This is a genomic window from Nocardia carnea NBRC 14403 (assembly GCF_000308515.1).
Classification (GTDB): Bacteria; Actinomycetota; Actinomycetes; order Mycobacteriales; family Mycobacteriaceae; genus Nocardia; species Nocardia carnea.
On sequence record NZ_BAFV01000027.1, the window covers coordinates 56520 to 114190 of the forward strand.

The window sequence follows — 57671 nt, forward strand, 5'->3', positions numbered from 1 at the left end:
AGGTTTCGCTGGTGGCCATCTTGGACGCCGATAAGGAAGGGTTCCTGCGCAGCACCAAGAGCCTCATCCAGACGATCGGCCGTGCCGCCCGAAACGTTTCGGGCGAGGTGCACATGTACGCGGACAAGATCACCGATTCGATGCGCGACGCCATCGACGAAACCGAACGCCGTCGTGCCAAACAGCTCGCCTACAACGCGGAAATGGGGATCGATCCGCAACCGCTGCGCAAGAAGATCGCCGATATCCTCGATCAGGTCTATTCCGAGGCCGACGACGAGGTCGCGGTCGGCGGATCCGGTCGTAATGCCAGCCGCGGCCGGCGGGCGCAGGGGGAGCCGGGCCGGGCGGTGAGCGCGGGCATCGTGGAAGGTCGCGATATCAAGTCGATGCCGCGGGCCGAATTGGCCGATCTGGTGGCCGAGCTCACCGATCAGATGATGAATGCGGCCCGCGAACTGCAGTTCGAGCTCGCGGGCCGGCTCCGCGACGAAATCGCCGACCTGAAGAAGGAGCTGCGCGGTATGGACGCGGCCGGATTGCAGTGACCGCGTCGCGTTACCGCGGACGGTCAGCCCTGGGTGGCCATCCATTCCTCGACCCGGCGTTCGGCCTCTTCACGGGAGACGTCCTCCACCCGGGTCATCACCACCCAGCGGTGACCGAACGGGTCCAGCAGGGCCCCGTAGCGGTCGCCGGTGACGAAGGTGGCCGGATCCTCGGCGACCTTCGCGCCGTGCGCACGCGCGCGGGCGATCACAGCGTCGACATCCGGACAGTAGTGCACCAGCGAGGTGTGCACCCATTCACCGGTCGGGGCCAGCACGTTCTGGTCCGGTACCGGCATGCCCAGCTGGATCGTGGAATCGCCGATCTTCAGTTCGGCATGGGCGGGCTGCCCGTCGGGCATATCGTTGCGGGAGAGCACCTCGGCACCGAAAACGGCGCGGTAGAAGTCGAGGGCGGCCTTGCCGTCCGGCACCGCGATGAACACGGTGATCGAGTGATAGCCCTCGGGAATCGGATTCACTGTTTCGCTCATGAGTTCGATTCTGCTCGGGTGCGCGGCCTGGATCTTGTAAGAAAGCGACAGCTCGCCGAAGCCGATGGCGGGTGGGCCCGGAGCCGGTGCACCGATGGGTTTCGGTGCACCGGGGCGCGCCGAAACCGAGTGGGCCGTCGGCAGCAGACCGGTACGGCCTTCGCGGACTTCCGATACCGCCTTATCGCGCCTGCCGCGCCGTCGGATGTGCTGGGCCTATCGATATCGCACCCGGCGACGTGGTTGCGCTCCCGGACCGGCGGATCGTCACCGGGGGCGACGGGGATACACAGCGGGAGGGCCGGGTGGATGGAGATGTCGGCCCGATTCGATCGGGGCCGCGTGGGGGAGCCGCGGCAACCCACCGGCGGACTTGCCGCCGGCCGTGGGGAAGACCGGCGCACGAGGGTTCGGAATCGGGCGCTGCGGGATCGGGGAGTCCAGGGATGAGTGATTCCGGGGCCGTAGTACCGCCGGGGGCCGGCGATCGGAAGGCGATACTGCATCCGCATGAGCAGGAGCGCTATCGCACGCTCGAGCGGTTGCCGGCCGGCCCGGCGGTCGCGGAGTACGTCGAGTGGTATTGGGCCGTGCGCTGGGATATGCGCGGGCGGGCGCCCTACGTCGCCGAGGTGCTTCCGTTTCCGTGTGTGCATCTCACCTTCGAACGCGACGGCGATCGTTTCGGGGGATTCGTCAACGGTGTGTGCACCCGGAAATACGTCCGGGAGCTCGCCGGTCGCGGGGAGACCTTCGGGGTGCGGTTCCGGCCCGGCGGGTTCGGGGCGTTCACCGGCCTCGATGTGGGCGGGCTGCGAGACCGGGCCGTGCCCGCCGCCGAGGTACTGCCCGATATCGGAGATCTCGCCGACCGGGTGCTGGCCACACCCGCCGATGCCGGCCGGCGCCGGTTGGTGGAGGACTATCTGCGCGCCCGGACCCGGCGCGACGATCCGAACTATCGGCTCGTGCTGCGGATCGCGGCCGTGATGGCGCAGGATCCGGAACTCACCCGGGTCGATCAGGTCACCGAGCGGTTCGGTGTTTCACCGCGGACCCTGCAGCGGCTGTTCCGGCGGTATATCGGTGCCGGGCCGAAATGGGTGTTGCGCCGGTACCGGCTCCAGGACGGTGCCGATCTGCTGGCCCGCGGCCGTACCGACGATCTCGCCGCGCTCGCCGCCGACCTCGGATATTTCGATCAGGCGCATTTCACCCGTGAGTTCACCGCGGAGGTCGGAATGGCGCCGCTGGAATATGCCAAGAATTCGTTACGCTCGCGCGATGAGGTGACTTCCAAGGTGCTGCCTGCCTCATAATCGAATTTCGGATTCGACATGTAAGCGGTACCCGTCGGTGAGAGCGAGGAGCTGCACATGGATGTCGTGGTATTGATCGGCCGGGTGATGTTCGTCATCCTGTTTCTGAGCTCGGCAATGGGGCATTTCACCCAGACGAAGGCGATGGCCGGCTATGCGCAGTCCAAGGGCGTGCCCATGCCGGAGATGGCGGTCCGGGCCTCCGGTGCGCTCATGTTGCTCGGGAGTATCAGCATTCTGCTGGGCATCTGGGCCGACCTGGGTGCGTTGCTGCTGCTGGTGATGATCGTCCCCACCATGATCATGATGCACAGTTTCTGGAAGGAAACCGATCCGGAGGCAACCCAGTCCGAAACCATCCAGTTCAACAAGGACCTTGCCCTCGCGGGCGCCCTGGTGATGATGTTCGGTTTCTTCGCGAAAAACGAGGAATTGGGGCTGACCATTACCGGTCCGCTGTTCTAGCAGTGGCCCCTATTCGGTGATCCGGTGCCGGTTGCGGTCACCTGGGCTGTGAGGAAAATCCCACGGCGCCAATGGTGTTCGCACTTCTTGTGATGTCTCACATGTTCGACCGCATGGTGACGGGAACATCCAGGTAGATGCGGTCGCTGCCGCTCCGGGAAGCGGAAATGTGAAACACTGACACCGCCGCGACGCAATGTGATGTAGAACGAATCAGGTTACTCGGGCCTCGGTTACGGCTATGGTCTACGCAGTCGCTGCGCCGTTGCCGACTTTCCGGCAGCGTTCGGCGCAGCCGCGTTTATACCCCGCACAGTTGGAGGAGAGAATGACCGCCTACCGGACCATTGTCGTCGGTACCGACGGCTCGGACTCGTCGTATGTCGCCGTGGACAAGGCCGCCGCATTGGCGGGAGCCGCGGGTTCGACACTGATCCTGGCCTGCGCCTACTACCCGACCGACGACCGTGACGTCGCCGCCGCGAGCGATATGCTCAAGGACGAGGCGTACCAGGTTCGCGGTTCGGCGCCCACCAACGAGATTCTGCGTACCGCGCGGGATCGGGCCGTGGCAGCGGGCGCCAAGGAGATCGTGGAGAAGGCGATGGTCGGTGAACCGGTCGAATCCCTGCTGGACCTGGTCAAGGAAACGCAGGCGGACCTGCTCGTGGTCGGTAACCGGGGCCTGAACACGCTGGCCGGACGGTTGCTGGGTTCGGTGCCCTCCGATGTAGCGCGTAAATCGAAATCCGATGTCCTGATCGTGCACACGGTGCGCTGAGCCGCATATCGGTCGCTTCGCCCCGCCCGGAACATGTTCCGGGCGGGGCGTTCGCGTACCGGGGCGCGGCGGGCCGGTGGACACGGTCGGCACACCCGGGATCAACTGGGGCTGCCCACGTGACACCGCATCGGATGCCCCTGATCGGGCCGCCGATGGTCGGTGTGGCCGGACTGCTGCTCCGGCTCCGGGAGCCGGGGCGATGGCGGGGCTCTGAACTGGTATCGGGTGCCGGGTATGCGCGGGCCCGGATCAGGGTGCGAGGCGGTGCAGTTCGGGCGGGAGATCGGTGCTGTGCACCACGGTGAGCTGCTGGGTTGCGCGGGTGAGGGCGACGTACAGATCGTTGCGGCCGCGTGGTGAATCGGCGATCACTGCGCTCGGTTCCACCAGGTACACCGCATCGAATTCCAGGCCCTTGGCCTCGGTCACCGTGAGTACCCGTACCGATTCGCCGGCCAGATGCGCGAGTTCGCCGATGTTCTCGGCCGGAGCCAGTACCGCCGCGGTACCCGGGCCCTGCTGCTCGGCGAGCAAAGCGGCCAGGGTGTCGGCGATCTCCGCCGCGGCCACCCGATGCGCCCGCGGTATCCGGCCCGTTTCCCGTACCGAGCGCGGCACCTGGGCGGCGGGGTCGATGGCGGACAGTACATCCGCGGCGACCGCCATGATCTCGGCCGGGGTGCGGTAGTTCACCGTCAGCTCGGTGCGTTTCCAGCGTTTGGCCACATACGGTTCCAGCATCTGCGCCCACGAATGCGCGCCCGCCGGATCACCGGTCTGCGCGATATCCCCGACCACGGTGACCCACCGGTTCGGGATCCGGCGCATCACCATGCGCCAGGCCATCTCCGATAGTTCCTGCGCCTCGTCCACGATCACATGCCCGTAGGTCCAGCTGCGGTCGCCGGCGGCGCGTTCGGCGGTGGTCTGCCGGTTGCGCACCTGCTGACGTTCGGCGAGCTGGCTCGCATCGATCAGGTCGTAGGCCATCAGGATTTCCGGGTCCAGTTCGTCCTCGAGATCCTGCGGGGCCGAACCGGTCAGGATGTCCAGGGCGTCCTGCGCCTCGGCCAGCTGGGCACGCCAGCGCCGCCGCGCGCGTTCGCGTTCCTCCGCATCGTCGGTGCCCAGGAGTTCGGCCAGCTCGTCGAGCAGGGGCGCGTCGGCGGCGCTGAACTCGCCGGTGCCGGTGCGCACGAGTTCGGCGCGGTCCTCCGGTTCGAGGATTTTGCCGGCGGCCCGGTCGAGCCGCTCGGGGTCGGCGAGCAGATCGCTGAGGACCTGCTGCGGGGTCAGCAGCGGCCACAGTTGGGCCAGCACCCGGGTGACCGTGGCGTCGGCGCGCAGTTCGTCGCTGATCTCGCTGAGGTCGGCGGCGCTGAGCAGGCTGCGGCCACCACCCAGTGGGTCGGCGCCCATGGTCTGCGCCAGCTGATCGGTGAGTGCTTCGATCACCATCGATACGAAGATCGGGCGGGCCAGATTGTGCGGGCGGCGCGAAGAGCGGGCCCGGCCCCGGGCCCGGGTCACGATCTTGCGGTCCAGCGTGACCGGATAGCCGTCGAAGGTCAGGGTGATGGGTTCGCGCGGCACCTCCTGCCGGTCGCGGACGGCGTTCTTCAGGATGTCGAGAACCTGCAGCGACCCTTTGAGTTCACCGGCCCGCAGCGAATCCTCCAGGGTTGCTTTCACGCCCGGATACAGGTCGCCGATGGTGGACAGCAGTACCCCTGTCTCACCGAGCGACGGCAGGACCTGGCCGATGTAGTCGAGGAAGGTGGCATTGGGTCCGATGATCAGCACACCGCTCTTCGCCAGCTGCTGGCGATAGGTGTAGAGCAGGTAGGCGGCGCGGTGCAGCGCGACCGCGGTCTTACCGGTGCCCGGCCCGCCCTGTACCACCAGAACGCTCTTGTGTTCGGCGCGAATGATCGCGTCCTGTTCGGTCTGGATGGTTTCCACGATGTCGGACATATGCCCGGTGCGTGCCGCGTTCAGGGCCGCGAGCAGCGCGCTCTCGCTGCCGACCCCGCCGTCGGAGGCGGTGGCGCCGGCCCGGCGGGCGGCGTCGAGATCGAGGTATTCGTCGTTGACCGCGGTCACCCGGCGGTTGCGGGAGCGGATATGGCGCCGGCGGGCCACGCCGTCGGGCGCGGCGGTGGTGGCCAGGTAGAACGGCCGGGCCAGCGGAGCACGCCAATCCAGGAGCAGGGTTTCGTAATCGTTGTCCTCGTCGAGGATGCCGAGGCGGCCGATATAGCGCTGTTCCGGACCTTCCTCGCCGTCGGTGATATCGATCCGGCCGAAGCACAGGCCGTGCTCGGCGGCGTCGTATTTGGCCAGGTCCTCGGTGTAGAGCTGGCTGAACGATTCGCGTTCGGTACGTGCCTGCGGGGTGCCGCCGGTTTCCAGCAGTACCGTGCGTAACCGCTGGTCGGCGTAGGCGCGCATGCCGTCCAGCCGGTCGTACAGCACCGACAGGTGCGCCTGCTCCTGATCGATATCTCGGGTCGCCGCGTCCGGCGGTGACTCGGCGGAGTCCAGGGCGCCTGCGCGTTCCTGGGTGCGGTTGTCGGGCAAGTTCTGGCTCCTTCTCACCCACGCGGGACAAGTTCGGCGGACACGAAATCACGGTGTGCACGCGTTGCGCTGGGGTGTGCACAGAGTTGTCGAGTCTACTGCGGACTCCGGGGACATGACGTTCCCCCAGGTCGGTGACCTATTTCTCAGGAGACGTTGCTGTTGTCACCGCGGAGTCCGCGTCCGCCCGTGGCGTCGCGGTGGCCCGGCGGTTTGGCCTCGTACATGGCGATATCGGCGTCGTGCAGGACCGCTTCCGGGGTGCGGTTATCGCCCGGTTCGAGCGTGGTGACCCCAATGGAGGCATTGACCGCGATCCGGTGCCCGCGCGCCACGATCGGCTCCGCCATGGCCGCGCGCAGCCGCTGCACCAGCGGTTCGAGTTCTTCGTCGCCCGGGCGCCCGGCCAGCAAGACGAGGAATTCGTCGCCGCCGAGCCGGCCCACGAGATCCTCGGCACGCAGCGCGCGCAGCAACCGGTGGGCCACGATCCGCAGCACCGTATCGCCGATGGCGTGACCCATGGTGTCGTTGATCGATTTGAAGCGGTCCAGATCGATGAACATCACGGTGGACACCCGGCGGTGCGCCCCGCTCGCGGCCAGCGCCCCCGATAGTTGCGACAGGATCAGCGAACGGTTGGCCAGGCCGGTGAGCGGGTCGTGGGTGGCCTGGTATTCGAGCTGACGGCGTCCCGCCAGATATTCGGTGATATCGGTGAACGAGCACACTGCCGCCGCACCGGGTTCGTCCGGGGTCAGCAGGCGGCTCGAAACGCTGAGCCAGCGGCGGCGGCCGTCCGGCCGGCCGATCGCGAAGACGAAGGCCGTGACCGTCTCGCCGGTCGCGAGAGTCCGCGCGACCGGATGCCGGGTGGGGGGTAAGGGGGCACCGTTGGCGTCCAGCCATTCCACCGGTAGCTGGGCGATCTTGGAGCCGACCACCGGCATGTTCTCGTCGATGCCGAGGATGCGGCGGGCCGCCGGATTCGCGGAGCCGATGATGCCGTCCTGGTAGATGACCGCCACGCCCTCCTCGAGCTGCGCGACCACCGTGGTGAAGTGCTGTTCGGCGCGGCGCTGGGCGCGTTCGGCGCGGCGCTGGGCGGACAGGTCGTGGAGGACCACCTGGTAGGCCAGGCGGTCGTGCCAGGCGGTGAGCACGGAAACCGTTTCCGCCGGGACCTCACGGCCGTCCAGCGTCAGCAGGGTCATCTCGGTGGGGTCGGTGGCGACACCGGCCGCGGTCAGGCCGGCGAGCCGCTCGAACATCGTCTCCCGGGAATCGGGGTGAATGAAACGGGCGACACGCTGCCCGAGGACTCCGGCGAGATTCTTCGCGCCCAGGAGCCGCAGGCACGCCGGGTTGGCGTAGACCACGATGCCGCGTTCGTGGACGAAGATTCCGTCCGGGGAGTGTTCGACCAGGGATCGATACCGATGCGCGAGTTGCTCGGCGGCGGAGGCCCTGCGATCTCCCATACCAACCCCCATCGTCGGTTGACCCGGACATTCAAACACGGCACAACTGCGGCATCCACACACAGCGAACTCGGCTTGCGGACAGGATGCCCCCGGCGATCACGTCACAACGTGTCCCCCGCGGTGCCCCGGGTGACCGGGGCCGGGAGGGAAATGCTGTGCAAGACACCGGACTTCACCATCGATCTTATGTCGATCACCGGGATCGGTGCGGGCGGCGGTTGCGGCCGGGGTCGCGAGACCCGCCGGGAGTGCCGGTGCCGCGGCGTGGCGGCGGGCACCGGCCGCTCCGGGTGATCGGTGACACGCCCCGGTGACAGGCCCGGTTGACCTACCCTGGGATGGGAGCCCGTCCGGCCCGCCTGCGGTCCTGCCGGTGCGTGCGGACAATGTGCCGGTTTACACCGTGCAGCCGGCGGAATCGCACCGTATCCACCCGGCCGTTCGGCGAAACTTGTCGGTGGCCCGGCCTAGCATCAGCGCGGGCCGATCCGCGGCCCGAGCAAAAAGCGACGACCGGGTAGTACAGGCCGTCCTCCACACCGCCACCCCACCGGGCCGGCGGTGGCTCCAGCGGAACGACATCACGGCGCGCCCGGCGGCGCGACGACGAACAGATACGAGAAGGGACCCACCTGGTGGCGGAACGCCTGACTGTCCGCGGCGCGCGGGAGCACAACCTCAAAGGGGTCGATATCGACCTGCCCCGCGACAGTCTGATCGTCTTCACGGGCCTGTCGGGGTCGGGGAAGTCCAGCCTGGCCTTCGATACGATTTTCGCCGAGGGGCAACGCCGGTACGTGGAATCGCTGTCCGCCTATGCCCGGCAGTTCCTGGGCCAGATGGACAAACCCGATGTGGACTTCATCGAAGGCCTCTCGCCCGCGGTCTCGATCGACCAGAAATCCACCAACCGCAACCCCCGCTCCACCGTCGGCACCATCACCGAGGTGCACGACTACCTGCGCCTGCTCTATGCCCGCGCCGGTGTCCCGCACTGCCCGGTGTGCTCCGAACTCATCGCCAAACAGACCCCGCAGCAGATCGTCGACCAGGTGCTGGCCATGGAGCCCGGGGTCCGCTTCCAGGTACTCGCACCGGTGGTGCGTACCCGCAAAGGTGAGTTCGTCGACCTGTTCGACCAGCTGAACTCGCAGGGTTATGCCCGGGTCCGGGTGGACGGCGTGGTGTATCCGCTCACCGATCCGCCGAAGCTGAAGAAGCAGGAGAAACACGATGTCGAGGTGGTGGTCGACCGCCTCGCCGTCAAACCGGCCGCCAAACAGCGCCTCACCGATTCCATCGAGACCGCGCTGCGCCTGGCCGACGGGATCGTCGTCCTCGATTTCGTGGACCGCGACGAACACGCCCACGATCGCGAACGCCGCTTCTCCGAGAAACTGGCCTGCCCGAACGGCCACGCCCTCGATATCGAGGATCTGGAACCGCGGTCGTTCTCGTTCAACTCGCCCTACGGCGCCTGCCCCGACTGCACCGGCCTCGGTATCCGCAAAGAGGTCGACCCGGAACTCGTCGTCCCCGACCCGGAGCTGAGCCTGGCCGAGGGCGCGATCGCGCCGTGGTCGCGCGGGCAGAGCGCGGAGTATTTCGTGCGCCTGCTCTCCGGGCTGGCCGCCGCGCAGGGGTTCGATCTGGACACCCCGTGGCGCGAACTACCGCCGCGGGCGCGTAAAGCGGTGCTCGAGGGCAGCTCGGACCAGGTCCATATCGTCTACACCAACCGGTACGGCCGGAAACGCTCCTACTACGCCGATTTCGAGGGCGTGATGCCGTTCCTGCAGCGGCGGCTGGACAACACCGAATCCGAGCAGATGAAGGAGCACTACGAGGGCTATATGCGGGATGTCCCGTGCCCGGTGTGCAACGGTGCGCGGCTGCGGCCGGAGATCCTGGCCGTCACGCTGTCCGCGGACGCGGAGCGGAAATCCATCGCCGAGGTCAGTGAACTCTCGATTCGCGATTGCGCGCAGTTCCTGAACGCGCTGACCCTGGGGGAGCGGCAGGCGGCCATCGCCGGTCAGGTTCTCAAGGAAGTGCAGGCGCGGCTGGGGTTCCTGCTCGACGTGGGCCTGGACTATCTGACCCTGTCCCGTGCCGCGGCCACCCTCTCCGGTGGGGAGGCGCAGCGGATCCGGCTCGCCACCCAGATCGGGTCCGGGCTGGTCGGGGTGCTGTACGTACTGGACGAACCCTCGATCGGGTTGCATCAGCGCGACAACCGCCGGCTGATCGAAACGCTGACCCGGTTGAAGAACCTGGGCAACACGCTGATCGTGGTCGAGCACGACGAGGACACCATCCGCGCCTCGGATTGGGTCGTCGATATCGGCCCGTTCGCCGGTGAACACGGCGGCCAGGTAGTGCACAGCGGGCCCTATTCGGAACTGCTCGCCGATCCGGCCTCGCTCACCGGCGCGTACCTCTCCGGCCGGGAACGTATCGAGATCCCGATGATGCGGCGGCCGGTGAACAAGAAGCGGCGGGTCACCGTGGTCGGCGCCACCGAGAACAACCTGCGCGGTATCGATGTGGCGTTCCCGCTGGGCGTGCTCACCGCGGTCACCGGGGTCTCCGGATCCGGTAAATCCACACTGGTCAACGACATCCTGGCGACCGTGATGGCCAACAAGCTGAACGGCGCGCGCCAGGTGCCGGGCCGGCACACCCGGGTCAACGGGCTGGATCAACTGGACAAACTCGTGCGGGTGGATCAGTCACCGATCGGCCGCACCCCGCGATCCAATCCGGCCACCTACACCGGGGTGTTCGACAAGATCCGCAGCCTGTTCGCCGCCACCACCGAGGCCAAGGTGCGCGGGTATCAGCCGGGCCGGTTCTCGTTCAATGTGAAGGGCGGCCGTTGCGAGGCATGCTCCGGTGACGGCACCCTCAAGATCGAGATGAACTTCCTGCCGGATGTGTACGTGCCGTGCGAGGTCTGCCAGGGCGCCCGCTACAACCGGGAAACCCTCGAGGTGCACTACAAAGGCAAAACCATCGCCGAGGTCCTGGATATGCCGATCGAGGAGGCCGCCGAGTTCTTCGAACCGGTGACCTCGATCCACCGCTATCTGGCCACCCTCGTCGACGTCGGCCTGGGTTATGTGCGGCTGGGCCAGAGCGCGACCACCCTGTCCGGTGGTGAGGCGCAACGCGTGAAACTGGCGGCGGAACTGCAGAAACGCTCCAACGGCCGCACGGTCTACATCCTGGACGAACCCACCACCGGCCTGCACTTCGAGGACATCCGCAAACTGCTCGCGGTGATCAACGGCCTGGTCGACAAGGGCAATACCGTGATCGTCATCGAACACAACCTGGATGTCGTGAAGACCGCGGACTGGGTGATCGATATGGGTCCCGAGGGCGGGTCCGGCGGCGGAACAGTGGTCGGGGAGGGAACGCCCGAAGATATCGCGGCCACACCCGGCAGCTACACGGGTGAGTTCCTGAAGGAGATCCTGGCGCAGCCCGCTGCCACAGGCCCGGCTCCGGATACCGGTGCGGTGAAACCGGATACCGCACCCGCTCGTAAATCCGCGGCCGAGAAGGCACCGGCGGCGAAGAAGAAGGCGGCGGAATCGCCCGATAAGGCTGTGAAATCGCCGGACGCGCAGAAGGCGAAACGCCTGGCCCGTAAGGCGGCAGCACTGCGCTGAGTACGGAGCGCGTCGATGTGGCGGGCCCGGCGGTTTCGGCCCGGGCCCGCTGCCCGGCAGCAGTCGGGGTGACGCGTCAGTGGACGGGGCCGGTGTACTTCTCGCCGGGTCCCGTCCCCGGAGCGTCGGGTACGGCGGAACTCTCCCGGAAGGCCTTCTGCAGCGATTGCAGACCCTCCCGCAGCGGCCCGGCGTGTGGTCCGAGGTACTCCACCGACGCGGTGATCAGGCCCGCCAGCGCAGTGATGAGGCGCCGCGCCTCGTCCATATCCCGGCGCGGACTGTTCTCGGGATCGTCGTCGCCGAGCCCGAGTTTCTCCGCGGCCGAACTCATCAGCATCACCGCTGCCCGGCTGATCACCTCCACGGCGGGGATTTCGGCCAGTTCACGCACATCGCCCTCGGGCTGTTCGGTCATGGTGTTCAGCCTAAGCGCGCCTCGGCGGCAGCCGTGCCGGGGCCGTGAGCGGATGTGCGCCGCGACTCGTTTCTACCGGCCCGCCGCCCCGGCCGCGCGCAGGATCCGCAACTGGCCGATCTCGGACGCGTTCTTCAGCAGTTCCACGTTCACCCATGCCGCCAGATGGGCGACGGTGAGTCCCGCGTCGGCAGGCCACGGATAGGACGTGGCCCGTTCGAGCTCTGTGTCATCGCAGCCGTCGAGCACTCGGAGCCACTGGTCGCGCAGGTCGTGGATCCAGGTGAGGGCGGCCGCCGTATCGCCCGGCCAGTAGACCTCGGTGCGGTCGGGTATCGGCCGTTGCTCGGCGTGCGCGATCGCCGAACTCCACCACCAGCCGATATGCCAGGTCAGCCAGGCGACGGTGGTCGCGGGGACAGGATCGGGCTCCGTTTCCGCGAAATCGGGGCGCCATCTCCCGTCGGTGCCGCGGTGCACCGTCCAGATCACCTCCGCGGGCGCCCAATGGGTATCGTCGTCGGTCAAGGCGTCGAAATGCAGTTGGGACAGCGACCAGATCAGGTCGAACTGCCAGCGGAGTAGGTCACGTCGGCTGCTCACGGGCGCCGAGCCTGGCAGACGGGCGAACGAGCGGCAACCGAATTCCGTGACCGGGCGCCGACCGGGCGATTCGTTCATCCGGCGCGAAACTGTTAAACTCGTGCACGACGACCGCCCCGGTCCTGTCCGGGGCAGACAAGTGGAGCCCGACTCCCACCGTTGCCGGCGAGTGATCGCCTGGTCAAACGGTCCGGTCACCCACCTTCGAGGTGGGACCACGGTCCCGGATGAACCGGGAGTGTGGCGCAGGTATCGCACCTGCGTGGATCGGTCGACATCGGGCCCCGTCGGCGGTGAAATACCGCGACGGGGTTTTCGTGTTGAACAAGGGGTTCATTTCGAGCGGTCGTCGGACGACACCGCTAGACCTAGGAGGCCCCATCAGCACTGAGACCCGCATCAACGATCGCATTCGTGTTCCCGAGGTCCGGCTCATCGGACCCGGCGGAGAACAGGTTGGGATCGTGCGTGTTGAAGATGCACTCCGCGTCGCCCTGGAGGCAGACCTGGACCTCGTAGAGGTCGCACCGGACGCACGTCCGCCGGTCTGCAAGATCATGGACTACGGCAAGTTCAAGTACGAGACCGCGCAGAAAGCGCGCGAGTCCCGGAAGAACCAGGTCCAGACTGTGATCAAGGAACAGAAGCTGCGGCCCAAGATCGACAACCACGACTACGAGACCAAGAAGTCCAACGTCGTGCGCTTCCTGGAAGCCGGGGCGAAGGTCAAGGTCACCATCATGTTCCGGGGACGCGAACAGTCCCGGCCCGAACTCGGTTTCCGGCTGCTGCAGCGGCTGGCCTCCGATGTGGCGGAATTGGGTTTCGTCGAGACCTCGGCCAAGCAGGACGGCCGCAACATGACGATGGTCCTCGCCCCGCACAAGGGCGCGAAGACGCGGGCCAAGGCCGCGCAGGATTCGGCCCGGCCGCAGCCCGGCGGCGCGGCGCCGAATGCCGGCCGGCCGGTCGCGCAATAACAACGGCGTAGCCGTGAACACTGCGGCGCACCGCCGCACCCGCGGCGTACGCCGCAGCGATATTGCGTCGAGCCCGCAATAACGCTGATCAGCACACCTGGTCCGCCCCTGCGCGGGCACGACACAGATTGAGGTTGCCATGCCGAAGATGAAGAGCCACAGCGGCGCTTCGAAGCGTTTCAAGGTGACCGGTAAGGGCAAGCTGCGCCGTCAGCAGGCCAACCGCCGGCACCTGTTCGAGTACAAGTCCTCCCGCCGGACCCGTCGCCTGGAAGGTACGGAGGCCGTCGCTCCCGCCGACGTCCGCCGGGTGAAGAAGCTGCTGGGTATCTGATCTCCCGCTCCGGGGCAGATACCGTCCGGTACCGCCTACGCGACCGGACGCCGATGAACCGACCCACTCGGGTGCGCCCAACCAGCACCCCCAAGATCGATTAGGACTGACCAGTGGCACGCGTCAAAAGGGCCGTCAACGCTCAGAAGAAGCGCCGTTCGATCCTCGAGGCCTCCAAGGGCTACCGCGGGCAGCGCTCGCGCCTGTACCGCAAGGCCAAGGAACAGCAGCTGCATTCGCTCACCTACGCGTACCGGGACCGCCGGGCGCGTAAGGGTGATTTCCGTAAGCTGTGGATCGCGCGTATCAACGCCGCGGCCCGCGCCAACGACATCACCTACAACCGCTTCGTGCAGGGCCTGAAGGCTGCCGGTGTGGAGGTCGACCGCAAGAACCTCGCCGAGCTGGCCGTCTCCGACGCCGAAGCGTTCGCCGGCCTGGTCGCCGTCGCCAAGGCTGCGCTGCCGGCCGATGTCAACGCCCCGGCTGCCTGAGCGCAGCTTCTGGTTCCGGTCTTACTGTCCGGCACGCTCAGCACGAAGGCCTCTTCCCCAGGGAAGGGGCCTTCGTGCTGTCCGCCCCCTTGCCCCGAGTACAGGGCACAGCGGGCGAAGCGGTCGACTTGCCTCGGGAATCCATTCGCTTCCCGCCCGTGGCAACTGGCAGCCTTGCGGAATGCGTGAACAGTGGGTGTCGATACCGAGCGGGGTGCGGGTCTGTTACACGGATTTCGGCGGGTCCGGGATCCCGGTGCTGGCTCTGCACGGAACATTCGGCCGGGGAAGAATTTTCGCCGGACTGGCGCGTGAGCTGGCCGGCGTGGCACGTATCATCGCACCGGATCAGCGGGGGCACGGCCGCACCGATCGGCGAGAAAGCTACACCTGCGCGGATTTCGTCGCGGATGCTGCCGCGGTGCTGGAGCAGCTCGAGCCGGCACCGGTGGTGGTTCTCGGCCATTCCCGCGGTGGAATCACCGCGTATCAGCTCGCCGCGTGGCATCCGGAACTCGTTGCGGGGCTGATCATCGAGGATGTCGGTCCGGTCATGCGGCAGCCCGAGATAGCCGATCCTGTGCTGCCGGTGCGGGGCTGGCCTGCGGCGGCGCCGACCGAGGCAGATCTGGGGGCGGCGCTGCAGGCGCGGGGAATCCCGGATGCGAGCTATTTCCTGCAGAGCGCTGTCACGACACCGGACGGGCGGTGCCGGTTCCTCTTCGATTGGGAGGACATGATGGCGGTGCAGCTCAGCGGCGTCGGGGACTGGTGGGCGGATTGGCTCGGCTCGGCGTGTCCGGCGCTGGTCGTGCGCGGGGAACAGAGCAGTATGCTGCCGGCGCCGCTGGCTGCGCGGATGGCCACGCAACGGCCGCATACTCGTCTCGTCGAAATCGCGGGCGCCGGCCACTGGGTCCACGACGATGCTCCGCGCGCCATGGCGGCGGCCGTCCGCGACTTCCTGGCCGACCCGGCGACCGGTCTCGGCGCGGGGCGGGCTCTACGATCTCCTGGTGGGTGACCGACAAGAACCGATAGATCTACGGAACTCGCGGGTGGTCGCGGCGGCGAAGCTGCACCGCGGTGCGGCGCGCAGACGGGCGGGGAGATTCCTCGCCGAAGGCGCCAACTCGGTAGAGGCCGCACTCGATACCGGGCGGGTCCGGGAACTGTTCTATTCGGCCGGCGGCGCCGCCCGTGAGCATGCGCTGATCGCCGGCGCCGCGGCGACCGGTGTGCGGACGACGCTCGTCACCGATCGAGCCGCACAGACACTGGGGGAGACGGTCACCCCGCCCGGCCTGGTAGCCGTCTGCGATCTGGTGGATGTACCGCTGGACCGGATCCTGCCGGCGGAACCCGGGGTGGATACGCCCCGGATGCTGGCGGTGCCGGTCGGTATCGCGGATCCGGGTAATGCGGGGACGCTCATCCGGATGGTCGACGCGGTGGGCGCGGACGCGGTGGTGCTGGCCGGTGACAGTGTCGACCCGCACAACGGAAAATGTGTCCGATCGTGCGCGGGCAGCCTGTTCCATGTGCCGATCGTGCGTGAGCGTGAGACGTACTCGGTGCTGGATCGGATCGAAGCGGCCGGGGTCGCCACCGTGGCCACCGCGGCCGACGGCGAGCTCGACCTCGAGGACGCCGGGGAACTGTTCACCGGTCCGGTGGCCTGGCTGTTCGGCAACGAAGCGCACGGTCTCGATCCGGAGGTGGCGCGCCGGGCGCGGCACCGGGTCCGGATCCCGATCCACGGGCGGGCCGAAAGTCTCAATATCGCCGCGGCCGCCGCGATCTGCCTATACGCGAATTCCCGGGTACGGCACGGGTCGGCGACCTAGCTACCGGCGCGGCCGGATGCCGGCGGTCCCGGCGCGCCCGGCCCGGCGTGCCGACGGCGGCCGCGACCTGCCCGGAATCCGGACCCGCGGCGGATTCGGCGTTCGATCGATTCGACGGCACCGTGCGGCCGGCGGGGCGGTGGTTCAGGAATCGGCGGGACCGGTCGCGACCGCGCCCCGCAGCAATTCGACAACCCGGTCCACGCCGTTCACGACGAACAATTCCGTTGTGCCGTCACGTAGTCCGATCCGCAGCCGGGTGCGCAGACCGCCGTTGAACTTCTCCCCGGTGGGTGCCTGCGTTCCGATTTCCACCATATCCGCGAGCGCGCTGTTCCAGGAGCGGCCGCCGGTGAGGGCGTCGATATGGTTGGGCTCGAACAGGAGTCGTTCACCTGTCAGGTACAACCTCCCGCCGACCGCTCGGTTCGCCGACTGTGTGCGATTGGCCGAGCGCTGCCAGGTAATCGTCTCCGAGGCAGCCAATTTCGGTGACTTCACCCAAATCCCCATAGCCCGGAGCGTACTGGCCACCGCTGTCCGCTGCCCCGGTTCGTAGGGAATTCGACGGGGCTACAGCACATCCCCGGGGTCCGGATATGCGCGGCGACCTCTCTGTGGGGCCGATTCACATGCCGAACTCGTAAAGGTCGGTCAACATCTCGTCGGCCCAGTCGGCGGGGATCGCTTCCGGTCCGGTCACCCGGAGTGCGGCCATCACGGTGAGCAGCATGCCGGTCGCGAGGAAGCGCCGGGAATCGGCGATCGGGGCGCCGGTGAGCTCGCGGATCAGGCGGTAGATGCGGCCGTAGCGGTCGCGGATGATCGGGCCGATATCGGGGTCGCCCGCGGCAGCGAAGGCGTGCAGGAGAACCAGTAGCAGGCTGCGGTCCGTGAGGAACCGGTCGTAGGCCTCCGAGAGCGCGTCGAGGGGTGCGCCCGGGCCGGCGGTCGTGGCGGCTTCGGTGAAAACTTCCTCGATACGGTCGCAGACCTGGCCGACCGCGGCGAGGAACAGGCGTTGTTTGGAGCCGAAGAGGCGGATGACGTAGGGCTGGGAGACCCCCGCGCGCCGAGCGATCTCGTCCGTGCGGGTGGCCGCGTAGCCGCTTTCGGCGAAGGCGGCGACCGCCGCCTCCAAGACCTGGGCGCCGCGTTCTTCGGCGGTCATCCTGATCCTGCTCGATTCCGGCATGGTCCTCCTCTGGTTCGGTCGGGCTGTTGACAGGTTATCAGTCGATGCATACCGTTGCCGGTAGTTAGTTATCAGTCGATTACAACAAGGATTCGACATGACAGAAGCACTGACTTCACCCGCCGTCATCACTCGGAAACCCACACCGGCCGGCCCCGGAACCGTCGAGCCGCGGCCGCCGCTGACGCTCGTTCTCGCCGCGGTCGGCATCCCCATGTTCATGGTCACGCTCGACAACCTCGTGGTCACCAACGCGCTTCCGGTGATCCGCACCGACCTGGGTGCCTCGCTCAGCGATCTGCAATGGTTCGTCAACGCCTACACCCTGTCGTTCGCCGCGCTGCTGCTCACCGCGTCCGCACTCGGCGACCGGCTCGGCCGCCGCCGCGTCTTCCTGGCCGGGATCGCGCTGTTCACGCTCGCCTCCGCCGCCTGCGCATTGGCGACCGACCCGGCCGTGCTCATCGCCGCCCGGGTGGTGCAAGGCGCGGGCGGCGCGGCGGTGATGCCGCTTTCGCTCACTCTGCTCTCCGATGCCGTGCCGGAACGCCTGCGCAGCGCCGCGATCGGTATATGGGGCGGGATCTCCGGCCTCGGGGTCGCCCTCGGGCCCTTGGTCGGCGGGGCGGTGGTCGACGGTTTGAGCTGGCAGTGGATCTTCTGGATCAATGTGCCGATCGGGATCCTGGTACTGCCGCTGGTCGCCCGGGTGTTGCGCGATTCGCGCGGCGGTGCGGGGCGGCTGGATCCGCTCGGCTTGATCCTGGCCTCGGGCGGGGTGGTCGCGATCGTCTGGGGAATCGTGCACGGCGCCGACGACGGATGGACCTCGGGCGGTGTCCTGACGGCGCTCCTCGGTGGTGCGCTGCTGCTGGCGGCACTGATCGGCTGGGAACACCGTGCGGCCGCCCCCATGCTGGCGCCGCGCTTGTTCGGTGTGCGCGCCTTCAGCGTCGCGAACGTAGTGGCCTTCGCGTTCTCGGTCGGCGTCTTCGGATCGATCTTCCTGCTCGCCCAGTATTTCCAGGTGGTGCAGGGATACAGTCCGCTGGAATCCGGTATCCGTACCATGCCGTGGACCATGGCACCGATGCTGGTGGCGCCGCTCGCGGGCCTGGTGATCGATCGGGTCGGGGCCCGGATCCTGCTGGTCACGGGCCAGGCCCTGCTGGCGGCGGCACTGGCCTGGATGGCGGCGGTGACCACGGTCGACCTCGCCTACAGCTCCTTCGTCGCCCCGCTGCTCTTGGCCGGTATCGGAATGGGCCTGACCTTCGCCCCGCTGGCGACCGTCGTGATGGCCGCTGTACCGGAGGTCGATCGTTCCGTGGCCTCGGGGACCAACAACACGGTGCGCGAAGTCGGCGTCGCCATGGGGATCGCGGTCCTGGCGTCGGTGTTCGCCTCCTACGGCGCCTACACCGACCCGCAGGGTTACGTGGACGGACTGGTGCCCGCGGTATGGGTGGGCGCGGCGATCGTGGCCGCTGGAGCGTTGGCCGCGGCCCTGCTACCCGGGCGGGTGCGGACAGAATGAGGCGCGGCGGGGATTCCGGCGTGGTATTCCGCGCCGGCGGCCCTGCGCGTGACGGCCACCGTGGCGGCCGGGGCATCGGTGCAGGACAGCCGATCAGCCTTTGTGGACGGTGACCAGGGATCCGTCCGCAGGAGCGGGGGCGGGCAGGGGTGTGCTCTGCGCACGGCGCCGGGCGGCGGTCGCATACAGCACGACGAGCAGCACACTGAACCAGACGTAGCCGTTGCCGATCACCTGTTCCCACACCGACCAATCCAGCTCCCGGCCGTCGTTGCCGGGGAGGTCGCTGTGTTCCGCGAGGACGAACACCACGGCGGTGGCCACCACCGCGGCATACCAGCCCGCAGCCCGCGGCCACGGCAGTGTCGTCGCGAAACCGGCCATCGCCAGCAGGGCCGGCGCCACCCACACCCAGTGGTGCGACCAGGAGATCGGCGAGACGAGCAGCGCGACCACCGCGTTCACGGCGAGCGCGATCATCGGCGGTGTCCCGGCCCGCCGGATGGCGACCACGGCCAGGGCGACCATGGCGGCGGCGGCCAGTAGCCACAGCGCCGTGGCCGGTGTGCCGGTGATCCCGAAACGGGCCAGCACGGCCTGAATGGACTGGTTGGTCTGGTACTCCGAACCGCTCAATCCGCCGACATTGCCGAACCCGCCGAACCAGTACCGCACCGATTCGTCGGGCATGACCGCGAAACCGATGATGGTGGCGGCCGCACCGGTCGCCGCGGCCGTCGCTGCGGCCTTGTAGTCCTTGCGGATGAGGAAGAACAACACGAAGGCGGCCGGTGTGAGTTTGATCGCGGCGGCCAGGCCCAGCAGCATGCCTCGTGGCCAGCGCGGGTTACGGGTCAGGCAATCGGCCGCCACCAGGCCCATCAGGATCAGATTGACCTGGCCGAAGTCCAGCGTGGACCAGATGGGCTCCAGCAGCAGCGCCAGCGGCGTCGCCGTCGCGCATACCAGCAGGGCGAGCTTGCGCTGGTCCTGGGCGGGCCACAGCTGCCGGGCCACCAGGTAGAGCGTGATTCCCAGCGCACCCACCGAGACCGCGAGATAGGCGATCACCGCGGCCGCCCACGGCAGCAGGGCATAGATGCCGAGGGCCAGCGCGGCAAACGGCGGATAGATGAACGGCAGGCTGATATCGGCGGCCGTCTCCGGCAACTGCCCGTAGAGATCACCGCCGGAACGCCACTCCTCGACCCCCAGCCGATACACCTCGAGATCGATGTATTCGCCGCTGATCCCGCGGAACGGGTCCACCGATCGTGACATGAGTGCCCATGTCACGATCATCGCCAGTAGCGGTAGCAGCCAGATCGCCTGCTGGCGGGCACGTCCGGCGAGCGTCTCGGTGTGGGTCGGGGCGTTCGTCATCGTGAGGGACTTTACCGGTTCGAGGTGTCGTCGCACTCCGGCAGTGATCGCCGGGGGATATCGGCGTGAACCGGCCACCGGCCATCGAATACGATTCCACCAGCAGCAATACGGGCGCCGGAGCCTACCGGGGTCCGCTCACAGAAGCCTAGGGGAGAGACGAGTAGACCGTGGCCGACGACACCGACGCAGGCACAGCGACCGGCGGGCAGCAATCCGCGCTCACCGAGGAAGCCCTGGCCGCAGCGGCCGCGGCCGCCGAAAAAGCCTTCGCGGCCGCCGCCGACCTGGATGCCCTCGCTACCGCGAAAACCGAGCATATGGGTGGTAAATCGCCGATCTCGCTGGCGCAGCGGTCGCTGGGCGGTCTGCCGAAGTCCGAGAAGGCCGACGCCGGTAAGCGGGTCAATGTCGCGCGCGGCCGGGTCTCGCGGGCTTTCGACGAACGCCGGCAGGCCCTGGAGGCCGAACGCGATGCGGCGGTGCTGGTGGCCGAGGCGATCGATGTCACCCTGCCGGCGAACCGGGGGCCGGTCGGCGCCCGGCATCCGATCACGGTCATCTCCGAACAGGTCGCCGATGTGTTCGTCGGGATGGGCTGGGAGATTGCCGAGGGCCCCGAGGTGGAAACCGAGCATTTCAACTTCGATGCGCTGAACTTCCTCCCGGACCATCCCGCGCGCACCATGCAGGACACCTTCCATATCGCGCCTGCCGGGTCGCGACAGGTGCTGCGCACCCATACCTCGCCGGTACAGGTGCGTTCGATGCTCGAACGCGACCTGCCGATCTACGTGGTGTGCCCGGGCCGGACCTTCCGCACCGACGAACTGGATGCCACCCATACGCCGGTGTTCTCCCAGATCGAAGGTCTGGCCATCGACAAAGGCCTGACCATGGCGCATCTGCGCGGCACCCTGGACGCATTCGCGCGGGCGCTGTTCGGTCCCGACACCACCACCCGGATCCGGCCCAACTACTTCCCGTTCACCGAGCCCTCCGCCGAGGTGGACGTCTGGTTCCCGGACAAGAAGGGCGGCGCGGGATGGGTCGAATGGGGCGGCTGCGGCATGGTCAACCCCAAGGTGCTGATCGCCAGCGGTATCGACCCCGACGAATACAGCGGTTTCGCGTTCGGGATGGGGCTGGAGCGCACGCTGCAGTTCCGCAACGGCATCCCCGATATGCGCGACATCGTCGAGGGTGATGTGCGGTTCACCCTGCCCTTCGGTATCCGGTCCTGATTTCCCGAGCGAGAGAGCGAACGTCACAGTGCGAGTAGCGCAGTCCTGGCTGACCGAAACGATCCGCCGCACCGTCCCCGACTGGGAGGTCACGCCGGAGGAACTCGACGCCGGATTCGTCCGGGTCGGGCTCGAGGTCGAAGAGGTCGACCGGCTCGAACGGGTGGGCGGTGAGATCGAGCATCCGCTGGTGGTCGGCCGGGTGGCCGAGATCACCGAACTCACCGAGTTCAAAAAGCCCATCCGTTTCTGCAAGGTCGATATCGGAGCGCCCGAGCTCCAGGAGATCGTCTGCGGAGCGACCAACTTCGCGGTCGGCGATCTGGTGGTCGTGGTGTTGCCGGGCGGTGTGCTACCCGGTGGGTTCGCCATCTCCTCGCGTAAGACCTACGGGCACACCTCCAACGGCATGATCTGCTCTGTCGCCGAACTCGGTATCGGTAAGGACCACTCCGGGATCCTCGTCCTGGAACCCGGTACCGCCGAGCCCGGTACCGACGCCAACGAACTGCTCGGCCTCGGCGATACCGTCATCGAACTGAACATCACCCCCGATCGCGGCTACTGCTTCTCGGTGCGCGGCCTGGCCCGGGAACTGGCGTGCGGATTCGATCTGGAATACGCCGACCCGGCCGTGCGCACGCTGCCGGAGGGGCCGGAGGCGTGGCCGGTGCGGGTGGAATCGGAATCGCGTTGCACCCGCTTCGGCGTCCGCCGGGTGACCGGGATCGACCCGCAGGCGGTGAGTCCGTGGTGGTTGCAGCGGCGGCTGCTGCTGTCCGGTGTGCGGCCGATCTCGCCCGCGGTCGACGTGACCAATTACGTAATGCTCGAACTGGGGCAGCCGCTGCACGCGTTCGATGCCGCGAAACTCAGCGGTGGCCTGGTGGTCCGGCGGGCCCGGACCGGCGAAACCCTGCGCACCCTCGATGACGCCGAACGTGAACTCGACGCCGAGGATGTGGTGATCGCCGACAGCACCGGAGTGGTATCGCTGGCCGGTGTGATGGGCGGGGCGTCCACCGAGGTGAACGCCGAAACCACCGATGTGGTGCTGGAGGCCGCCACCTGGGATCCGCTGCTCATCTACCGCACCGCGCGCCGGCACAAACTGGTGTCGGAGGCGAGTAAACGCTACGAGCGGGTGGTGGATCCGGAACTCAATCTGGCCGCGCTGGACCGCGCCGCGAGCCTGCTCGCCGAAATCGCCGGGGGCACGGTCGAATCCACGCTCACCGATATCCGCACCCAGCTCGACCCGGTGGCTCCGATCCGGATCGATATCGATCTGCCCGACCGGGTGGCCGGTGTCCACTACCCCCCGGGGACCTCCGCGCGCCGGCTCACCCAGATCGGCTGCCATGTGGAGGTCGCCGTGGACGAGAGCAGCGGTCACGGCCAGCTGGTGGTGACCCCGCCGTCCTGGCGGCCCGATCTGGAGCAGCCCGCCGATCTGGTGGAGGAGGTCTTGCGGCTGGAAGGTCTCGAACAGATCCCGCTGGTGCTGCCGCAGGCGCCGGCCGGCCGTGGCCTGACCGCGGTGCAGCGCCGCCGCCGCGCGGTGAGTCGTGCGCTGGCCTTCGCCGGCTGCGTCGAGGTGCAGCCGCCGGTATTCCTGCCCGCGGGTGTTTTCGACACCTGGGGTCTGGAGGCCGACGATCCGCGCCGCACGACCACCCGGGTACTGAACCCGCTCGATGTCGAACGCGCCGAACTGGCCACGACCCTGTTGCCGGGGCTGCTCGAGATCGCCGCCCGCAATATCTCGCGTGGCGCCCGCGATCTCTCGCTCTACGGGATCGCCCAGGTGGTATTGCCGGGGCCGGGGACCAAACCGGTGGATCCGCTGCCGGTCGACCGTCGTCCGTCCGATACGGAGATCACCGAACTGCTGGATTCACTGCCCGCGCAGCCGCAGCATGTCGCGCTGGTCCTGACCGGCCGCCGGGAACCCCGCGGCCCGTGGGGGCCGGGCCGGGCTGCCGAGGCCGCCGACGCTTTCGCCCTTGCCGATGTGATCGCCGAGGCGGCCGGTGTGCGGATCGAGCGGCGTCCCGGGAAGTACCTGCCGTGGCATCCCGGTCGCTGTGCCGAACTCGTGGTCGGCGAGACGGTCGTCGGGTATGCGGGTGAACTGCATCCCGGTGTGCTGGAACGGTCGGGCCTGCCGCCGCGTACCTGCGCCGTGGAACTCGACCTGGATGCGCTGCCACTGACCGAATCCCGGCCGGCGCCCGCCATTTCCCCGTTCCCGGCTGTGCTGCAGGACGTGTCGGTGAGTGTGCCGGCGGAGGTTCCGGCGGCGGCGGTCGAGACGGCGTTGCGGTCCGGCGGCGGAGAGCTGCTCGAAGATATCGCGCTGTTCGATGTCTACGAGGGCGCGCAGGCCGGTGAAGGCCGTAAATCATTCACCTATGCGCTGCGGTTCCGCGCCGCCGACCGCACTCTCACCGAGGACGAGGCCAGTGCCGCCCGTGACGCCGCGGTGGCCGCCGCCACGGACGCGGTGGGTGCCGCGATCCGTTCTTGAGCATCGGGCTTGCGGTCCGTCCGAAAGGGCGGGCCGGAAGTCGTAGGCTGGTCGTATGAGTGAACCGAACGCAGGCGATCCGGGCGCGCTCGCCGCGCGGTTGGCGGCCCTGCCCGACGAACAGTTGCTGGCCGTGCTGGTCGTCGCCACGGCGGGCCGGGAGGAACTGGCTTCCCTGTACGAGGTCGCGACCCGGTTGCTGTCGGAAACCGGCCGCGCTGCACCGGCCGGGATCGCCGGGAGCCCGCCGGCGGGGATTCCCACCGGTGGCGAGGTGGGGGTGGTAACCCAGCCCGGCGGTATCGGCACCTTGGCCGGAAGTGGCGGTGCCGCGGCCGATTACACCGGCGGTGGTATGCCGACCTTCGATTCTGTCCGCGATAAGTTCCAGCGGCGGATCGGAACGGCGTTCGGCCACCGGGAGCTCGATCGGCAGTCCGCGGCCGGGCGCGGTGTCGAAGAACAGTGGGAAGCCCGGGAGCAGGCGGCGCGGGAACGCCTCGAACAGATCAGGACCTCCCTGCACGAGGGCGACCGCCGGTAGTGTGCGCGGCTTGTGATTCTGCCCACCTGGGCGGCGGCGAGCTATCGCCGGTCCGGTAAGCCCAGCGGTTTTCGCAGGTCAGCGCAGGGGAAGCGGTATGCCTCCGGGGAGGTCGGGGCCGTGCCCCGCAGGCGCCGGGATCCGTCTCAGACAAGCGCACCCGCGGTGCCGGACCCGGTATAGGGTCGTCTGGCTACAGCGCCCCCGCGGCCGGTTCCGGCCCGTGGCGGGCCGGTACCACCGTCGAAAAGGGATGATCCGATGACCGAAACCGCCGACCCGACCGCTCGCGCGCTCGCCGACCGGCTCCTCGACGCGCAGGTGCGGTGGCTGCTCGCCGAGGTGAGCGGCGACCGGTTCGCCGAGGTCGTCGCCCGCGATGTGGCGGCCGTCCTGGATGTGGCGGCCACCGTGCCCGCCGGTGAGGTGGTCGGGGTCGAGCAGCTCGAAACCACGGTCGCCACGGTCGTGGACAAGGTCGGCGGTAGTGCCGTGCTCGCCGATACCGTGGGGGTGTTCGCCGACGCGATCTACGACAGTATCGCCACCAACGAAGACCACACCCTGGGTGAACTCGTCGAACGCGAACCGGTCGAAGCGCTGCTGCAGAAGATCGTCGATATGCACCAGACCCAGGAGCGGGTTCTGGAACGCCTCACCGACAGCCCACTCGTGGCCACCGTCGCCTCCAAATTCGTGGACAAACTGGTCGGCGATTTCGTGGAGGCCAACCGGCAGCGCGCCGAGAAGATCCCCGGGATGGGCACCTTGATGTCGCTCGGCCAATCCGCCGCCGACCGTGCCCGTAAGGCCGCCGAGAGCAACACCATCCTGGGTGATATCGCCGGTAAAGGCGCCCTGTACGCACTCAAACGCACCAACAACGCGATCCGCGAAATGCTGCGCGATGCGCCCGTACACGACGCCACCATGGAGTTCTGGGATCTGCACGCCGACGAACCGATCAGCGGCCTGCGCGAATACCTCACCAAACAGGACCTGAACGAGCTGGTCGGGTTGTGCTACCGGATCGCCGTGACCACCCGCGAGAAGGAATATTTCGGCCTGCTCGTCGACGAATGCGTGCAGGTGTTCCACGAGAAGTACCGGGACCACACCTTGGCCGCCGTACTCGAAGAGCTGGGATTGACGGGCCAGGACATCATCACCGAGATCCTGCGCTACGGCCCGGCCGTTGTGGAGGCCGCGAAACGCGACGGGGTGCTGGAACAGCTTCTGCGGGAACGTTTGGAGCCGTTCTATTACTCGGACGAGGTCTTGGCTATCCTGGCGGCCTAGCCTTTGTCGTCGAACCGGTCGAGACCGGAATCGCGCAGGATCGCGGCCATGGTGTCGGGATCGACCGGGCGTTCCGGTTCGCCGAGTTGTTCCACCGGGTTGTCCCGGGCGATCGGGAACAGTTCGTCGTAACCGGGATCGCCGGGGTGGAGCTCCTCGACACCGTGGTAGTGGACGCCGTCTGCGGTCCGGCCGCGAAGCGGCATGAGTATCGTCTCGCCGTCTTCAGCGAGCGCGGGCGGGGTGGTGTCATCGGAATACGCGGTCAAAATACGCCTTCAATCGATCGGCCATCACCTGATCACCGAGGGTGAATTTCTTCAGCATAGAGGTGCCTCCGAAGGTCCAGGCCGTAAAAGCCTCGGCGAACGCCTCCCTGGGGTGGTCGTAGTAACTGTTCCAATCGCGTTTCGGGCCCAGATCACGCTTCATCGCGTCGTGGATCTCGCGCCACTGTGGTGCATCGCTCAACCAGCGCCCACCCGTCCCGTACGCGGCGTCGGTGGCATGCCCGAACTCGTGCCAGACCACGTTCTCGCTACCGCCGCGGCCACCGGAGTTGATGACGATCCGGCGTGGCCCCGGCAGGTAGACGCCCCGGACCGTATTCCAGCTGGTACCCGGTTTGCGCCCGTAGGGTGTCGAGCCCTGGAGGCTGCTCGTTCCGGGGAGGTCCAGCATCTGCCGGTTACCGATCACTATCCCCCCGCCGGGGATCGCGTTCATATGTTCACTCACCCGCTGATAGATCCGGAAAGGGATGCGGGAGAGTTCTTCGACCATCTTGCGGGTCTGCGGCGTTGCATCGGTGATATCGACAAAAGGCCCGCCCTCTGCGGGGAGGAACGACGCGGTGAATTCGTAGGCGTTGCCCAGGTTCACCTGATCGCCCGGATTCAGGGAAACTTTAACGCCGTGCGGAATGATTTCACCGTTGACCCGGGTGCCGTTCGACGACCCGTCGTCCCGGATCCAGACACGTCCCGAAGGATGCGCGCCCAGACTGGCGTGCTGTCTGGACAGGAGTTCGCGACGGGGCAGATCGGTGGGCAGTTCGGAATTGTTGCGGCCGAGGATCAGCGGATCGCCCCCTCGGGGCAGATCGAACGAAAGATCCCCGTGGGTGCTGTTGAGCTTCACCGGTAGCGTTTTCGGCAGGACGGGATTGCCGCTGTCGGTGAATCGCGCGCTGCCCGGCCAATCGCCGAACCGGACGGTGTCACCAGGCCGCAGTGTCACCGCTGGGGCATCGGGATCGATCCGGGTGCCGTTGACCCAGGTCCCGCGTTCGGAATGCTCGTCGCGGAGTTTGAGGGCGCCGTACTCGTCACGGAAGAGTGTGGCATGACGCGGAGAAACGGAATCGTTTCCGGCGAGTTGGCGGGCCATCGGAGAGCCAGGGTCCCGGCCGATCGGTATTTCCTCGCCGCGGCGCAGCGTCAACGGCGGCGCCTGCTCGTCGTCGGACAGGCGCACCGACAGTGGCGGCTCGTCGCCGATCTGCATCCGGGCCGGATGCCCGCCGATCTTCACCGTGTCGGACGGCTGGAGATAACGCTTCTCCCCGGGGTCGAGCGCCCTGCCGTTGACCTCCACCGGTGGTGGGAGATCCGGTTGTGGATCCCGGACCCACACGCGGCCGTCTGCATCCCTACCCAGGTAGACATCGCGCATGCCCGTCCTGAAGACCTGCGCATGACCCGAAGGGACATTGCGGTCCGAGTCGTAGTAGCGCATGGAGAACGGAACCTCTTGCCCGGGGTGCAGCCGGATCGGTGGTATTCGGAGCTCCGCAGGGAAATGAAATGCCGCCGGTGGATGGTCGGTGTCCGGTCCGCCCAGGCGCGCGGTACTCACGAATTCGGGTCCGAGCCCGATCCGGTCCCCCTCGTTGATTGTGACGCGTTGTCCGGCATCTATCCGGTCACCGTTGACCCACACTCCATTGGAGCCGGGATGATCGCGAATCCACAGGCGGCCGTCGTGATCCAGTCCGAGCGTGGCGTGTTTGTTCCCGATGCCCTCGGCCTGGCGCAGTTGTGCTGCGAGTGGCGACTCGGGGGTGGTGCCCAGCACGATCGGCCTGCCGGGTTCGAGGTGGATCGGCGTCGCATCGGGACCTCCGAGGCGCAGCTGCACCGGAGCCGCGACCCGGACCGCGTCTGCGGGAAGGAATTGCGCGTCCCCGCCGGCCAATCCGAAACGCACAGTATCGCCGGGACGGAGTATTCGCTGTTCACCGTCTGCGAGCCGGACCTCGTTCACCCAAGTTCCGTTGGTGGACCCGTCGTCCTGCAGCCAGACCCGGCCGTGCTCGTCCATCCCGATCCGGGCATGGTCACGGGACATGGTGAGTCTGTTGACACTGTTGGCATTCAAGAGATCGCGGCCGAAGCCGACACTGCTGTCCCGGTGTACGCGCAGTGGTGGTGCGTCGTTTCCGAACAACCGGACCTCCGCGACCTGCCGCCTGAAATCGAGGCCCAGTTCGAACCCGCGGCTGAGCATGAGTTGCTGGCCGTCGTAGACGCGGACCCATTCACCGCCGACCATCTGCTTACCGTCGATGAAGGTGCCGTTCATCGAATTGTCGTCGCGTAGGAAGACATGGCCCGCTTCGTCGACCCGGATCGTGGCGTGCTGACGCGATACGTAGTCGTTCGCGACACCGTGCAGCAAGGCGCCCTTGTTACTGCCCAGGACGTATTCGTTGCCCGGGGTGAGTCGCAACGGGATCTCCGCGCCTCCTGGCGGGGTGAACACGACGTCCACATGTCCGCTCTCGGGGTGCCGGAAGAATCCGGTCTGCCCGGCGGCCGGCGGAGCCGGTGCGGGGTCGTGTCGCGGATCGTCGGGAGGGTCGATACGAGGAAGTGGCCGGGTCGGTGGCCCGTCGGCTTCCTCGCGCGAGAGCGGTCCGGCGTCGGGCGGTAGATCTTTCGGTGCGGCACCGGCATCCACGGTCTTCGGTTGACCGGCCGATTCCTGTTGCCCAGGAAGCGCCGGCGGCCGTTCGGTCTCGCCATTGTGGGCCGTGACTCGGCGTTGTGGTGAGCCCGGCGGGCCGTCTTGCGTCGGCCGTGCGGCCGAGCCGGTGTCGCCGGTACGTCCCTCCACGCCCGGACGGGTTGCGGTCGCCGGCGGCCGCGCGGGCTGCGCTTCACCGGCGATATGGGACTGCGGTACAACGATATCGGGGCCGCGGCTCGGCCCGGGGGGAGCGTGGTGAGCCATCTGGTCCAGCCGGGTCAGTGCCGAATCGTGCCAGTCACTTCGGCCCAAGGCGGAGAACGCCGGGCTCAGTTCCTCGACACGCTGCCGGATCTCGCCGAGTTCGGCACGGGTGACGGTGTGCTCTTTCCACTGGTGGGTGCCATCCGCCGAGCCGTATTCGAGGAACTGTTTCGCGAACGCGCCGATATGCACCTCCGGTGTGAAGGCGAGACTGTTGCCGATAGCCCAGACCTCTGCGTCCGGTGTGATCATCCAGTTCTCGGCGCCACGGTCGGGCACGCCGACCAGCGCATCCAGAACACCGAGACGTGTCCCGGAAGGAGTGCCGTGGAAGCGTGTCTCCGCTGACCAATCCTTCGGATAGGCTTCCTGCGCGTTCTTCCCCGGAACCACCTCCATGTAGACATGGCGGCCGTCGAGGTGCACCGCCGGCACCCGCGCGCCGACTGCGTCGCCCATCAAGGAGGTCAGGAATTCGGCCTGTGCGTGCCGCGGGTCGGACACAACCTTGTGCACCACCTGGCTGCCGTCCGGAAAGGTCAGCAACTCGACGGTTCTGGCCGAGTTCCCTTGTGTGCTGTGCCGGGCCATCGGTTCGGTCCGGGGCGGTTCGCCGGCGAGTAATCCCTCCACGCGCCTGCCGAATTCCAGTTGCCGGCGCGCAATCGGAGGCAGGTCCAGGCCGCCCCGGGCGCCGGCGACCCCGGCTCGATGGACTCGTAGCGCATTCCCGGCCGCCCCCACGAATCCGCCGCCGAATCCGACGACGGCCGACTCACGCACCATGTCGAACATATCGCCGAGACTGTGGATGTCCTTGTGGTGGATGATGAGTGACGGTATGGCTCCGGCGACACCACCGGCCACCCCGCCGACACCACCGATGAGCACGGTCCCGCCGAGATGCGCGCCGAAACGGCCGATATCGGACGTTGCCCGGCGTCCGAACATTCCGAGTACCCGCGGAGCGATCCGGCGCCCGGCCTCCGCGCCGACCACACCGCCGACCACACCACCCGCGACCATTTCCCCGAACGAACCGAGATCGAATCCGTCGCGCGCTCCGCTCTGGATATCCCACAACTGCGCGCCGACGCTGATCGCCGCACCGGTCAGGCCACCGATCGCCGCGGCGTGGACCGCCGTGTGTAGCGCGGCCCGCCGCGCGGCCCCGGCCGCGGCCTGGGTGGCGACATGTGTGGTCAGCCGGCCGACCGCCAGACGCATGGCCTGTTCGGCGGCCAGGCGGTCGGCCATGGCTTTGAACCCGCCACCGTAGAAGAAGAGCATCGCGTCGTAGGCAAGTTGTACGCCCAGGACTATCCCCGTGACCACGAGCAGATGCTGGGTCTGCTCGGTGACATCGGCGACCTCATGGCACTGCCCACCCATATCCGCGCATACCGTGGCCTGACTGCGCATGGCTGCCACGACCGTGCGATTGCGCTGGGCCAGATCCGTCCGGGTGGCGCCGGAGACCGACTCCTCGGCTTCCTTCGCCCGGGACTCGTAGCCGTCGGCCGCCGTGTTCAGGCCGTTTCCGGTGCGGATGTAGCAGTCGCCGCGGGCGCGCATGCACTCGACATCGGTTTCGGGCCAGTGGCCGATGACGAGATCGCGGACGGCAGCCGGCACCTCGGCCAGGAGAGCGCTGGCTTCCATCCCGGCACGCCTCCCGGAACTTTCTGTCCTGCCGGTCGAGTCCCTCGCGTCGAACCGGTCCGGTTCCCGATATTCCCACAGTCGGAGGTCGTTTTCCTGCTCTCCCTCATCGATCGGCCTCCCATCACGGGGAATATGGCACCGTGGGAGCCGGATTCGTGCGCCGGCCAGGAGTGAGCCACGAGATGAGCGAGCAATTTCGAGCGGATACCGACCGTTTGCGCTCGACCGCGCCCGCGTTCGAACAGCTGGGGGCCGAAGTAGAGGCGCTCGTACAGCAGCTGCGGGATATCGTGACATCCGATATCGCTCCGTGGGGCGCCGACGATACCGGCCGCGCGTTCGCCGAGAGCTTTGAACCGGAAGAGAAACAGACGCTTTCGGAACTCGACGGCCTCACCGAGGTTATCCGGCAGACCGGCCCGGATCTGCGACAGGTCGCCGCGAACTTCGAGCAACAAGACCAGCTCGGCCGCCGGGTGGTGGAAAACGCTGAGCCGGTCCTCGCCGAGCGAGCGGCGGTTCCGGTCGGCGCCGATCCCGTGGTGCCCGGGCACGATTCCGGTCTGCTGCCGCCGGCCGACTCCGGTGGTGCGCCGGTGTATCCGGCACGAAACGGCCCGGTCCCTGTGGGCCCGGCCGGGGAGGTCTCGGACCCCGCTGCCGCGACCACCGCAACGCCGGGCGTCACACCCTCCGGAGCAGGAGCGGCACCGCAGGACGGACAGCAACGTCCGTCGCAGCAATCGCGGCAACCGGAAGCGGATTCAGCAGCGGATTCACCGGAGCACGGTCGATCGGCCACTGATCATCCGCTCACCTCCGCCGGGCTACCGGCGGCACTCCCGGCGCCTGGTTCGCCGGGCGGGCCGGTATCCGCTTCCTCCAACCCGGCTCCCTCGCCTGCAGCCCGGGATATGCCCGGACACGCGGACAGGGCCGCCGCATCCGCGGGTTCCCCGGCCACTCCGTGGTCGCGTCCGGCAGCGGGGGCGGGAGCCCCCCGCGTCACCGCGCCCGGAACGGGGTCCGCCGAGGCCCCGCCGCCTCGGATGCCGGCACAACCTCCGCGGCGGCCCAACGACAAGCCCGAAGAACCGGAACGGCCCGTCGACGCGGTGAACGAGACACTCGCCGCGCGCCTGACCCGGGAACTCGCCGAACAATACGGGGTACGGGCGTTCGGTTTCGATACCCCGGCTCTCGGTCGCGGCGTGCTGCTGGAACTGGCGGCGGCAGTGCACGATGTCCTGCCGCGGCATCCGGCGATCGCCCTGCGCGCCATCGGTATCGACGAGATCGATGGGGGTTGTGTGACCCGCCTCGACAGGGAACCGATCGCCGACGAATCCGATTCCGCTGCCCGGCCGGATCCGGACACCGGCCAGGAACGGTTCGGCGTCCGAATCACACTGGCGACCGCGGTCGCCGTGGAACCGGACCAGCTGCAACACGCCGTACGGGCCGATGAGGACGCGGGGTTGCTCGCTCCCGGATGTGCGCAACGGCCGGTCTACTCGTCGATTGTGCGGGAATTGGGCCGCGCACTCGACGCTGCCGGAGGTTTCCGTGCTCGTCCCGCAAGCCGGCGCGCTCTGCTCGCCGCCTACTTGCCGCTGGCGAGCCCGCAGGCCACGAGCACACTGGGGCGTACCGTCACCGGATTCGTGCAGTGGCGTGCCGAGCTCTCCGGCGGCTTTCGCGATGGCCGATTCGAACCGGCGGCGGCTTTGGCCGAGGCGTTCACCGAGGTGGTGCTCGACGCGGGCCGCGCCTCACCGCCTGCCCGGGTGCTACACCGGCTCCTCGTCGAGTCGGCCGGCGCCGGGCGGGCACGCGGAAACGGGTAGCCGGCCGGGTGCCCCGCGAGCTCAGCGGGGAGCGGGGCTGCCGGCACACGCCACGGCCCTCATCGGTGACCGGTGCGATACGGGCTGGTGTTCGGCCGCAGATGTCACGCAGACGGCGAGTGCGCCCGCACCGAATCCTTCTCGGCCCCGTTGCTCGCGGAGTTGACCTGCGTCACGGCGGCGCGCTCGGCCAGCAGATCGCGGATCTCGATCAACAGCTCGGTATCGGTCGGGACCGGCTTGTCCGTATCGGCGCCCTTTCGGGCCAGATACCGCTTCTGCACGGTTTTCATCGGGAGGATCAATGCGAAGTACAGCACCGCCGCGACCATGATGAAATTGATGGCGGCGCTGATGATCGGGCCGAGGGCGATGAACGTCGCGGGTTTACCGGCGACCAGGGTGACGCCGAAACCGAGCTGGCTGCTGCCGCCCAGAACAGCGAGCAGGGGCTCCAGCACACCTTTGGTCACCGAGGTGACGATGGCGGTGAACGCGGTACCCATCACCACCGCCACGGCGAGGTCGATGACGTTGCCGCGCATCAGAAACTCTTTGAAACCCTTGAACATCCACCCAACTCCGTATCGAAACGCTGCTTTACACCGCCGGGCGGGGTTCCCGACCGGCGGGTCGATCGTGGTGTCCTTCCGAGACCCGGCACCACACGGCAGGTGATAGTGGCAGTCCAGCAGACGGCGCGCAAACCGGCCACGAGGTGGGCGGACAGTCCGGCCCACGGTCGACGGGTACTCGGCGCCTGGCCGGCTCGGCGCGCAACCGGCAGTCCGGCGAATCGTCCGCGACCGGCGCGGACCCCGGGTAGCCGCTAGGGTCGGAAATATCGCTACCTACCAGGAGGATTTCGTGGCAACGACACCGATGGGCCGGGCCGTTCGGGGATTCAACCGCGGAATAGTGGCCCTGCTGGGCGCCCCGGTTCTGGGACCGCTGCTGGGCAAGGTGTTCGCCGAGGTCGAATACGTGGGCCGGCGGTCGGGCCGGGTTTTCCGTACTCCGGTCAACTTCGTGAAGGAAGGTGACGAATACGTCATCCGCGTCGCCCTGCCCGACAAGAAAACGTGGTGGCGGAACTTTCTCGGCGAGGGCAGCCCGATCCTGCTGCATTTCCGGGACGGGCAGCTGCGCGGGCATGCCACGGCCCGGCGCGACGAGAAGGGCCGGGTGACCGTGCGGGTCCGGCCGGACACCACCGCCTGACCGGTAACCGGCGGCGGAAAAGGCGGTGCGCCGTGAGCAGGATTGCAGGTAACCTGCCGGGCATGTCGAGTCCCGAAGCATCCAGGGCAGGGCTGCCGGTCACCCCCGTCAGCCCCTGATCCTTCGTTCCGCAGCGGTGCCGTCCTCACGGCGGCACCGCCCCACAGTCGGCCTCCGGGTAGCTGACCGGGGTGGCGAGACGTGAACTCTTGTCTCTCCCACCTCGGAGTTTTCGATGCCCTTTGCTCTCTATCTGCTTGCCATGGCGGTTTTCGCCATGGGTACCTCGGAATTCATGCTTGCCGGGCTCGTCCCGGATATCGCCGCCGATCTCGACGTCGAGCTGGCCCGTACCGGTTTGCTGACCTCGGCGTTTGCGGTCGGAATGGCTGTCGGCGCACCGGTCATGGCGGTGCTTGCCCGGAATCGGCCGGTGCGGTCGAGCCTGCTGGTCTTCCTTGCCGTATTCCTGGCGGCGCATATCGCCGGTGCGGTCACCGCCGAGTTCACGGTGCTGGTCGCTACCCGCGTGGTCGCTGCCCTCGCCAATGCCGGTTTTCTCGCTGTCGCCCTGACCGCCGCCACCGGACTGGTTCCGGCGGATCGGCGAGGCCGCGCACTGGCGGTACTGCTCTCGGGAACCACCATGGCCACCATCGCGGGTGTGCCCGGCGGCGCGCTGCTGGGCGCGGTATTCGGCTGGCGCGTCACCTTCTGGGCGGTCGCGCTGCTCTGCGTGCCCGCCGCGATAGGCGTGCTCACCGGTATCCCGGCACGGATGCGGGATGTGCCGGATCGCGGACCGGGGTTGTTCGCCGAGCTCGCGGTATTGGCCCGGCCCCGGCTGATGGTCGTCATGCTGCTCGGTGCCCTGGTGAATGCCGCCACCTTCGGCGCCTTCACCTTCCTCGCTCCGCTGCTGACGGGCCGGGCCGGACTGGGCGACCTGTGGGTGCCGGCGGCGCTGGTGCTCTTCGGTATCGGGTCCTTCGCCGGGGTGACCGTCGCCGGCCGGTTCTCCGATACTCGGCCGGGCGTTGTGGTCGCGCTCGCGGGACCACTGCTGTGCGCCGGATGGTTCGCGACCGCAGTGTGCGCGGACCGGCCCCCGGTGTTGCTGGTTCTCGTCTTCGTCCAGGGCGCGTTGTCTTTCGCGCTCGGCAGCACCCTGATCACCCGCGTTCTGTACGAGGCTGCGGGGGCGCCGGCCATGGCCGGGTCCTATGCGACCGCCGCGCTCAATATCGGGGCAGCCGTGGGACCCGTTGTGGCCGCACTTGCACTCGGAACGCAGTTGGGGTCGCTCGGGCCGGTCGTGAGCAGCGGTGTATTGGTCGCGACCGCGCTACTGGTGGCCATGTGTTGCCGCTCCGTCCTCGGCGGACGCCCGTCCGAGGCGGTCGTGACAGCGTAACGACGGATCGGCCACCGATTTCGTGGGCCGCACGGGAGCGTGTGATGCCCGTGGGCATGGGAAGCGACGCCGAGCAGGGGCCCGCCGGCTCGGCCACGGCCGGACCGGCGAGCCCCTATGGACAACGCGACCGGCGGCACCGGCCCCGGCAACCCGGGTAAGCGCGGAACCGGAGCGCAGGGATCGTCGTCCGGTCCAGCCCCTGCACGCCGTCGCGACAACCGGTGCCGGGCAGCCCGAAGCGCGGTGGCCTCTACCACCGGCACACCCGCGAGAGCGGGCCGGTCGGCGGTGCCGGTCCGAGAACGTGACAGAGGTGTACAGGGAGCGGCCTACTGCAGCCGCCGATATCGGCCGCTGGGCCCGGCGTGGCGACCGCGGCCCCGAAGTAAGGTGGGCCGCGGTCGGCGGTCGAGCGGACCGGAAAGGGTCGCCGTGCCGGCTTCGATACTTTTCGCGGTACTCGCCGCCGGGCAACTGGCGCTGGTCGGCTGGTGCGGTATGCGGTATCGCCGCACCGGTGACCGGATGCTCATCGTGCCCGCCGTGGTGTGCGCGGCCCTGGTGTACGACAACGCGATCGTGGCCGCGGGCCGCTGGATCGGGGTGGGCGGCACTCTGGAGACCTTGTCGGTCTTCCGGTTCGTGGCGCATCTGGTACTCACTCCGCTGTTGATGCCGTGGGCGTGCGCGGCGGCCGGTCTGGCGGGTGTGGGGTGGATGCGCCTGATGTGGGTACGGGTGGTCGTCGGTGCCGCGACGTTGGCGGTGATCGCGCTGGGGGTGTTCGGCGAACTGACGCGGCTGACCCTGCGCCCGACGGAATGGGCAGGAACGATCCGCTATACGACCGAACATTCGTCCTTGTCCGGGCTGCTGCCGCCGGTGATTACCGTTGTGGTGGTGCTGGTTGCGGCCGTTGCGGTGTGGCGGGTGCGCGGATACCGGCTGTGGACGGTGGCGACCGCCACGATGGCGGTGGTCTCCGCGGCCATGCTGCCGATGCTGCTGACCAACGCCGCCGAACTCTTCTTCGCCTGGGGCATCGTCGCGACCGCGATGTGGTTGCCGGGCCCCGGGCGGGTGCCGGCTCCATCCGCCCGAGTGTCCGGCGAGCGATGAATTCCGGACGTGGGAGGCGTCCGAGGTAGTGACCACAAGCACACGCCGGCCTGATGGTCGGCGATCAGCAGGCCGCCCTCGAGTTCTATCGCGCTGTGATCGGTCTCGAGACGCGGGCCGATGTCTCGCTGGGGCCGATCCGCTGGGTGACCGTCGGACCGGCCCGGCAGCCCGCTATCGAGTTCATCCTGGGGAGATGGTGCCGGACCCGGTGCAGCAGGACGAGGCGCGACGGCGGCTCGGTGCCGGCGCGCACGGGACGCTCATCTTCACCACGGAGTCGACCGGCGCGACCTTCGCGAGGCTGCGGGACGCCGGTGTCCGGGTGACCCAGGAACCGGCCGATCAGCCTTACGGTGTGCGCGACTGCGGGTTCGCCGATCCCTGGGGAAATTTCCTGCGCTTCTCCCAGCCGCTCCGCTGACCCGGGGCGCGTCGGCCCGGTCGACTACGGTTTCGGCGCGGCCGTGTGCGTCGTCACAGACCAGGGCGGGCCGGGCGACCATACTGTCCGATCATGGGAGACGCGCAGACCGGTAGTGGAAACGACGCGACCCGGCCGCTCCGCGAGGACATCCGGTTCCTCGGTGGCGTACTCGGGGACACCATTCGCGATCACGAGGGGCCGGAGGTATTCGACCTGGTCGAGAAGGTCCGGGTGGAGGCATTCCGGGTGCGCCGGGAGGAGGTGCGGCGCAGCGCGGTCGCCGAAATGCTGGCCGGCGTGGATATCGCGGTGGCGCTCCCGTTGATCCGGGCATTCAGCTATTTCGTGCTGCTGGCGAATCTGGCCGAGGATATCCAGCGTGACCGCCGCCGCGCGGTGCACGAGGCGGCGGGGGAGCCGCCGCAGGATTCCTCACTGGCCGCCACCTACCGGAAGCTGGACGCGGCGGGCGTTCCCGGGGAGCGAGTGGCCGAGTTGCTCACCGATGCCCTGGTATCGCCGGTGATCACCGCCCATCCCACCGAGACCCGCCGGCGCACCGTCTTCGACACCCAGACCCGGATCACCGATCTCATGCGGCAGCGGTTGCGTGCCGCGGCGGTCGAACAGCCCGCACTGGACCGGGAGATCCGCCGCCAGGTGCTCACCCTGTGGCGGACGGCGCTGATCCGCTTGTCCCGGTTGCGGATCCAGGACGAAATCGCGGTCGGGCTTCGGTATTACGAGCTGACGCTGCTCGATGTGATCCCGGCGATCAACGCCGATGTCCGGGCGGCGCTGTGGGCGCGCTGGCCCGAGCAGCGGATACTGGCGAAACCGATCCTGCGTACCGGGTCCTGGATCGGCGGCGACCGGGACGGCAACCCGTATGTGACCGCCGAGGTGGTGCGGACCGCCGCGGCGCATGCCGCGGGCGTCGCTTTCGGGCGGTATCTGCGGGATCTGGCGGAGCTGGAGAAAACTCTCGCGCTGTCGGCGCGGCTGGTTCCGGTGACCCCCGCGCTGCAGGCGCTGTCGGATGCGGGATACCCGGATCCGGATATCCACGCCGACGAACCGTATCGCCGCGCGCTCTACGGTATCCGGGCGCGGCTCACGGTAACCGCACGGGACGCGCTGCGTGCTGTGGGAGCGGGCGATACCGACGCCGCGGCGACCCTGCCGGATTCGGTCGCCGCGAGCGACAGCCCACTGCGGGACTTCACCGGCCGCGGCGCGGTGGTATCCGGTATCCGCCCCTACTCGTCACCGCAGGAACTGCTGGACGACCTGGCCACCGTCGACACCTCCCTGCGCGCGAGTGGTGACGGTTTGCTCGCCGACGACCAGCTGGGGGCCCTGCGGCATACCGTGGAAACCTTCGGGTTCCATCTGCAGGGCCTGGATATGCGGCAGAACTCCGAAACCCACGAACAGGTCGTGGCCGAACTGCTGGCGTGGGCCGGGGTGCACCCGGACTACGCCGGCCTGGCCGAGGCCGATCGGGTGGATCTGCTCACCCGCGAACTGCGCACCCGCCGTCCGCTGCTGGGCCCGCATGCACGGTTGAGCGAGCTGGCCACCAAGGAACTGGGCATCATCCGGGCCGCGGCCGAAGTGGTGACCGCGCTCGGGCCGGAAGCGGTCCCGAACTACATCATTTCCATGTGTACCTCGGTCAGCGATCTGCTGGAGGCGGCGCTGTTGCTGAAGGAAGGGGGCCTGCTCGATCCCGGCGAGGCCGGCGGCGATCCGTTCTGCCCGGCCGGGATCGTGCCGCTGTTCGAGACCATCGAGGATCTCGCGGCCGGGGCCGCCACCCTCGGTGCGGCCTTGCAGGTTCCGGAGTACCGGGACCTGGTGGTCGCGCGCGGTATGCGGCAGGAGGTGATGCTCGGGTATTCCGATTCGAACAAGGACGGCGGATATCTGGCCGCCAACTGGGCGCTGTACCGCGCCGAACTGGACCTGGTGGAGCTGGCCGAGCAGCAGGGAATCCGGTTGCGGCTCTTCCACGGTCGCGGGGGCACCGTGGGTCGCGGCGGCGGGCGTAGCTACGACGCGATCCTGGCCCAGCCCGCCGGAGCGGTGCGCGGAGCGTTGCGACTCACCGAACAGGGCGAGGTCATCGCCGCGAAATACGCCGAACCCGGTTCGGCGTATCGCAACCTGGAATCGCTCATCGCGGGCACACTCGAATCGACACTTCTCGACGTCGAAGGTCTGGGTTCCGACGCCGAATCCGCGTACGCCCTCATGGACGATCTCGCCGCCCGCGCCCGCGCCGCCTACGCCCGCCTCGTGCACGACACCCCCGGTTTCGTCGACTATTTCCGGCAATCGACACCGGTCGCCGAAGTGGGCGATCTCAATATCGGCAGCCGTCCCGCCTCCCGCAAACCCACGAAATCCGTCGGCGACCTCCGCGCCATCCCGTGGGTGATGTCCTGGAGCCAGGCCCGGGTGATGCTGCCCGGCTGGTACGGGACCGGGACCGCGCTCGAGGAGTGGGTGGACGGCGATCCGCAGCGGCTCACCCGCCTGTCGGACCTGTACCGGCGGTGGCCGTTCTTCCGCACTGTGCTGTCGAACCTCGCCCAGGTGATGGCCAAGAGCGATCTCGCGATCGCGGCCCGCTACGCCGAACTCGTCGAGGACAGCGAACTGCGTGGGCGGATCTTCGGGATGATCGAACGCGAACATGCCCGGACGGTCGCCATGCATGCCGCGATCACCGGTAACGAGCACCTCTTGGCCGACAACCCGTCACTGTCGGAATCCATCCACAACCGGTTCCCGTACCTGGAGCCGTTGAACCAGATGCAGGTCGAACTGCTGCGCCGGTTGCGTGGCGGCGACGATTCCGAACTGGTCAAACGCGGCATCCTGCTCACCATGAACGGTCTGGCTACCGCCCTGCGCAACTCCGGATGAGGATCGGCCGGAATCCGGACGAGAAACCGGCGCCGGCGGCCGAATATTTCATCGCGGCCGGCCGGTCTCGCTGATCCGGACAGCGCCTGCCGGGCATACCCGTTCGGCGGCGCGCGCGTCGCCGACACGGTGGCCGGTCGGTTCGGATTCCAGCACGACCGAAATGCGCTCCTCGTCTTGGTCGAAGAGCTGTGGTGCGGTCAAGGCGCACGTGGCCGGAACCGATGCAGCGGCCGCGGTCGACGATGATTTTCCTCGGCGTTCCCTCACCAGGTGACCGGCAGTGCGTGTGCGCCGTAGATGTCGAGGCCGTGTCGCAGCGGTATATCGGCGACCGGCACTGCCAGGCGCAGTGTGGGAAAGCGGCGCACCAGGGCGGGCAACGCGACCCGCATCTCCGCCTGGGCCACTCGCTACTCGAAGCGGGGTTGCGGATCCTGGTGTGGACCGGAATGCCGATGATCGTGGCACCGATTGCCGGTGCAGTCTCCGAACGGATCGGTACCCGACCGTTCATGGTCGGTGGCCTGATCCTGCAAGCGGCCGGGTTGGGCTGGCTCGCCGCCGTCGTCGAGCCCGGCGTTGCCTACTCCGTTCTCGTGGTACCGCTCATTGTGGCGGGCGCCGGAATCGGGATGATCTTCGCGACGACGGCGAGCGCCGCCACTGCCGCCGTCCCCGTCGGCGATACGGGTGTCGCCGCGGGTACCAACACCGCGTTTCGCGAGTTGGGCGGCGTTTTCGGTATCGCGATCCTGGCGGCCGCATTCTCCCGATACGGCAGCTACGCTTCTCCCGTCGATTTCATCGAGGGGTTCGAACCGGCCATGTGGGCTGCCGCTGCCGTCCCCCTTCTCGGATTGGTCGCGGCGGCCTTCGCTCCGTCGAAGGCCACCTGTGCGAGTGAACGATCCGGCTGCCTCGACCGCAGTGTGATCGGAGCGTCGTACCGTGGCAGGTATGACGACATGGAGCGAGTTCATCGCCGAGGCGCCCCATATCAGCACGGTCTTCCGGCGCCGTCACACCGCGACCGGCAACCTGTGCATGCTCGCGACCCTGCGATCGGACGGGTATCCCCGTATCAGCCCGGTGGAACCGATGATCTTCGAGGAGAAACTGGTCATCGCCGGTATGCCCGGCACCACCAAATTCCGGGATCTCCTGCGTGATCCACGTTTCTGCCTGCATACCGCCACGGTTGACACGATGGTCTCCGACGGCGACGCGAAACTCTTCGGTGTCGTGGTCGACGATCCGGATACCGCGCTACACGCGCGTTTCGCCCAGTTCCTGTACGAGGACAGCGGAATGGACCTACGCGGCCAAGCCTTCGACCATTTCTTCGTCGCCGACCTTACCTCCGCGTCCTCGGTCGAGGTCGGCGACGACACCCTGAAGATCACGATCTGGAAGCCGGGCGAGGGGGAGCGGGTCGTCGAGAAGCGGTAAGCCCGGCGACGGCCCGCGCACCACGTCACGGCGTTGTTCGTCACGGTGCGGACCGAACATCGGCACCGGTCGGCCGTGCTGTTACCACCGAGGTGGTCGCGGCACCGACACTGCATATTGCCTGCCCCGTGGCGAAGGTCCGGAATCCGGCGTCTACCGGGCGCGTCCCGGTGCTTCGATATCCAGTGGCGTCGATTCATCCGGCAGGGCGAATGACGAAAGAGTGCTGCTCGCGCCACCGGCAAGGAGCCGCTTGCGCAGCGTGGCCGGCAGCTCGGTCAGCAGACGCGTGGCGGCGGCGTTGAACCGTAGGTGGGTGCGGGAGCGAGGGATTCCACGCCGCAGCACTCCGGGGGCCACCTCTCGGCACCTTCGCACGTAGTCGCCCAGTTGTCGTTCGTAGAGGGCGAATGCTCGCTCGTGAGCACCGCCGGTTTCGGCGAGAGCGCGCGCCAAGAGGTAGGCGCCGACGACCGCAAGGGTGGTGCCGCCGCCCACCGCGGGGCCCGGTGCGTATCCCGCGTCCCCCACCAGCGATACCCGCCCCCGCGACCACGAGTCCAGCCGGATCTGGCTGATCGCGTCGAGGTAGAAATCGTCCGCCCGATCCATCTCGTCGAGCAGCCGGGGAATCTCCCAGCCCTCGGCCCGGTACTCCGCGCGCAACAGCCGGCGCTGGGCAGCGATATCGCGGTGGTCGTAGACCGGTTCGGTGGCGCGGCGGAACAGGAATACGGCGCGGGCCTGCCCCGTCTGCGCCACGGGGTACATGGCGGCGATCCGGTCCACCGCGTTGTAGAGGACGGTGTGGGTCGATAGTTCGCGATAGTTCGGCAGGGTCCCCACCGCGAGATACGCCCCAAGGTGGTGACTCACCTCGTCTTCCGGCCCGAATACCAGCCGGCGCACCGTGGAATGCAAGCCGTCGGCGCCGATGACGAGATCGAATCGGCCGGTACGGCCGCTCTCGAAGGTGACGTCGATACCGGCGTCGTCCTCGGTGAGAGTGGCGATCGAATCGCCGAACCGGTAGTCGACCCGGTCGGCGGTGGCCTCTTGCAGGATCGCCGCCAACTCGCCGCGCATGATCTCCAGGTGACGTTCGTCGGCGAATGCCTCCGAGATATCGCGCAGGTCGACCTCGATGGGGGAACCGCCGGGGCGTTCGTAGCGCAGCGCGGAGGTTTCGACGGATACCGCGCGGAGCCGGGGGAGCAGGCCCATCCGGTCCATCACCTCGCTCGCGGGAGCGAACAGGTCCACCGCGTGCCCGCCCAGCCCGAGCCTGGGCCGCGGGGTGCGTTCCACCACCACCGGCGTGAACCCGTAGTGCCGCAGCCAGTACGCGAGAACGGGTCCGGCGACGCTGGCGCCGGAAATAAGGATATCCACCACGGCTCCTCGTTCGTTTACTTAACGGTCGGTAAACGAGTTTACTTACCGGGCGGTCAACGCGCTAGGGTTGGCTGATGCCCAGAGCCCGATCCACCGAGACGCGTGACCGTATCCAGGCCGCCGCGCTGGAACTGTTCGCCGCCCACGGGATCCGGGAGACCAGCCTCCGCCAGATCGCCGAGCGCCTGGGTATCACCAAGCCCGCGCTGTACTACCATTTCGCCTCGCGCGAGGACCTCCTGCGTAGCCTGGTGCAGCCACTGGTGGACGAGGTCGACGCCGTGATCGCCGAGGACGAGGCTGCCCGGTCCGACGGCGGGCCGGTGAACGCACGCGAATTGCTCACCCGCTATTTCGATGTCTCGTATAAACACCGCGCGGTAACCGCCTTGCTGCTCCGGGATATCGCGCCCCTCGGTGAACTGGGTTTCCTGCAGAACGTGGTCGACTGGCGCCGCCGCCTCACGACGCTGCTGGTCGGCTCGGACGCCGATATCGCAGACCGGGCACGCGCCATCGTCGCACTGGGTGGTCTCGGTGATTGCCTGATCCTTCTGGCTGACGTCCCGGTGGACGAACTGCGCACCGCGGCCCTGGATGCGGCGTGCGCGGCACTGGGGGACGGCAGCGCTGCGGGTCCGGCGTCGACACTCCCCCTCCCGGACCCGGTGGACGCCACGGACCGCTAGCGTTCGGTCGGCTACCGGCCTGGTTTCACCTGTCCAGCGTCGCGCAACCCGACGTGCTGACTCTGCGGGAGGGCGACACGGTCGATGCGGAGATCGAGGACGTGCCTCACGGGGATCACACCAGCCGCGCGGTAACGGTGCAGCATCACGTGTGCTGACCGGCGGCGTGGCTGTCGATCTGCAGACCAGCGCGACCGTCCATGTACTCAACGTGCTGGTCTCCACCATGGTGCCGAGCGATATCGTCGAATGACCCTCGAGCACTGGACTTCTGGTGTACTTCGCGTACGGACCCGCCCAGGCTTCGCAGCAGCGTCAGAGCCTGCTCCGAGGCGGAGCCTTCGACGGTGGTGACCACGATCAGGCTCTGTTCCGGCGAACGGGCTATCGCCAGCGTCTGCTGCGTAACAGTGAGGGCACCGACCAGTGGATGGTGCAGATCGTAGGACGCCGCATCACACGGGGCGATCCGGTGGTCGGACCACATCGAGACGAACTCGGGGCTCTTCATCGTGAGCTCACCGATGAGAGCGGCCAGATCACGATCGTCGGGGTGGCGCCCGACGGCGATCCGCAGATTGCCCACCACCGCCCGGGCCTTACGCCACCAATCCTGATAGAGCTCGCGGCTGTGCCCGTCCAGGAAGATCATTCGGCTCATGTTCGGCCGGTTCGCGACATCGTCCACGGCGGCCGGATCCACATGCCCGGCCAGCAGCGCGTGCCCCAGGTGGTTCCAGGCCAGGACGTCGGTGCGCCGGCCCAAGACCAGCGCGGGAACGCCATCGAGGGCACGCATCAGGTCCCGCGTCTCGTCGCTGACCCTCACCGGTCGCGGCCGCCGCACCCGCGGCACTCGCCGGGCTGCACCGGCCAACCGTTCCACGTGCTCACGTTCGTGCGCATCGAGCTGGAGTGCACCGGCAATCGCTGCGAGCACCTCGGGCGACGCGCCGCGAGAGACGCCCTGCTCGAGCCGCGTGTAGTAGGACACGCTGACGCCTGCCAGCTGCGCCACCTCGTCACGGCGCAACCCCTGTACCCGTCGGCGCGCACCGAAATCTCTCAGGCCGACGTCCTGGGGGCGAATGCGCGCGCGTCGCGCCTGCAGATACTCACCGAGAGGGCCGGGTCCGTCCATCGCTCCAGTATCCGTGCGCTGCCGGAGCGCAGCCACACCCTCGCAGGGGTAGGACAACGCAGGTGTGGTTACCGGCCCTTCTCGTCGACACCCTCGATGAAGCCACCCATCGACGATCAAGGGGACATTCATGGAACAGATCGAGCTCGGCGACGTCACCGTCACCCGGGTCGAGGAGTACTACGGCTCGGTGGAGCTGAGCCCCGGCGACTTCTTCCCCGACAGCACCGAACACGACTGGGAGAGCAACAGAAACTGGCTGGCACCCGACTTCTGGGATCCCGAGACCAACATGTGCGTCTCGGCGATCCAGACCTGGGTGCTGCGCAGCGAAGGGCGCACCATCCTGGTCGACACAGGCGTCGGCAACCACAAAGAGCGGCCGTACGCCACGGTATGGAGCAGGCGCGACACCGGATTCCTGGACAATCTGGCCCGCGCCGGCGTCCGGCCCGAAGACGTCGACCTCGTCATCAACACCCACCTGCATATCGACCATGTCGGCTGGAATACCCGTCTCGAGGGCCGGACCTGGGTGCCGACCTTCCCGAACGCCACCTACCTGATGCCGCAACGCGATTTCGATTTCTGGAACCCGGCCAACGGTCACGAATCCGTTCTCGGCCGTGGCAACCAGAATGTGTTCGAAGACAGCGTGGCTCCCGTCCACGAGGCCGGACTGACCCACTTGTGGGACGAGACCTACCAGATCGACACGAACCTGCGCTTGGACCTGACGCCGGGACATACCCCCGGATCCTCGGCATTGACCTTGGCCTCCGGCAGTGACCGTGCCCTGTTCGTCGGCGACCTCATCCACACGCCACTGCAGATCGTGGCACCACATACCAACACCTGCTTCTGTGAGGATCCCGCGGAAGCACGCGCCACCAGGCATAAATTGCTGGGCCGCGCCAGCGACGACAACGCGCTCCTGTTTCCCGCCCACCTCGGTGGCCACGGCGCCGCCGAAGTGGTCCGCAACGGCTCCTCGTTCGCGATCAAGGACTGGGCCGGCTTCTCCCGTATCAACTGATCTGCTGTTCACCCCGTCAGGAGAAAACTCTTGTCTCAGAAAAACGATCTTGTCGTTCGCACGCCTTCCGGTGCTGTGCAGGGAGTACGCGACATCCACGGCGAGGTCTATCGCGCCATCCCCTACGCCGCCACCCCGACGGGTATCGCCCGCTTCGCCCCGCCGGCGCCGCACCCCGGGTGGGCGGGAGTGCGCGACGCAACGAGCCACGGGGCGACGGCACCACAGCCGGTCCGCGACTTCGGCCCACTCGATATGCGCCCCTACTTCGGGCCCGGCTGGGTGCGCGGCGCAGATTATCTGACAGTCGACGTGCGTACACCGGGGTCGGACAGCGCCGGTAGACCGGTGCTGGTTTTCGTCCACGGCGGCGGGTTCGTCACCGGTTCCTCGCAGGCCGCGCTCTACGACGGCCACACCTTCGCCGGCGCGGGAATCGTCGTCGTCACCGTCAACTATCGCTTGGGTATCCCCGGCTTTCTCGACGTCCACGGGGCACCGCGCAATCGCGGATTGCTCGACGTGCTGGCCGCCCTCAGGTGGGTTCGCGACGCGATCAGTGCATTCGGTGGCGATCCCGCCAACGTGACGGTAGCCGGCCAGTCTGCCGGCGCCACGTTGGTCGGAGCGCTGCTCGCGACACCGGAAGCCACCGGGTTGTTCCAGCACGCCGTCATGCAGAGCGGCAGCGGCACAGGAGCTTTCACTCCTGAGCAAGCAGAGCGGGTCACCCGCGCGGCCGCAACAGAGCTGGGCGTCGACACCACCACGGACGGCTTTGCCGACATTCCCGACGAACAGTTCGTCGCTGTGCTGCCGGAGCTCACCGGGCTCGATCTGCGCACCGCCTCCGCTACTGATCCACTGGTGGGACTCAGCCCGTTCGGTCTCGTCCTGGACGAACAACCCGCCGATGCGCTCGCGCACGGACCAGCGGCCGATATCGATCTGCTGATAGGTACCAACACGGAGGAAGGCAACCTGTACCTCGTACCCCAAGGCAACTTCGAGAATTCGCAGCCGGCGGATGTGCTGGCAGTCGCCGGACAGGCGCACAGGGACCCCGAGAATGCCGTGAAAGCGCTGATCGCCCGACGTCCGCAGGCCACCTCCGGCGAACTACGCTCGGCCTTGATCGGTGACGCACTCTTCGGTGCCGGCTCCGCCCGCATGGCGCAGGCCCACTCGCGGATTTCGAACCGTGGCACCTACGTCTACAGTTTCGGCTTCCGCTCGGCAGCACTGCACGGCCGGCTCGGTGCCGCCCACACCGTAGAGCTCCCCTTCGTCTTCGACATCGCCGATGCCGAATGGCTGCACGGGCCGACGGGCCTACTCGGGCCCGATCCGGCACCGCACGGCCTGGCCCGGGAAATGCATGAAGCCTGGCTCGCGATGGTACGCAAGGGCTCCCCGGGATGGGCTGCCTACGACAACAGCTCCGATACCGTGCAGCACTTCGGATGAGCCGGATTCTCGATGTCGTGGTTCGCGGAGCGGAATCGTGCGCCGGTGGTTGTTCGGGCGGCCCTGTAGGAAGATCTTCGAGCCGGAGCGAACGCCGACTCGATCGTCAGTGAGCTGCGCATGGTGGACGTCAGTTCCCGGTGAACCCGGGCGTACGCCGCTCCAGCATTGCCGAGACGGCCTCGTCGTGGTCGGCCGTGTGGTGGGTGATCGCTTGCATGGCGGCGGACAGTTCGAGCAGGGTTTCCAGGCTCTGGTGCTGTCCCTCGCGGAGCAGGCGTTTGGTCATGCGCAGAGCGTGCGGCGGATTCACCGCGATATCGGCGGCCAGTCGGTGGGCGGTCTCGAGCAGTCGATCGGGTTCGACGACCTCGTTGACCATGCCCCAGTCGAGGGCCGTCGCCGCATCGATCGCCGCGCCGGTGAACGCCAGCTGGCTGGCGCGCGCCATGCCGACGGCACGGGGCAGCAGCCAGGCGCCGCCGTCGCCGGGGATGAGGCCGAGACGGACGAAGCTTTCGGCGAAGGTCGCGGTGGTCGAGGCGATGCGCATATCGCACATCAGGGCCAGATCGCAGCCGGCGCCGATGGCGGGTCCGTTCACCGCGGCGATGGTGGGGATTTCACAGTGGTACAGCGCTTTCGGGATGCGCTGGATTCCGTGCCGGTAACCCTGTCGCAGTTCGGCGGGGGTGCCGCCGAACATTCCGGCCTTATCGCGCATATGCTTCACGTTGCCGCCCGCGCTGAACGCCGTGCCTGCACCGGTGAGGATCGCGACGCGCAGGGAATGATCCCGGTTGGCCTCGCCCACGGCGGTCTCCAGGGCTTCGATGGTCGCCTCGTCGGAGATCGGATTGCGCTGTTCGGGGTTGTCGATGGTCCAGACGACGATATCGCCGGTGCGCTCCACGCGCAGGGGTGCGGTCACGGTTGCTCCTCGGGCCACGATGCTGCGGTTGTCTCCGGCAACAATGCCCGATCGGCCGCGGCGCCGTTCCGCTGCCATGGGTTCGCCGGCCGCCGGCTGCGTGGTAATCGTGTCGTCCGGAAACGGCAATTCCGTCCGGGTCGGCCGATGTGCACTCGTGACCGGGCGGTTCTCGTGGTGGTGCTTGATCCGCACCGTGAGTGCCGTCAGATTGCGGGCGCGTGCCGCGACCCGGGTGAGCGCCTCGGCCAGTTCGGCCTCGGCCGCGGCGTCGAGGTCGGCGTCGAGCAGCGCGTCGACGGCGTGTTCCAAGGCGCGAATATGACAACTGAGCGCGCCATTCGAACACATGTTCTAATGGTACCGCATGCTCTGCGGAGGCTCGGCCGCGGCGCTTCGATGGGGACGGTTGCTCGAGGTATGCAACGGGTGGGTGATTCTCATGGTCGGGTCGGGGTGAGCGCTCTCGAATCCGGCGCCTCCAGGTCCGTCGAGGATCCGGTGCAGCTCGTCCGGTTTCTCTGTGTTGCGGCCGGCGGGGTCGCGCGCGGTCGTCAGGTGGTGCGCTCATGTGGATGATGGAGGGAACGCCCGAACCCATCGATGAATGAGCTTGCACGATCGTGCATAATCATCACATGGCTGATCACACGGATATGCCCGACCGGACCGCGCCCCTGCGGGTGGCCGTCGCCGGTGCCAGTGGTTATGCGGGCGGAGAAGTGCTGCGTCTGTTGCTGGGGCATCCGGAGTACCGAGCCGGGCGCCTCGAGATCGGGGCGCTGACCGCGGGCAGTAACGCCGGAACCGCACTGGGGACGCTCCAGCCGCATCTGCTGCCGCTGGCCGATCGGATCCTCGCCCCGACCACGGCGGCCGACCTGGCCGGGCACGACGTCGTCTTCCTCGGCCTGCCACACGGCCAGTCGGCCGCACTGGCCACGGAACTGCCCGATTCGACGGTGATCATCGACTGCGGCGCCGATTTCCGGCTCACCGATCCCGCTGCCTGGGACCGCTATTACGGCGGTCCCCACGCAGGGAGCTGGCCCTACGGTCTCCCGGAATTGCCGGGCGCGCGGGAGCTCCTGCGCGGCGCCACCCGCATCGCCGTCCCGGGCTGCTATCCCACCGTCGCCAGCCTCGCGCTGGCGCCCGCGGTCGCGGCGGGCATCATCGATCCGGACGTGAACATCGTGGCCGTCACCGGCACCTCGGGGGCCGGCCGGAAACTCGATGTGGGCCTGCTAGGCTCGGAGGTCATGGGCTCGGCCCGCGCCTACGGGATCGCCGGCGCGCACCGCCATACGCCCGAGATCGCGCAGAATCTTTCGGCTGCGGCGGGTAATCCTGTGCGGGTGTCCTTCACCCCGGTTCTCGCGCCCATGCCGCGCGGCATCCTGGCCACCTGCACCGCCCCGGTGCGTGTCGACGCCGCGCAGGCCCGCGCCGTCTACGAAAAGGCCTATGCCGACGAACCGTTCGTGCACCTGCTGCCCGAAGGCGTCCTTCCCCAGACCGGTGCGGTGCTCGGCGCGAATACGGTCACCCTGCAGGTGACCGTAGACCCCGACGCCGCCCGGCTGGTGGTGATCGGCGCCGTCGACAATCTGACCAAGGGCACCGCGGGCGCCGCGGTGCAGTCCATGAACCTCGCGCTCGGCCTCGACGAGACGGCCGGGCTGCCCACCGTAGGAGTGGCTCCGTGACCACCGACGCCAACCTCGTCCACAACCAGGGTGTCACCGCGCCGCTGGGTTTCCGGGCGGCCGGGATCGCCGCCGGACTCAAGGCCAGCGGTAAACCCGACCTCGCGCTCGTCTTCAACGAGGGCCCCGATTACGCCGCCGCGGGTGTGTTCACCAGTAACCAGGTGAAAGCCGCCCCCGTGCAGTGGTCGCAGCAGGTGCTGAAATCCGGGCGGCTGCGCGCGGTGATCCTGAATTCCGGCGGCGCGAATGCCTGCACCGGCCCGCTGGGATTCCAGGACACTCACCGCACCGCCGAGGAGCTCGCCACCGCGCTGAGCAACTGGGGTACCGAAACCGGTGCCGGTGAGATCGCGGTGTGCTCCACCGGCCTGATCGGTGACCGGTTGCCGATGGACAAGCTGATCCCCGCCGTCACCGAGATCGTGCACGAGATGGGCGGCGGTATGTCGGGCGGCACCGATGCCGCGCACGCCATCATGACCACCGATACCGTGCCGAAAGAAGCCTCCCTGCACCACCCGGCCAAATGGAACGTGGGCGGGATGGCCAAGGGGGCGGGCATGCTCGCGCCGTCGCTGGCGACCATGCTGGTGGTCCTCACCACCGACGCCGTCGCCACCCCGGAACAACTCGACACCGCCCTGCGCAAAGCCACCCGGCGCACCTTCGACCGGCTGGATGTGGACGGTTCGATGTCCACCAACGACACCGTGCTGCTGCTGGCCAACGGCGCCAGCGAGGTCGCGCCGAGCCAGGAGGAGCTGGATGCGGCGGTCCTGGCGGTTTGCGACGATCTGGCCGGTCAGTTGATGGCCGACGCGGAAGGCATCACCAAACGCGTCCTGATCACCGTGCAGGGGGCGCGCAGCGAGGGCGACGCGCTCACCGCGGCCCGCATCATCGCCCGCGACAGCCTGGTCAAAACCGCGCTGTTCGGATCCGACCCGAACTGGGGCCGGGTGCTGGCCGCGGTCGGTACCGCACCCTTCGAACTGGACCCGGACGTGATCTCGGTCTCGTTCAACGGCTTCCCCGTCTGTATCGACGGCACCGGCGCGCCGGGTGCCCGTGACGCCGACCTGTCCGGCGCCGATATCCATGTGGTGGTCGATCTGCGGCTCGGTGACGGATCCGCCACCGTCCGCACCACCGACCTGTCCTACGCCTACGTCGAAGAGAACTCGGCCTACAGCTCATGACCGAAGCGATCCACCAGCTGTCTGCGCTGGACAAAGCACATATCCTCGCCGGCGCCCTGCCGTGGCTGCAGAAGTTCCGCGATAAGATCGTCGTGGTCAAATACGGCGGTAACGCCATGATCGACGACGACCTCAAACGCGCGTTCGCCGGCGATATGGCCTTCCTGCGCACCGTCGGCGTACACCCCGTGGTCGTGCACGGCGGCGGCCCGCAGATCTCGGCCATGCTGAAAAAGCTGGGGATGGCCGGAGAGTTCCGCGGCGGTTTCCGCGTCACCACACCCGAGGTGATGGAGGTGGTGCGGATGGTGCTGTTCGGTCAGGTCGGGCGGGAACTGGTCGGGCTGATCAACGCACACGGACCGTATGCCGTCGGTATCTCCGGTGAGGACGCCCGGCTGTTCACCGCGACCCGCCGCACCGTCGATATCGACGGCTCGGCCACCGATATCGGCCTGGTCGGCGATGTCACCGATGTCCATCCGGGCGCCGTCCTGGATCTCATCGGCGCCGGCCGGATCCCGGTGGTGTCGACCATCGCACCCGACGCCGACGGCGTGGTGCACAACATCAACGCCGATACCGCCGCGGCCGCGCTGGCCGAGGGAATAGGCGCGGAGAAACTGGTCGTCCTCACCGATGTCGAGGGCCTCTACACCGACTGGCCCGACCGTTCCTCGCTGACCAGCGTGATCGACACCGACGCGCTCGCCGACCTGCTGCCGTCGCTGGATTCGGGGATGGTCCCCAAAATGGAGGCGTGCCTGCGCGCGGTGCGCGGCGGCGTCCCGGGCGCGCATGTCATCGATGGCCGCATACCCCATTCGGTACTGCTGGAACTGTTCACCGGGGAAGGTATAGGCACCATGGTCACACCGGCGGCGGACGAGGAAAACGGAGTCAGAGCATGAACACTGCGCAACTGCGGCAACGGTGGTCGAATGTGATGATGCGTAACTACCCCACCCCCGAGGTCGTGCTGACCCGGGGCAACGGTGCGGTGGTGTACGACGCGGACGGCAACCGCTATGTCGATTTCGTCGGCGGGATCGCGGTCAACAGTCTCGGGCACGCGCATCAGGCGATTCTGAGCGCGGTGATGGAGCAGCTCGGGACGCTCGGCCATGTCTCGAATCTCTACGGCAGCGAACCGGTGATCGAACTCGCCGAAACACTGCTGGCGCATTTCGGCGACGGGGACGGGCGCGCCTTCTTCTGCAATTCCGGTGCGGAAGCCAACGAGGCCGCGTTCAAACTGGCCCGGCTCACCGGCCGCCGCAAGATCATCGCCTGCGATGAGGCATTCCACGGCCGCACCATGGGTGCACTTGCGCTCACCGGCCAGCCGTCGAAGCGCGCACCGTTCGAACCGATGCCGCCCGGTGTGGTGCATGTGCCCTACGGCGATGCGGCGATCCTGGAGCGCGCGGTGGATTCCGATACCGCCGCGGTATTCCTGGAACCGATGCTGGGGGAGAGCGGTGTGGTCGTCCCGCCGCTGGACTATCTGGTGCGGGCCCGGGAGATCACGGCCCGGCACGGCGCCCTGCTGATCCTGGACGAAGTGCAGACCGGTATCGGGCGGACCGGGAAGATGTACGCGCACCAGGCATTCGGAATCACCCCCGATGTGATGACCCTGGCCAAAGGGCTGGGCGCGGGTCTGCCGATCGGCGCCGTCCTGGCCACCGGGCATGCCGCCGATCTGTTCACCCCCGGAATGCACGGCACCACCTTCGGTGGTAACCCGATCAGTGCCGCCGCGGCGCTGGCGGTCCTGCGCACCATCGCCGAGGACGGCCTGCTCGACCATGTCGAATCGGTCGGCAAACGGCTCAGCGACGGTATCGCGGTCCTCGAACATCCGCTGATCGCCGATGTGCGCGGCGCCGGCCTGCTCATCGGTATCGGCCTCACCCAGCCGGTCGCACCGCAGGTCGAGGCCCGCGCCCGCGCCGCCGGGTATCTGGTGAACCCGGCGAAACCCGATGTCATCCGGCTGGCGCCGCCGCTGGTGCTCACCGAAACCCAGGCCGACAATCTGGTGCTGGATCTGCCGGTGATCCTCGACGAGGTACTGGCCGCGACGAAAGGAGCCCCGACATGATCGGGTCAAGCGCGGAGGCGGTAGCGGAGCGTAACCACGCAGCGCTTCCGATCATGTCGAAAGGACACTGCTCATGACCGCTTCGCCCGCCGTCCGGCACTTCCTGCGTGACGACGACCTGACTCCCGCCGAACAGGCCGAGGTTCTGGCCCTGGCGGCCGAACTGAAGAAGAACCCGTTCGCCCGCCGCCCGCTGGAGGGGCCACGCGGGGTCGGGGTGATCTTCGACAAGAACTCCACCCGCACCCGTTTCTCCTTCGAACTCGGGATCGCCCAACTCGGCGGGCACGCGGTGGTGGTCGACGGACAGAACACCCAGCTCGGCCGTGATGAAACCCTGGCCGATACCGGCCGGGTGCTCTCCCGCTACGTCGACGCCATCGTCTGGCGCACCTTCGGTCAGCAGCGGCTCGAGGAAATGGCCGGAACGGCGACGGTTCCGGTGGTCAACGCACTGTCCGACGATTTCCACCCGTGCCAGGTCCTGGCGGATCTGCAAACCGTCACCGAACACAAAGGTGATCCGAAGGGCCTGGTCCTGTCCTACTTCGGCGACGGTGCCAACAATATGGCGCAGTCGCTGGTGCTCGGCGGAGTCACGGCCGGGATGCATGTGCGGATCGCGGCGCCGACCGGATTCCAGCCGGCGAAGGCGGTGCTCGCCGCCGCCCGCGCCCGCGCCACGGAAACCGGCGGCAGCGTGACGGTCACCGACGACCCGTACACCTCCGCCGCGGGCGCCGATGTCTTGGTCACCGACACCTGGACCTCCATGGGTCAGGAAAGCGACGGCCTGGACCGGGTCGCACCTTTCCGCCCGTATCAGGTGAACGCCGGACTGCTCGCCGGCGCCGCCAAGGACGCCATCGTCCTGCACTGCCTGCCCGCGCATCGCGGCGAGGAGATCACCGACGATGTGCTCGACGGCCGGCAGAGCGTGGTGTGGGACGAAGCGGAGAACCGCCTGCACGCCCAGAAAGCGCTGCTCGCGTGGTTGCTGGAACGCGAGGGCGCACAGCGACGATGAGTGAGGCTCGTACGCATTCCACCGGCCCCATCACGGCCGCCACCCGGGCAGGCCGGCAATCGCGAATCATCGCGCTGCTGGCCGCGCACCCGGTCCGCAGCCAGACCGAACTGGCCAATCTGCTCGCCGCCGAAGGGATCGAAACCACCCAGGCCACACTGTCCCGCGATCTCGACGAACTGGGCGCGGTCAAACTCCGCGCGGCCGACGGCGGCGCCGGTGTCTACGTGGTCCCGGAGGACGGCAGCCCGGTCCGCGGGGTCACCGGCGGTACCGGCCGGTTGGCGAAACTCCTCGGCGATCTGCTGGTCTCCACCGATTCCAGCGGCAATATTGCGGTCCTGCGCACCCCGCCCGGTGCGGCCCATTTCCTGGCCAGCGCCCTCGACCGGTCGGTCCTGCCCTACATCGTCGGCACCATTGCCGGCGACGACACCATCGCCGTGATCGCCCGTGAACCCCTGACCGGCGCCGAACTCGCCGCGAAAATCGAAAACCTGGCCTGAGTTTGCGGCAGGAGCGCGGCGGCGCCGGTTCTTCGGTACGGAGGGGCCGGTACCGGCGTCACCTTTCCGGATCACGGCGCATACGTCTTGTCCGGAAACTGGTTACACGGAATCGAGATGGCCGGGCGAGGCCGTTACGGCCAGCGTGGCCGGTTCCGGAGTGCTGTGCGGTAGGCGATCCAACGGCCGGTCGCGCCGAGACAAGCACCCACCAGGCCGATTGTCGAAGTGACCAGCAGGATTGCTGGTATACCCCATAAGAGGTCTCGCACGAAAATGTACGGGGAGGCCGCGAAGGTGAGAGCCCCGATTACCGAGCCCAACCCGGAACACGCAATGGTCAGAATTCGCCCGAGGCTTCTGCCCGACAACAGGAGAAGCCAGGCGCTGTTCCAGAGGAGAACGAGCATCCCACCGATGAGGAGCGCCACGGCCATGTTCGCGACGTCCGGGCTGCCCGCAGCGATGGAACGTGCTGCCGCTACGAGTCCGACCAAGAACCCGATGGTCCCGAACAGCGCAAAGATCAGTGTGGCAATCGCTGCAGTCATGGCCGTAGCCGCCGATGGTTTCGGTCCGAGCCATTCCGCCGGAGGGCTCGCCCATGCGGCATGCGGGCCCGGGGCTGCTGCGGCAATCGGTGCGGGCGGGGGCCATGCCGGTTGAACCAGGCTGCCTTTCCGGGGGCCACGCGGGTTGAACCGGCTGGTGCTCCGGTTTTGGGCGGCAGGGATCGGGTGTCCGTATGGGGAGCTGTTCGCTATGGTCGGTGCCGAGCGGGCCATATCCGCCGCGATCTGCCGGCCTTCGAGGGCGGCGCGCACCGCAGCGGTGAATTCACTGCACGTCGCGAAGCGGTCGTCGCGCTGTTTGGCCATGGCCCGTTCCAACACCGCATCGATAGTCCCGGGTAAATCCGGGCGTGTGGCGGTGAGCCGGGGCACAGGCTGGGATATATGCCCCATCACCACCTGGCCCGGGTTCGTCGCCAGATACGGCGGCCGGCCGCCGAGAATCGCGAACAACGTGCAGGCCAGCGAATACTGATCGGAGCGGTGGTCCACAACCTGCCCGGACAACTGCTCCGGCGATCCGTAGGACAGGGTCGCGGAGAAGGTTCCGGTCGCCGTGACCTTCGTACTGGTCGGGTCGGTGAGCCGGGCAATTCCGAAATCGGTGAGCACCGCGTGGGGTTCGCGGAAGGCGTCGGCTTCGGAGATCAGGATATTGGCCGGTTTCACATCGCGGTGCAGGACACCCCGGCTGTGTGCGTAGTCCAGTGCCGAAGCGGTCTCGCCCAGCAGCCGTACCACCGTGTCCGCCGGATGTGCTCGGGGATCCAAGGAGGCGGCGTCGGTGCCGCGAATGTATTGCATAGCGATCCACAGGCGCCCGTCGTCGGTACCGCGATCGAGTACACCGACAATGCCGGGATGCTCGAGCTGGGCGATGACATCGGCTTCGCGTTCGAAACGGCGGACGAGTTCAGGGTCGGTGGAAACTTCGCGGTTCAGCAGCTTCAATGCGACGCTGCGCGGCAATCGTGGATGCCGGGCGAGATACACGGTCCCCATACCGCCTTGGCCCAGTACGCCTTCGATCTGATATCCGGCGAATGCCGAACCCACCCCCTGCACTGCTGCTCCCTTCGTCACTTTTCGAACGCTGTGACGGTACCGCACCCTCGGGTGGGCAGTCGCTGGGTCGCTGCGGATCTGCGAGGTAGGTAGAAAAGGTGCAGTGCCTGGGCGACGACCGACGCAGGGCGGTCGTCGACGACGCGGCTCGCTGACCGCTCGGGCCGCGGAGGAGTCAGGCAGCCGCAGAAAGTGCGTATTCTCCTCGGTCCTGGAGTGACGACCCGGCTTCCATTACGTGGATGCCTTTATGGTCGCGGGCTCGATTCAGTGGTTGTTCACCAGTTCCTGCAGGAACGGTGTGGCGAGTTCGATGCCCATCACGCCCAGCGCCAGGGCGGCGTTTCCCAGCGTGACGACGATGAAGCCGATGGTCTCGTAGTTGTCCTGCGCCCACTGCTGCAATGTCTGCACGGTCTTCTCCTCCCTTCGCGATTGCGCTGATGGGATGTGACCAGCGTCGCACCTCTGCGGTGGGTGGCCAAGGGCTGTTATCGAGTTGGGAGGCGGGGTGTGGTGTGGTTATCGCAGGTAACGGCCCATGCGACCCCCGGTTATGAATGAGATTGCACCATCGTGCATAATCATTTGCAACGGCGGCGCGAGCCGGACCGGCAAAGGGCCAGCATACTGCTGGACAGCGGTCACCGGATCCCGCGGAAACCGCGCACCCGAGAACGAACAGCAGACCAACGCATACATCCTAGGGAGCACCAGAACATGTCCGATCGCGTCGTACTCGCCTACTCCGGTGGGCTGGACACCTCCGTGGCCATCAGCTGGATCGGCAAGGAGACCGGCGCCGAGGTCGTGGCCGTCGCCATCGACCTGGGGCAGGGCGGCGAGGATATGAACGTGGTGCGCCAGCGTGCCCTGGACTGCGGCGCCGTCGAAGCCGTGGTGGTCGACGCCCGCGACGAGTTCGCCGACGAGTACTGCCTGCCCACCATCCAGGCCAACGCCCTCTACCAGGCCGAGTACCCGCTGGTCTCGGCGATCAGCCGGCCGCTCATCGTCAAGCATCTGGTCGAGGCCGCGAAATTCCACGGCGCCTCCACCGTCGCGCATGGCTGCACCGGTAAGGGCAACGACCAGGTCCGGTTCGAGGTCGGTATCGGCGCGCTGGCCCCCGACCTGAACGTGATCGCCCCGGTCCGCGACTACGCCTGGACCCGGGAGAAGGCCATCGCCTTCGCCGAGGAGAACAAGCTCCCGATCAACGTCACCAAGAAGTCGCCGTTCTCCATCGACCAGAACGTCTGGGGCCGGGCCGTCGAAACCGGATTCCTCGAGGATCTGTGGAACGCGCCCACCAAGGATGTCTACGACTACACCACCGACCCCACCGTCAACTTCGAAGCCCCCGACGAGCTGATCGTCAGCTTCGACCGCGGTGTCCCGGTGGCCATCGACGGCCGCCAGGTCAGCGTCCTCGAAGCGATCGTGGAACTGAACCGCCGGGCGGGCCGCCAGGGTGTCGGCCGGCTGGACATGGTGGAGGATCGCCTCGTCGGCATCAAGAGCCGGGAGATCTACGAGGCGCCGGGCGCCATCGCGCTGATCACCGCGCACCGCGCCCTCGAGAGCGTCACCCTCGAGCGGGAACTGGGCCGGTACAAGCGGCAGGTCGAGCAGCGCTGGGGCGAGCTGGCCTACGACGGTCTGTGGTTCTCCCCGCTCAAGCGCGCCCTCGACGCGTTCGTCGCCGAAACCCAGCAGCACGTCAGCGGCGATATCCGCATGGTCCTG

General features: G+C 67.9%; 49 protein-coding genes and 1 pseudogene (2 of these 50 cut by a window edge). 33 read left to right on the plus strand and 17 right to left on the minus strand.

The window, feature by feature from the left end:
• Positions 1–548, plus strand: partial view of an excinuclease ABC subunit UvrB gene (gene uvrB / locus ON22_RS10070; protein WP_269322826.1) — the end only. The gene continues 1645 nt to the left of window position 1, outside the view; only the last 548 of its 2193 coding nucleotides appear in the window; its start codon lies beyond the left edge, outside the window; the stop codon is at positions 546–548.
• Between the two features lie 23 nt (positions 549–571).
• On the opposite strand, the gene ON22_RS10075 is transcribed toward uvrB, so the two are convergent.
• Entirely contained in the window at positions 572–1042 is a 471-nt protein-coding gene (locus tag ON22_RS10075) for a VOC family protein (RefSeq protein WP_033245207.1), read from the minus strand.
• Between the two features lie 446 nt (positions 1043–1488).
• Between ON22_RS10075 and ON22_RS10080 the strand changes: the two genes are divergently transcribed.
• The 3 genes from ON22_RS10080 (at position 1489) to ON22_RS10090 (ending at position 3607) form a co-directional block, all read left to right on the plus strand.
• Positions 1489–2361, plus strand: a complete 873-nt coding sequence (locus ON22_RS10080) for a helix-turn-helix domain-containing protein (RefSeq protein ID WP_033245208.1) — start codon at positions 1489–1491, stop codon at positions 2359–2361.
• Positions 2362–2418: 57 nt separating this feature from the next.
• Positions 2419–2826: a DoxX family protein gene (locus ON22_RS10085; RefSeq protein WP_033245209.1), complete on the plus strand. Its 408-nt coding sequence runs from the start codon at positions 2419–2421 to the stop codon at positions 2824–2826.
• A gap of 328 nt (positions 2827–3154) precedes the next feature.
• The gene (locus ON22_RS10090; RefSeq protein ID WP_033245472.1) at positions 3155–3607 is read left to right on the plus strand and encodes a universal stress protein; all 453 of its coding nucleotides are present in this window, start codon (positions 3155–3157) and stop codon (positions 3605–3607) included.
• Between the two features lie 252 nt (positions 3608–3859).
• Here the strand turns inward: ON22_RS10090 and ON22_RS10095 are convergent, their stop codons facing one another.
• Positions 3860–6190 carry a HelD family protein gene (locus ON22_RS10095; protein WP_081595459.1) on the minus strand — a complete coding sequence of 777 codons (2331 nt, stop codon included), beginning with the start codon at positions 6188–6190 and terminating at the stop codon, positions 3860–3862.
• Between the two features lie 146 nt (positions 6191–6336).
• Positions 6337–7671 (minus strand): sensor domain-containing diguanylate cyclase, encoded by a 1335-nt coding sequence (locus tag ON22_RS10100; RefSeq protein WP_033245210.1) that lies wholly within the window; start codon positions 7669–7671, stop codon positions 6337–6339.
• A gap of 638 nt (positions 7672–8309) precedes the next feature.
• Between ON22_RS10100 and uvrA the strand changes: the two genes are divergently transcribed.
• Positions 8310–11351 (plus strand): excinuclease ABC subunit UvrA, encoded by a 3042-nt coding sequence (uvrA, locus tag ON22_RS10105; protein WP_033245211.1) that lies wholly within the window; start codon positions 8310–8312, stop codon positions 11349–11351.
• Between the two features lie 76 nt (positions 11352–11427).
• Here uvrA and ON22_RS10110 read toward each other — a convergent pair whose 3' ends face one another.
• Together ON22_RS10110 and ON22_RS10115 are read right to left on the minus strand one after the other, a co-directional pair.
• A complete protein-coding gene (locus ON22_RS10110; RefSeq protein ID WP_033245212.1) occupies positions 11428–11769 on the minus strand; it encodes a DUF1844 domain-containing protein in 342 nt (113 codons plus the stop codon).
• A gap of 72 nt (positions 11770–11841) precedes the next feature.
• Entirely contained in the window at positions 11842–12372 is a 531-nt protein-coding gene (locus ON22_RS10115) for a DinB family protein (RefSeq protein WP_033245474.1), read from the minus strand.
• A 335-nt stretch (positions 12373–12707) separates the two neighbouring features.
• Here ON22_RS10115 and infC point away from each other — a divergent pair, with 335 nt between their 5' ends.
• From infC to ON22_RS10140, 5 genes are all read left to right on the plus strand, one after another.
• Positions 12708–13352, plus strand: a complete 645-nt coding sequence (gene infC, locus ON22_RS10120) for a translation initiation factor IF-3 (RefSeq protein ID WP_033245475.1) — start codon at positions 12708–12710, stop codon at positions 13350–13352.
• 139 nt (positions 13353–13491) lie between these two features.
• Entirely contained in the window at positions 13492–13686 is a 195-nt protein-coding gene (rpmI, locus tag ON22_RS10125) for a 50S ribosomal protein L35 (protein WP_033245213.1), read from the plus strand.
• A 113-nt stretch (positions 13687–13799) separates the two neighbouring features.
• Positions 13800–14180 (plus strand): 50S ribosomal protein L20, encoded by a 381-nt coding sequence (gene rplT / locus ON22_RS10130; protein ID WP_033245214.1) that lies wholly within the window; start codon positions 13800–13802, stop codon positions 14178–14180.
• Positions 14181–14361: 181 nt separating this feature from the next.
• Positions 14362–15204: an alpha/beta fold hydrolase gene (locus ON22_RS10135; RefSeq protein ID WP_051157392.1), complete on the plus strand. Its 843-nt coding sequence runs from the start codon at positions 14362–14364 to the stop codon at positions 15202–15204.
• Positions 15197–16027, plus strand: coding sequence for a TrmH family RNA methyltransferase (locus tag ON22_RS10140; RefSeq protein ID WP_051157393.1), 831 nt, complete (start codon positions 15197–15199; stop codon positions 16025–16027). The genes ON22_RS10135 and ON22_RS10140 overlap by 8 nt, the downstream gene beginning before the upstream one ends.
• A 144-nt stretch (positions 16028–16171) precedes the next feature.
• Here ON22_RS10140 and ON22_RS10145 read toward each other — a convergent pair whose 3' ends face one another.
• Entirely contained in the window at positions 16172–16540 is a 369-nt protein-coding gene (locus ON22_RS10145; protein WP_156052350.1) for a hypothetical protein, read from the minus strand.
• 115 nt (positions 16541–16655) lie between these two features.
• Positions 16656–17198 (minus strand): TetR/AcrR family transcriptional regulator, encoded by a 543-nt coding sequence (locus ON22_RS10150; protein WP_231508650.1) that lies wholly within the window; start codon positions 17196–17198, stop codon positions 16656–16658.
• A 121-nt stretch (positions 17199–17319) separates the two neighbouring features.
• Between ON22_RS10150 and ON22_RS10155 the strand changes: the two genes are divergently transcribed.
• On the plus strand, positions 17320–18759 hold the full coding sequence (locus tag ON22_RS10155) for an MFS transporter (RefSeq protein ID WP_081595462.1): 1440 nt from the start codon (positions 17320–17322) through the stop codon (positions 18757–18759).
• A 93-nt stretch (positions 18760–18852) separates the two neighbouring features.
• On the opposite strand, the gene ON22_RS10160 is transcribed toward ON22_RS10155, so the two are convergent.
• The gene (locus ON22_RS10160) at positions 18853–20142 is read right to left on the minus strand and encodes a glycosyltransferase 87 family protein (RefSeq protein ID WP_051157394.1); all 1290 of its coding nucleotides are present in this window, start codon (positions 20140–20142) and stop codon (positions 18853–18855) included.
• A 170-nt stretch (positions 20143–20312) separates the two neighbouring features.
• Between ON22_RS10160 and pheS the strand changes: the two genes are divergently transcribed.
• From pheS to ON22_RS10180, 4 genes are all read left to right on the plus strand, one after another.
• Positions 20313–21386 (plus strand): phenylalanine--tRNA ligase subunit alpha, encoded by a 1074-nt coding sequence (gene pheS / locus ON22_RS10165; protein ID WP_033245217.1) that lies wholly within the window; start codon positions 20313–20315, stop codon positions 21384–21386.
• 28 nt (positions 21387–21414) lie between these two features.
• Positions 21415–23916, plus strand: a complete 2502-nt coding sequence (gene pheT / locus ON22_RS10170) for a phenylalanine--tRNA ligase subunit beta (RefSeq protein WP_033245218.1) — start codon at positions 21415–21417, stop codon at positions 23914–23916.
• A gap of 55 nt (positions 23917–23971) precedes the next feature.
• Complete coding sequence (locus tag ON22_RS10175) at positions 23972–24460, plus strand: hypothetical protein (RefSeq protein ID WP_051157395.1); 489 nt, start codon at positions 23972–23974, stop codon at positions 24458–24460.
• A gap of 261 nt (positions 24461–24721) precedes the next feature.
• The gene (locus ON22_RS10180; RefSeq protein WP_033245219.1) at positions 24722–25759 is read left to right on the plus strand and encodes a hypothetical protein; all 1038 of its coding nucleotides are present in this window, start codon (positions 24722–24724) and stop codon (positions 25757–25759) included.
• Here ON22_RS10180 and ON22_RS10185 read toward each other — a convergent pair.
• Together ON22_RS10185 and ON22_RS10190 are read right to left on the minus strand one after the other, a co-directional pair.
• Entirely contained in the window at positions 25756–26028 is a 273-nt protein-coding gene (locus ON22_RS10185) for a hypothetical protein (protein WP_033245220.1), read from the minus strand. The two genes, ON22_RS10180 and ON22_RS10185, sit on opposite strands and share 4 nt — an antisense overlap.
• On the minus strand, positions 26009–30655 hold the full coding sequence (locus ON22_RS10190; protein ID WP_033245221.1) for an FHA domain-containing protein: 4647 nt from the start codon (positions 30653–30655) through the stop codon (positions 26009–26011). Before ON22_RS10190 ends, ON22_RS10185 begins: the two co-directional genes overlap by 20 nt.
• 185 nt (positions 30656–30840) lie before the next feature.
• Here ON22_RS10190 and ON22_RS10195 point away from each other — a divergent pair, with 185 nt between their 5' ends.
• Positions 30841–32505, plus strand: a complete 1665-nt coding sequence (locus ON22_RS10195) for a WXG100 family type VII secretion target (RefSeq protein WP_033245222.1) — start codon at positions 30841–30843, stop codon at positions 32503–32505.
• 104 nt (positions 32506–32609) lie between these two features.
• Here ON22_RS10195 and mscL read toward each other — a convergent pair whose 3' ends face one another.
• Positions 32610–33077 (minus strand): large conductance mechanosensitive channel protein MscL, encoded by a 468-nt coding sequence (mscL, locus tag ON22_RS10200; RefSeq protein ID WP_033245223.1) that lies wholly within the window; start codon positions 33075–33077, stop codon positions 32610–32612.
• A gap of 295 nt (positions 33078–33372) precedes the next feature.
• On the opposite strand from mscL, the gene ON22_RS10205 reads away from it, so the two are divergent.
• The 5 genes from ON22_RS10205 to ppc all read left to right on the plus strand — a co-directional run bounded on the left by ON22_RS10205 (position 33373) and on the right by ppc (position 39623).
• A complete protein-coding gene (locus tag ON22_RS10205; RefSeq protein ID WP_231508651.1) occupies positions 33373–33726 on the plus strand; it encodes a PNPOx family protein in 354 nt (117 codons plus the stop codon).
• Between the two features lie 235 nt (positions 33727–33961).
• Positions 33962–35140: a Cmx/CmrA family chloramphenicol efflux MFS transporter gene (locus ON22_RS10210; RefSeq protein WP_033245225.1), complete on the plus strand. Its 1179-nt coding sequence runs from the start codon at positions 33962–33964 to the stop codon at positions 35138–35140.
• Between the two features lie 435 nt (positions 35141–35575).
• Positions 35576–36262: a hypothetical protein gene (locus ON22_RS10215; protein WP_051157396.1), complete on the plus strand. Its 687-nt coding sequence runs from the start codon at positions 35576–35578 to the stop codon at positions 36260–36262.
• Positions 36263–36458: 196 nt separating this feature from the next.
• Positions 36459–36686, plus strand: a complete 228-nt coding sequence (locus ON22_RS37520) for a VOC family protein (RefSeq protein WP_197039685.1) — start codon at positions 36459–36461, stop codon at positions 36684–36686.
• Positions 36687–36779: 93 nt separating this feature from the next.
• Positions 36780–39623, plus strand: a complete 2844-nt coding sequence (gene ppc, locus ON22_RS10225; RefSeq protein WP_033245226.1) for a phosphoenolpyruvate carboxylase — start codon at positions 36780–36782, stop codon at positions 39621–39623.
• Positions 39624–39889: 266 nt separating this feature from the next.
• Here ppc and ON22_RS37525 read toward each other — a convergent pair whose 3' ends face one another.
• Positions 39890–40033 (minus strand): hypothetical protein, encoded by a 144-nt coding sequence (locus tag ON22_RS37525; protein WP_218000689.1) that lies wholly within the window; start codon positions 40031–40033, stop codon positions 39890–39892.
• 48 nt (positions 40034–40081) lie between these two features.
• On the opposite strand from ON22_RS37525, the pseudogene ON22_RS38500 reads away from it, so the two are divergent.
• Both ON22_RS38500 and ON22_RS10235 read left to right on the plus strand, forming a co-directional pair.
• Positions 40082–40441 (plus strand): annotated as a pseudogene (locus tag ON22_RS38500) (MFS transporter); the annotation flags it as partial.
• A 142-nt stretch (positions 40442–40583) separates the two neighbouring features.
• Complete coding sequence (locus tag ON22_RS10235) at positions 40584–41075, plus strand: pyridoxamine 5'-phosphate oxidase family protein (RefSeq protein WP_033245227.1); 492 nt, start codon at positions 40584–40586, stop codon at positions 41073–41075.
• A 153-nt stretch (positions 41076–41228) separates the two neighbouring features.
• On the opposite strand, the gene ON22_RS10240 is transcribed toward ON22_RS10235, so the two are convergent.
• Positions 41229–42467 (minus strand): FAD-dependent monooxygenase, encoded by a 1239-nt coding sequence (locus ON22_RS10240; RefSeq protein WP_051157404.1) that lies wholly within the window; start codon positions 42465–42467, stop codon positions 41229–41231.
• Between the two features lie 77 nt (positions 42468–42544).
• Between ON22_RS10240 and ON22_RS10245 the strand changes: the two genes are divergently transcribed.
• On the plus strand, positions 42545–43159 hold the full coding sequence (locus tag ON22_RS10245) for a TetR/AcrR family transcriptional regulator (RefSeq protein WP_081595465.1): 615 nt from the start codon (positions 42545–42547) through the stop codon (positions 43157–43159).
• 145 nt (positions 43160–43304) lie between these two features.
• Here ON22_RS10245 and ON22_RS10250 read toward each other — a convergent pair whose 3' ends face one another.
• The gene (locus tag ON22_RS10250) at positions 43305–44300 is read right to left on the minus strand and encodes a helix-turn-helix domain-containing protein (protein ID WP_081595466.1); all 996 of its coding nucleotides are present in this window, start codon (positions 44298–44300) and stop codon (positions 43305–43307) included.
• A 130-nt stretch (positions 44301–44430) separates the two neighbouring features.
• Here ON22_RS10250 and ON22_RS10255 point away from each other — a divergent pair, with 130 nt between their 5' ends.
• Entirely contained in the window at positions 44431–45336 is a 906-nt protein-coding gene (locus tag ON22_RS10255; RefSeq protein ID WP_033245228.1) for an MBL fold metallo-hydrolase, read from the plus strand.
• A gap of 30 nt (positions 45337–45366) precedes the next feature.
• Positions 45367–46803, plus strand: a complete 1437-nt coding sequence (locus tag ON22_RS10260) for a carboxylesterase/lipase family protein (protein WP_033245229.1) — start codon at positions 45367–45369, stop codon at positions 46801–46803.
• A gap of 130 nt (positions 46804–46933) precedes the next feature.
• On the opposite strand, the gene ON22_RS10265 is transcribed toward ON22_RS10260, so the two are convergent.
• The gene (locus ON22_RS10265) at positions 46934–47734 is read right to left on the minus strand and encodes a crotonase/enoyl-CoA hydratase family protein (RefSeq protein ID WP_033245486.1); all 801 of its coding nucleotides are present in this window, start codon (positions 47732–47734) and stop codon (positions 46934–46936) included.
• A gap of 638 nt (positions 47735–48372) precedes the next feature.
• Here ON22_RS10265 and argC point away from each other — a divergent pair.
• The 6 genes from argC (at position 48373) to ON22_RS10295 (ending at position 54285) form a co-directional block, all read left to right on the plus strand.
• Positions 48373–49443 carry an N-acetyl-gamma-glutamyl-phosphate reductase gene (gene argC / locus ON22_RS10270; protein ID WP_231508652.1) on the plus strand — a complete coding sequence of 357 codons (1071 nt, stop codon included), beginning with the start codon at positions 48373–48375 and terminating at the stop codon, positions 49441–49443.
• Positions 49440–50645, plus strand: coding sequence for a bifunctional glutamate N-acetyltransferase/amino-acid acetyltransferase ArgJ (gene argJ, locus ON22_RS10275; protein ID WP_033245230.1), 1206 nt, complete (start codon positions 49440–49442; stop codon positions 50643–50645). Before argC ends, argJ begins: the two co-directional genes overlap by 4 nt.
• On the plus strand, positions 50642–51556 hold the full coding sequence (gene argB / locus ON22_RS10280; protein WP_033245231.1) for an acetylglutamate kinase: 915 nt from the start codon (positions 50642–50644) through the stop codon (positions 51554–51556). The genes argJ and argB overlap by 4 nt, the downstream gene beginning before the upstream one ends.
• Positions 51553–52752: an acetylornithine transaminase gene (locus tag ON22_RS10285; protein WP_033245232.1), complete on the plus strand. Its 1200-nt coding sequence runs from the start codon at positions 51553–51555 to the stop codon at positions 52750–52752. The genes argB and ON22_RS10285 overlap by 4 nt, the downstream gene beginning before the upstream one ends.
• Positions 52753–52825: 73 nt before the next feature.
• Complete coding sequence (gene argF, locus ON22_RS10290) at positions 52826–53779, plus strand: ornithine carbamoyltransferase (RefSeq protein WP_033245233.1); 954 nt, start codon at positions 52826–52828, stop codon at positions 53777–53779.
• Positions 53776–54285 carry an arginine repressor gene (locus tag ON22_RS10295; protein ID WP_051157397.1) on the plus strand — a complete coding sequence of 170 codons (510 nt, stop codon included), beginning with the start codon at positions 53776–53778 and terminating at the stop codon, positions 54283–54285. The genes argF and ON22_RS10295 overlap by 4 nt, the downstream gene beginning before the upstream one ends.
• A gap of 134 nt (positions 54286–54419) precedes the next feature.
• Here the strand turns inward: ON22_RS10295 and ON22_RS34540 are convergent, their stop codons facing one another.
• Positions 54420–55940 carry a serine/threonine-protein kinase gene (locus ON22_RS34540; protein ID WP_231508653.1) on the minus strand — a complete coding sequence of 507 codons (1521 nt, stop codon included), beginning with the start codon at positions 55938–55940 and terminating at the stop codon, positions 54420–54422.
• Positions 55941–56189: 249 nt separating this feature from the next.
• Positions 56190–56336, minus strand: coding sequence for a hypothetical protein (locus ON22_RS36640; RefSeq protein ID WP_156052351.1), 147 nt, complete (start codon positions 56334–56336; stop codon positions 56190–56192).
• Positions 56337–56642: 306 nt separating this feature from the next.
• Between ON22_RS36640 and ON22_RS10305 the strand changes: the two genes are divergently transcribed.
• On the plus strand, positions 56643–57671 hold the 5' portion of the coding sequence (locus ON22_RS10305; protein ID WP_033245234.1) for an argininosuccinate synthase. Its footprint extends 174 nt past the window's final position; the window shows 1029 of its 1203 coding nt (coding positions 1–1029); it begins with the start codon at positions 56643–56645; the stop codon falls past the right edge of the window.

Bases quoted from the DNA above. Each gene is read 5' to 3' on its own strand.
- ON22_RS10155 (WP_081595462.1), top strand. From the start codon at position 17,320: ATGACAGAAGCACTGACTTCACCCGCCGTCATCACTCGGAAACCCACA.
- ON22_RS10085 (WP_033245209.1), top strand. From the start codon at position 2,419: ATGGATGTCGTGGTATTGATCGGCCGGGTGATGTTCGTCATCCTGTTT.
- ON22_RS37520 (WP_197039685.1), top strand. From the start codon at position 36,459: ATGGTGCCGGACCCGGTGCAGCAGGACGAGGCGCGACGGCGGCTCGGT.
- rpmI (WP_033245213.1), top strand. From the start codon at position 13,492: ATGCCGAAGATGAAGAGCCACAGCGGCGCTTCGAAGCGTTTCAAGGTG.
- argF (WP_033245233.1), top strand. From the start codon at position 52,826: ATGACCGCTTCGCCCGCCGTCCGGCACTTCCTGCGTGACGACGACCTG.
- ON22_RS10160 (WP_051157394.1), bottom strand. From the start codon at position 20,142: ATGACGAACGCCCCGACCCACACCGAGACGCTCGCCGGACGTGCCCGC.
- ON22_RS10295 (WP_051157397.1), top strand. From the start codon at position 53,776: ATGAGTGAGGCTCGTACGCATTCCACCGGCCCCATCACGGCCGCCACC.
- ppc (WP_033245226.1), top strand. From the start codon at position 36,780: ATGGGAGACGCGCAGACCGGTAGTGGAAACGACGCGACCCGGCCGCTC.
- argB (WP_033245231.1), top strand. From the start codon at position 50,642: ATGACCGAAGCGATCCACCAGCTGTCTGCGCTGGACAAAGCACATATC.
- ON22_RS10245 (WP_081595465.1), top strand. From the start codon at position 42,545: ATGCCCAGAGCCCGATCCACCGAGACGCGTGACCGTATCCAGGCCGCC.
- ON22_RS10190 (WP_033245221.1), bottom strand. From the start codon at position 30,655: ATGGAAGCCAGCGCTCTCCTGGCCGAGGTGCCGGCTGCCGTCCGCGAT.
- ON22_RS10145 (WP_156052350.1), bottom strand. From the start codon at position 16,540: ATGGGGATTTGGGTGAAGTCACCGAAATTGGCTGCCTCGGAGACGATT.
- ON22_RS10285 (WP_033245232.1), top strand. From the start codon at position 51,553: ATGAACACTGCGCAACTGCGGCAACGGTGGTCGAATGTGATGATGCGT.
- ON22_RS10250 (WP_081595466.1), bottom strand. From the start codon at position 44,300: ATGGACGGACCCGGCCCTCTCGGTGAGTATCTGCAGGCGCGACGCGCG.
- argC (WP_231508652.1), top strand. From the start codon at position 48,373: ATGGCTGATCACACGGATATGCCCGACCGGACCGCGCCCCTGCGGGTG.
- ON22_RS10135 (WP_051157392.1), top strand. From the start codon at position 14,362: ATGCGTGAACAGTGGGTGTCGATACCGAGCGGGGTGCGGGTCTGTTAC.
- ON22_RS10175 (WP_051157395.1), top strand. From the start codon at position 23,972: ATGAGTGAACCGAACGCAGGCGATCCGGGCGCGCTCGCCGCGCGGTTG.
- ON22_RS10100 (WP_033245210.1), bottom strand. From the start codon at position 7,671: ATGGGAGATCGCAGGGCCTCCGCCGCCGAGCAACTCGCGCATCGGTAT.
- ON22_RS10195 (WP_033245222.1), top strand. From the start codon at position 30,841: ATGAGCGAGCAATTTCGAGCGGATACCGACCGTTTGCGCTCGACCGCG.
- ON22_RS10255 (WP_033245228.1), top strand. From the start codon at position 44,431: ATGGAACAGATCGAGCTCGGCGACGTCACCGTCACCCGGGTCGAGGAG.
- ON22_RS10110 (WP_033245212.1), bottom strand. From the start codon at position 11,769: ATGACCGAACAGCCCGAGGGCGATGTGCGTGAACTGGCCGAAATCCCC.
- ON22_RS10075 (WP_033245207.1), bottom strand. From the start codon at position 1,042: ATGAGCGAAACAGTGAATCCGATTCCCGAGGGCTATCACTCGATCACC.
- ON22_RS10150 (WP_231508650.1), bottom strand. From the start codon at position 17,198: ATGACCGCCGAAGAACGCGGCGCCCAGGTCTTGGAGGCGGCGGTCGCC.
- ON22_RS10180 (WP_033245219.1), top strand. From the start codon at position 24,722: ATGACCGAAACCGCCGACCCGACCGCTCGCGCGCTCGCCGACCGGCTC.
- ON22_RS10235 (WP_033245227.1), top strand. From the start codon at position 40,584: ATGACGACATGGAGCGAGTTCATCGCCGAGGCGCCCCATATCAGCACG.
- ON22_RS10090 (WP_033245472.1), top strand. From the start codon at position 3,155: ATGACCGCCTACCGGACCATTGTCGTCGGTACCGACGGCTCGGACTCG.
- ON22_RS10080 (WP_033245208.1), top strand. From the start codon at position 1,489: ATGAGTGATTCCGGGGCCGTAGTACCGCCGGGGGCCGGCGATCGGAAG.
- ON22_RS10210 (WP_033245225.1), top strand. From the start codon at position 33,962: ATGCCCTTTGCTCTCTATCTGCTTGCCATGGCGGTTTTCGCCATGGGT.
- mscL (WP_033245223.1), bottom strand. From the start codon at position 33,077: ATGTTCAAGGGTTTCAAAGAGTTTCTGATGCGCGGCAACGTCATCGAC.